A 54,599-nucleotide genomic window follows, 5' to 3' on the forward strand; every position below is an offset into this window, starting at 1 on the left:
CGTGGTGGCCAGGGTGCGGGCCGCGGCCCGGCCGAGGCTCTGTGGTGCCTGGTCGGTGTCCACCGGGTCGGTGACGGTCACAGCGAAAACCACCCAATCGATTCGTAGGTCAAGATCGGTAACGGAGGTTGGTGGCGTGCCAGGTGAAGCCGCCGCCCATCCAGGAACGGACGCCCACGAGGAACCGCTGCAGCTCCGGCGACGGGACCGCCATCAGCTCCCGGTGGCCGTCCTCGAACTCGTGGACGATCTTGTTGTGCAGCTCGACGGTCGCCTCGACCGCCTCCTCGACCGAGCACCCCCGGTCGGCGGCGATCTGCAGGACCATGTTGCAGACCGGCTTCTCGTCGGCCGCGTCCTTGGCCACCGAGTGCAGGTCGTTGACCAGCACCGACGCCGTCCCGGCCCGCATCATCGCCTCCCGCACACGCGGGTCGTAGTAGAACGGCGCGGCCAGCTCGTAGCCGCCGACGGCGTCGACGAGGGTCATCGACGTGTAGAAGCTGTCGTGCTGGCGGGCCGCCAGGTACTCCCACGCCGGGGGGTAGCGGCCCGTGTGGCGCCACGCCGCGTAGGCGTCCCAGCTGACGAACATCGAGAACGTCGCGTAGCAGACGCGCTGGACCAGCACGGGGGAGCCGTGCCGGCCCAGGTGACCGACCGCCGAGTGCAGCCCGACGAGAATCGGGTCCGCGCGCAGCGCTTCTTCGAGGGGCGCCGAGAACTCCCCGGCCGGCGCGACCGGGTCCATGGCCGCCATGACGAGCGCCAGGCGTGGCGGCAGTTCGGTCGGCGCCGCGCCCAGCGTGCTGTCGTCGGCGTAGTAGTCGTCGGCCGCCCACCAGACCGCGTTCAGCTGCGCCGCGACGAGCAGCCGGTCCGGGTCGTCGCAGTCGGGGTGGGCGAGCATCGCCAGCCTGCCGAAGCCGGCGTGGGCGATCTGGTCGAGGCCCGCGCCGGTGAACCCGCACTCCTCGGCCCAGGCGACCAGCCGCCGGTCGACCTCCCCGGCGAGGGCGTCGTCGACGCGGCCGGCGACCGGGCAGTACAACGGTGGCCCGCTGCCGTCTCCCCACGGCAAATAGGCGTAAGCCGGGTCCTGCCCGGGCGCCGGCGCGAACTGCGTCGCGATCCGGGCCGCCGCGGTGCCGAGGCCGAACGGGCCCGCGAGCAGGCTCGCGGTACCTCCGTTCGTCCATTGTGGACACTCGGTGCCGGTCGTCATGGTGCTCTCCCTCGTCGCCGGCCGCCTCAGACGCGGTCGGCGGCGATGAGCAGGTAGTGGAAGCTGCCCTCGCGGTAGGCGGTCAGGAACGGCTTCTCGACGCCGGTGGCGACCGACGACTGCTCCCGCAGCTCCCAGTAGGGGATCGTCGCGGCCGTCAGGTCGACGACGTTGATCGGCACGAACCCGTTGTCCGACAACGCCTTGAAGTAGTCGCCGCGGGCGTGGATGTTGCAGATGTAGTGCTGGTCGATCTGGCTCACCGCCCGCGACCGGCCGCCGGTCACGTCGTTGTAGCACCCGGTGATCGTCACGTACCGGCCGCCGGGCTTCAGCTGCCGCGCGTGCTCGGCGAACAGCTCGTGCAGGTCGACGTACATCGTGCTCTCGTTGTTCCAGATGCCCTGGAACACCCCGGATTCGAAGCCGGTGTCGAGCATGTTGCGCAGGTGGTAGCGGACCGAGCCGTCGATCCCGCGCTGCCGCACGTGCTCGTTGGCGAACGCGACCTGCTGCTCGGAGATCGAGATCCCGTCGACCTGGCAGCCGAAGCGCTGGTGGGCCATGACGCTCGTGCCGCCCCGGCCGCAGCCGGCGTCGAGCAGCCGGTCGGCGGGCCCGATCGGGCCGAGGTGGTCGAGGAGAACGTCGGCCTGCGCGGTCTCGAGCCGGTGCATCTCGGCGATGATCGCCTGGTCGCGCTGGGGCTCCGGGACTTCGAGCACGGCCGGGTCGTAGTCGCCGAGGCCGTAGTGGTGGTGGTAGAGACCGTCGACATCGCCCAGCCGGAGGTTCACCGGGTCCTTCTCCGCGTTCCAGTAGTCGGCGACCGACTGCTGGTACGCGGTGCGGGTCACGGGCTGGTCGAGAGCCGTCATCGAGAAACTCCTCGTTCGCGTTTTTCCTTGGTGTGCAAGGAACTCTCCGGACAGCCCGGTGTCGTCCCCTCCTCGTCGACGCTAGTGGCGGAAGATCCGCGGCGACAAGGAGCTTCACTCCCGCTGCCCGGGTGTGGTCCGTCTGGCCCAGTGACGGCCCTGCGGGCGGTGGTGGGCGGCGGCCGCGGAGGAACCCTTTAGAGACCCGGCGTGACTCGTCCGGTTGACGAGGTGCGACCGTGGGTCGCCGCCTGGGCCGGCAGACGGCACCGTCCGGCTCGACGGGCGTGGCGGCCCCGGGCTCGGAGCGGTTCAGCTCGGCGAGGTAGGTGTTCGAGAGGCCGAAGGTCTGTTGCATCATGACGGGCGCGGGGGCGCCGGGCAGCCGACGTGCCCGTAGCCGAGGGCGTGACCCATTTCGTGGTTGACGGGGTAGGTGCGGTAGCCGGTGAGGTCACCCCCGAAGGAGTGCGCGCCGCGGCCTCGGGTTCACGCTGAGTCGGAGGCTGCGCCTGGAGTTTCGGTGCAGTCTCAGGTCCACAGTGGCGCCCGGCTCTCGGCCAGACCGGCGAGCAGATCGCCGTGCTCGTCGACGCGGTCGAGGACCTCGTCCGCCGTGAACGTCAAGTGGTTCACGTGCCCGCACGCGCGGACCTCGTCCCACGTCACCGGGGTCGACACCGTCGGGTGGTCGCGGCCGCGCAGGGAGTACGGGGCGATCGTCGTCTTGGCCGGGTTGTTCTGGCTCCAGTCGATGAACACCCGGCCGGCGCGCTGTGCCTTGGCCATCACCGCGGTCACCGCATCGGGCGTCTCCCGCGCGAGCTGCTGCGCGAGACGCTTGGCGTACGCCGACGGCGCCGCCGGGTCGTCGGTGCGGATGCCGCAGTACAGCTGCATTCCCTTCGAGCCGGACGTCTTCGCGTACGGGGTCAGGCCGTCGGCGACGAGGACGTCGTGGAGGCGTTCGGCGACGCGGGCGCAGTCGACGACCGTCGTGCCCGGGCCGGGGTCGAGGTCGAACACCAGGCGGTCGGGCGGCTGCCGGCTCGCGTCCGACCCGACCGTCCACTGTGGAACGTGCAGCTCGAGCGCCGCCATGTTCGCCGACCAGACCAGTGCCGGGAGGTCGTCCAGGAGCGGGTAGTCGATCGTGTCACCGCTGCCGCGGGACCCCGTGCTCGGCAGGCGGACCGTGCGCAACCACGACGGCGCGCCGTTCGGGACGTTCTTCTCGAACCACTTCTCGCCGCCGACGCCGTGCGGGTAGCGGATGAACGTCACCGGCCGGCCGGCGAGGTGCGGCAGCAGGACCGGCGCGATCCGCGAATAGTAGTTGATCACTTCGCCCTTGGTGAACCCGTCCGCCGGGTACAGCACCTTGTCCAAATTGGACAGCGTGAGCCGCCGGTTCCCGGCCTGCACGGTGATCCGCTGCCCCACCGGCTCGGGCGGCGGGGGAGGAGCGGCGACGGGCTCGGCCGCCCGCGGGGCGAGGACGTCCGCCGGTTTCTTGTCGGCCCGCAGGCCGCGCCACGCGGTGTGGCGGACGCGGCCGCCGCGCGTGAACTGCCGGTAGACGATCTCCCCGACCAGCCGCGGCTCGACCCAGCGCGCGCGGACGGTGTCCTCGCGCGGCGGCGGCGTCGCGAACGGGTGGGTGCGGCGTTCGAGCGGCTGCAGCCGCGCCATCAGGTCGGCGCGGGCGGCCTGGCTGAAGCCGGTGCCGACGTCACCGATGTACACGAGGTCGCCGGTGCCGGGGTCGTGCGCGCCGAGCAGGAGGCCGCCGAGGGTGCCGGTGAAGCTGCGCTGCCCGGGGCGCCAGCCGCAGATGATCACCTCCTGCGTGCGGATCAGCGGGTGCTTGAGCCACGAGTCCGGCCGCTGCCCGGGCACGTACGCGGAGCTGCGCAGCTTCGCGACGACGCCCTCGTAGCCGGCGGACGCCGCGTGGTCCAGGAAGTCCGCCGGGGTGCGGCGGTCGGCGGCGAGCTCGTCGAAGGTGACCGCGCGGACCACCGAGACGCGGTAGGGATCGGGCATCGGCAGCGCGGCCAGCAGGCGGCGGCGTTCGTCGTAGGGCTCCTTCAGCAGGTCGCGGTCGCCGAGCCGCAGGAGGTCGAAGGCGAGGAACCGGACCGGGACGTCGTTGAACGGCCGGCCCTGGGGCCCGCTCTGGTGCCGGACCCAGCGGCCGCGGCGTTCCTGCATGAGCTCGAAGTCGATCCGGCCGTCTTCGCCGTAGACGACGACCTCGCCGTCGAGGTAGGCGGCCTGGCCGTCGAGCGCCGGGGCGAGCACGCCGGCGAGGTCGGCGAACTCGGGTGTGAAGTCGATGTTGTTGCGGCTGGTGAGCACGGTGGTGCCGTCCGGGGCGATCCGCATGGCGGCGCGGTAACCGTCCAGTTTGTACTCGTACGCCCATTCGGCGCCGCTGCGCAGCCGGCCGCCGTCGGCCTTGGCCAGCATCGGCTCGACCCACGCGGGGACTCCGTCGTGACCAGCCATGCCGAACCTCCGTGTGTGTTCCCCGAAGGTAACCCGTTCGGCCTAGCCGTGCTGGGTTTGTGCAGGTGAAAGCTACCGGAACGCTTGTTCCCATTCTTCGGCCCGCAGTTCGCCCGACGTCGTCCAGCACGCGGCCAGCAGGTCGTAGCCGCGGTGGACGAGCTCCACGTGCGCGGCCCAGTGCCGGCGCGTCCAGGCGAGGTCGTTGTGGGCCGAGTCGATCGCCGCGCGCGTCGTGCCTTCCAGCTCGAACTGCAGGTCGCGACGGTGGTCCACCGCCGCGGGACCGGTCGCGAGCAGCGTCCGCGCGGCGGTGCGGACGCGGGACTCGGTCCAGTGGAACGTCGTGCGATGGGCGTTCGGGGCGAGCAGGTACTGGGCGAGGACCGCGAGCGCGACGCCGATCAGCGTCTCCACGAGGCGGTCGCGGACGGCGGGGCCGATCGCGCCGGACGCCGCGACGCCGCCGGCCAGGAGCGCGACCGGCGTGATGAAGACGGCGGCCACGGCGTAGTTGCGCGGGACGAACAGCTCGGTGCAGAACTGCAGCACGGCGATCACGGCGACCAGCGCGATCCCGGTGGGCGCGAGCAGGGAGAGCGCGGCGAAGAGGGCCAGGCCGACGGCGGTCCCGGCGAAGCGCTGCAGGCCCCGGACGTTGGCGTGGAGGCGGTCGGTGCCCTGCTGCAGGACGACGAGCGCGCTGAGGACGGCCCAGTGCGGACGGGCCAGGCCGAGCGTCGCGCTGAGGGTGCCGGCGAGCAGGCAGGTGCCGCCGACGCGCAGCGCCGTCACCGTGGCGTGGGACCGGAGGCTCGCGGACCGTCGCAGCCGGTAACCGACGCTGGGGCGGGGGAGGGGGAGCGGCCCGGCGTCGTCGTCGGTTGCGGCGGTGAAGCGCCGGTGGGCGGCGATGAGGGTGGTGGCCAGGGCGGATTTCGGCTCGTGGCCCGCGTCGTGGACGGCGTTCCGGGCGGCCGAGAGAGCCGAGCCCGCGGCGTGCCGGAGGGCGGCGTTCGGGTTTTCGGTGTCCAGGAAGGCATCGACGGCCCGGACGGCTCGGTGGACGGCGGTGCGTTCCGGCTTTTCCCGGTCGGCGAGGGCGCCGGCCATGGACACGACGGCGGAGGACACGCCGCCGAGCGCGGTGCAGAGGAGCAGGGCCGGCGGATCGGCGCCGGCTTCGGTGGCGACGAAGGCGCCGCCGCAGACGATGGCGAAGAAGAGCGCGCCGGGCGGCCCGAGCCGGAGGGCGTCCACTGTGTAGACGGCGAGGACGGCGACAGCGGTGACGACGATGACGACGGCGGCTTTGCCGCCAACGGAGCCGACGGCGGCACCGAGCGCGGCGGCGAGCAGCAGGGCGGCAGCGGCGGTGAGGACCACGCGGGCGCGGACGCGGTAGGGGCGGCCTTCGCCGTAGAGGACGGCGAAGGCGCCGAAGGTGACGAAGAGCGCTTGGCCGGGGTGTCCGGTGAGGACGACGATGACGCCGGGCAGGAGGACGGCGCCGGCGGCCCGAAGCCCGGCGCTCCACCGGCGCCCGGCGGCGGGGAGGGCGAAGAGCAGGGCCCGCGGGCGGGCGATGCGGGGGAGTGGATCCTCGGGCAGCACGGCTTTCATTTCAGCACGCGGGGTGGGGTGGGTCGGAGTGAACCGTGTGCTGGGGTGAGGTGGGTCGCTCCGAGGGGGCCCCGGCGGCGGCGAGCTTGCGCAGGGTTTCGGTGCGGTCGGCGGTGGCGCAGCAGCAGACGGCACGCGGGACGGCCGGCGTTGCGGGATGGCCCGGCGCCATGGGTTCCTGGCGCGTGCGACGGCTCGCGAGGGCAAGTGCCGGGGCGTGCGAGTCCGCCAAGTCTTGTCCAGCAGAGCCGCGGCGAGTTCGATCAGGCCGGGAAGAAGTCCTCCACCGCTCGCCGCAGCGTCGCGCGCACCGTCTCCGCGTCGTCCAGCTCGCCGCCGTGCAACGCCCCATCGCGGAGGAGCACCAAGACCCGCGCCGCATGGTCGGGCTCCGGGTGGCCGGCCGCCGCGGCCTCGGTGCGCAGTACCTCGAAGAACCACTTGCGGTGGTCCTCGATCACCTGGCGGACCAGGTGGTCCGCGTCCGGGTACTCGGCCGCCGCGTTGAGGAACTGGCAGCCGCGGAAGTCCTCTCCGCACGTCGCCTCTCCCACCACCGCCAGCGCCGCCGCCAACGCCTCGCGTGGCGGCTTCCCCGCCCGCGCCGCGTCGACCGCTTCGCGGATTCGGCGGCTCGTCTCCGCCAGGTACGCCGCCACCAGGTCGTCTTTCGTGGGGTAGTGCCGGTAGAACGTCGCCCGCGTCACCGATGCCTCGGACACCAGCCGCTCGACCCCGACCGCGTGGATGCCCTCCGCGTAGAAGAGCCGCGACGCGGTCGCCAGCAGCCGGTCCTTCGGGTGCACGTCGGCAGTCGTCATCGGTCCACCATAGAGAAAGACCAGTCGTTCTGCCAGATCGGCTACGTCACATTGCCAAGTCATCCCCGAACGGCCAGAGTGTGGAGACAGAAAGACCAGTCGTTCTCTCTGAGGAGCCAGTCATGAGCAAGCCCACCATCGTCCTGGTCCACGGCGCTTTCGCCGACTCGTCGAGCTGGACGGGTGTCGTCGCGAAGCTGCAGGAGCAGGGCTTCCCGGTCGTCGCGGTGGCGAACCCGCTGCGCGGCGTCGAGTCCGACGCGGCGTACGTCGCCGACGTCGTCAAGGGCATCGAAGGTCCCGTGGTCCTCGCCGGCCACTCCTACGGCGGCGCCCTGATCACCCGCGCGGCCACCGAGACGCCGAACGTCCGCGCCCTGGTCTACATCGCCGCGTTCCAGCCCGACGCGGGGGAGAGCGTCTTCGAGCTGTCCGGCCGCTACCCGGGCGCGAAGCTCGGCCCGGAGACCACGAACGTCCTGGTCCACGAGGAAACGCCGGAGCTGTCGATCAAGCCGGAAGACTTCGCCGAGGTCTTCGCGGCCGACGTCCCCGCGGAGACGGCCGCGATCCTGGCCGTCACCCAGCGCCCGGTGGCCCAGCAGGCCCTGGCCGCGCCGTTCGAGGGCACCCCGGCGTGGACGAAGCTCCCGTCGTGGACGCTGATCGCCAACCAGGACAACGCCATCCCGGCCGCGGCCCAGGAGTTCATGGCCGAGCGCGCGTCCTCGACGGTCCGGCGGATCGACGCCTCCCACGCCGTCGCGGTGTCCCAGCCCGGCGTCGTCGCCGAGGTGATCGTGGCGGCCGCGGCCGAGTGACCCTCGGCTGATCGACTCACCGCCGCAGGGGGGTCTCTTCGTCCAAACGCGACAGTTTCTCGGGGTTGCGCACCGCGTACAGGCCCGTGACGAGCCCGTCGTCGATGCGCAACGCCAGAACCGTGTCCACCTCGCCGTCGCGGCGGAGGACCAGCGCCGGGTGGCCGTTGACCTGGGCCGCCGCCAGGGATCCGCGCGCGAAGTTGCCCAGGCCGGCGGTGAGCAAGCCGGCCACCGCCGAGGACCCGACGACCGGTTCGAGGACGGCCCGCACGACCCCGCCGCCGTCGCCGAAAAACACCACGTCCGGGGCGAGGATGTCCAGCAGCTCGCGCAGGTCGCCCGTCTCGACCGCGCGCCGGAACGCCTCCAGCGCGTCGCGGGACGTCGCGGGGGACACGTCGCCGCGGGGCCGGCGCGCGGCGACGTGGGACCGGGCGCGGTGGGCGATCTGGCGGCAGGTCGAAGGGGTCTTGCCGACGGCTTCGGCGATCTCGTCGTAGTCCAGGGCGAACACCTCGCGCAGCACGAACACCGCGCGCTCGGCCGGCGTCAGCGTCTCCAGCACCAGCAGCATCGCCATCGAGACGCTGTCGGCCAGCTCGACGTCCTCGGCGACGTCCGGCGCGGTCAGCAACGGCTCGGGCAGCCACGGGCCGACGTAGGACTCCCTGCGCCGGGCCTGGGTCCGCAGCCGCATCAGCGCCAGGCGCGTGGTGATCCGGACCAGGTACGCGCGCTCGTCGCGCACGACGGCGCGGTCCACGCCCGCCCACCGCAGCCACGTCTCCTGCAGGACGTCTTCGGCGTCGGCGGCCGAGCCGAGCATCTGGTAGGCGACGGTGAACAGCAGGTTCCGGTGGGCGAGGAACGCCTCGGTCGCGGGGTCGGCCATGGGTGGCTCCTCTTTCGGCGTCGAGCGGTCTTTCCCACCGGATGCCGGCCGCGCTCCCGTTGTGACCGTGACGGTGGTCACTGTCACGGGTCCGGGTGGCCCGGCATCTCCTGGTCGACCGTCCCACGACCGGGAGTGAGGAACCATGGAACCCCGTTTCGCCTTGACCGACAACGAAATCGGCGCGAAGTTCGCCAAGCGGTTCGGCACCGCGAGCCTGGCGATCGTCCAGTCGCCGCTAGCGAAGATCACGCAGGAGCTGGTGTCGCTGCGCGTCAGCCAGATCAACGGCTGCGGCTGGTGCGTCGACATCCACACGAAGGAGCTGGCCGCCGCCGGGGAGTCCGCGGTCCGGATCAACCTCGTCGCGGCCTGGCGCGAAGCCACGGTGTACACCGAGGCCGAGCGGGCCGCGCTGGCGCTGGCCGAGGAGGGCACCCGGCTCGCCGACGCCGCTCCGGGCGTCTCCGACGACACCTGGGAGAGCGTGCGCAAGCACTTCGACGACGATCGGACCGCGGCGCTGGTCGCGCTGGTGGCCCAGATGAACTCGGCCAACCGGCTCGCCGTGATCCTGCACCAGCGGGGCGGGGCTTACGAGCCCGGCATGTTCGGCTGACCGGTTCGTGGTTCGCTGGGGGCATGGCGAAGGCGCAGCGGTGGAACCGGTACTGGGACCGCAAGTCGGCGACCTACGACGCGGAGATGGGCGTCTGGGACCGCCGCCTCTTCGGCGACTCGCGGGAGTGGGCGTGCGGGCAGGCGACCGGCGAGGTGCTGGAGGTCGCCGTCGGCACCGGGCTCAACCTGCCCTGGTACCCGGCCGGGGTGCGGCTGACCGGCCTGGACCTGAGCAGCGGGATGCTGGAGATCGCCCGCACGCGCGCCCGCGAACTCGGCCGCGAGGTGACCCTGCGGGAGGGCAGCGCGCACGAGCTGCCGTTCGCGGACGCGTCGTTCGACACGGTGGTGTGCACGTTCGGCCTCTGCGCGATCCCGGACCCCGCGGCGGCCGTGACGCAGATGCACCGCGTCCTGCGCCCGGACGGGCGGTTGATCCTGGTGGACCACGTGGCGGGCTCGTCGGTCGTCGTCCGCGCGGCGCAGTGGCTGCTCGAGCTGGCGAGCGTCCCGCTGGCCGGCGAGCACTTCCGGCGCCGCCCGCTCAAGCTGGTGGAGGCGCTCGGGATGCCGATCGAGCGGCGCGAGCGGTTCAAGCTGGGGCTGGTCGAGCGGCTGGTGGCCCGGAAGGTCAGCTGAACAGCTCCGCCAACGGGCTGTCCTCGAGGTCAGCCAGCAGCGCGGCGACGTCGTCGTAGGTCGCGATCGCGCCCGCCTCCGTCAGCTCCGCCGCGCTGACGCCGCCCGACAGCACGCCGATCGTGCGCACGCCGGCCTTCGTCGCGGCCCGGACGTCCCAGACCGCGTCGCCGACGAAGATCGTGTCTTCCGGGGCCGTGCCCGCCTTCTCGAGGGCCACCCGCACCGGTTCCGGGTCCGGTTTCGTCGCCTCGACGTCCGAGCCGGCGACGATGTCCCGCACGACGTCGTCGATGCCGAGGGTCTTGCGCAGCACGTCCAGCTCGTCGGGACCCGCCGACGTCGCCAGGACGACCCGCACGCCCTTCGCGGCCAGCGCCCGCACCAGCTCCGGAGCCTGGGCGAACGGCCGCAGCAGCTCCGCCGTCTCCAGGTAGTAGCGGCTGTGCAGCTCGTTGGCTTCGTCGCCGACGCGCTCGGCGTCCTCGTCGCCCAGCAGGGTGCTCAGCAGCTTGCCGGAGCCCTTGCCGATCGCGCGGTGCACGCGCCAGGAGTCGACCTTCCGGTCCAGCTCGTGGAAAGCGCGCCGCCAGGCGTGGACGTGGAGGTAGTTGGAGTCGACGAGCGTGCCGTCGACGTCGAACAGGACCGCGGTGGCGATGGTGGTCTCCTCGGGTTTTCTGCGGGCTCCGGACGGGTATCGCCCGGGTACCCGACGCGAGAGGACCTACACATGACGACGCCGGTGACCGGGCTGGTGGCGGTCGGCTTCCGCGGGCTGGCGGCCGTGCGCCGCGCCCGCGCGTTCCACCCGGCCGGGCTGGTGCTGCGCGGCGAGCTGCGGCCGGTCGACGACGACCTGCCGTGGCCGTCCGGGCCGACGCCGGTCGTCGCGCGGCTGTCCAAGGGTGCCGGCACGCCGGGCCGGCTGCCGGACGCGCTCGGCTTGGCGGTGCGGATCCCCGGCGCGGGCCGCGACGGCGGGCCGTGGGACCTCACCTTGACGACGGCGGGCAGCGGGCACGTCGGCCGGATGCTGCCCCGTCCGGCGGCGACGTGGACCGGCGGGGCGTACAGCAGCCTGGTGCCCTACCGCCGCGCGGATCGGCTGATCTGGCTGGCGGCGTGGGCATCGCCGGAGTCGCCGCGGCTGGACGCGTCGCTCGAGTCGGTTCTGGCGGCGGGCGGCCTGGGGTTCGTGCTGCGGACCGGCCGGGAGGACGGGCGCTGGTGCGACAGCGCGGAGCTGACCCTGCCGGACGTCGGGGGTGACGCGCCGGCGTTCGATCCGGTGCGGTACCGCCCGGACGGTATGGAACTGGCTCCCGGGTGGCTGGCGCAGGTGCGGGAAAAGGCTTACGCGGGGAGCCGGGCCGGGCGGCCGTGAAGGGCCGCCCGGCCCGGGCGGCTCAGCGCGAGTCGGCGATCGGACCGCGCGTGGCGCCGAGCGGGATCAGGCCGAGCGCGATCATGCCGACGCCGAGGCCGAAGTGCAGCCAGTTGTCGGCCGTGTTGACCGGCACGAAGTTGGCCGCGCTGTCCTGGTCGATCAGCAGGCCGTAGAGCCACAGCACCAGGTAGACCACACCGCCGCCGACGAGGAACGCCTTGGCGCCGCCCGGAGTCCGGGCCAGCGCGAGCCCCGCGACGCCGAACGCCAGGTGCACGATGTTGTGCAGGATCGAGACGGTGAAGATCCCGAGCAGCAACGCCCCGGAGTGGTGCCCGGCACCGGTGAGCATGTCGTAGTTCGTCGTCACGCCGGGGATGAACCCCAGCACGCCGACCAGCAGGAAAACCACTCCCACGATCGCCGCGAGCAACTGGCGCGGGGTCCGCCGGACGGCGGTCTCCGTCGATGCCATGGTGGTTCCTCCGATTCGGATGGGACGGGCCCTCGGCCGGGGGCCGCGCCGGGGCGGCATGCCCGGCGCCGGGCCCGGCAAACCCGGGCCGCCGCACCGGTCGCCGGTGTGTCCGGGTTTCGCCCGATCGGCGGAAGCGGGGAGCGCCGCGGCGCGCGCCGGTCCGCGATCAACCGGAAACCCGTCGTTTGAGTGCTGCGTAACCGGCTATCCGGTCCTGAGGTCCTTTACCAGGAGGTGGTCCCGGTGCTCGCCCGGCACAATTCCGTCCGGCTGGTTTCCCCGGCCGGTTCGGCCGCCACCGCGTCCGTCGTCGGCGTGCTCGACCGGACGACCTATCCGCGGCTGCGCGACAGCTTGCTCGAGCTCGCCGCCGACGCGCGGGACGCCGTGCTCGTCGACGTCGAGCGCCTCGCCCTGCGGGATCCGGCGCTGCTGCGGGTGTTCGCGCTGGTCGCGCTGCGGGTCGGCGACTGGCCCGCGGTCCCGTTCGCCCTCGTGACCGGGCGGCCCGAGCAGCGGGCGGTGCTGGCCCGCCAGAACGTGCCCGTGTACGCCGACACTGCCGCGGCCGAAGCCGCGTTGCGCCGTCCCGCGGCGAAACGGGCGCGGCGGGTGCTGGTCCGGTCTTCGCGCACCTCCGCGTCCGCCCGCGCGTTCGTCCGGCGGACCTGTGCCGAGTGGCACGTGCCCGAACTGGCCGAGGACGCCGCGCTGATCGTGACCGAACTCGTCGAAAACACGCTGCGGCACACGGATTCGGTGCCCCGGCTGCGGCTGGAGCTGCGTCGCGGGCGGCTGGCCGTCGAGGTGGCCGACGAAAGTTCCCGCCCCGCCTTCGTCCGCGAAGGGCTGGATCTCACCGAGACGGGCCTCGGCATGCGGATGGTCGCCAAGGTCTCGAAGATCTGGGGGAGCAGCCGGCGCCGGTCCGGCGGCAAGACCGTGTGGGCCGTGCTGGCCCGCCGCTGAGGCCCGCGTCACGTACGGGAACACCGCCGCTTCCCCTGCGTTGTAACGGGTACAGGCTCCCGCCCCCGCTCGCAGGTACCCCCAGCCTTCGCCGAGCGGGGGCGGGTCTTCGTCTACTGTGGACGCTTCACCCGCGGCCGGTAGTCGCGCTCGGTCTCGACGTCGCCCTCCGGCGTGTGGACCACGTGCCCGACGCGCCGCTTCTTCGCGATCAGCCGGCCGGACAGCACGGCGTCGGTCCGGCGCGGCGAAGTGTTGGACGCCCGGCTCCCGCCTTCGACGCGGTTCTTCCACAGTCCGTCTTCGAAGTAGGTGTGCACGTCACCCTCGGCCACGACGTCCGCCTCCGTCCGCAAAGCACCAGGCTTCGCGGGTGCCCGGGGATGGACCGGACAAACGTTCAGGCCAAGCCGAGTACCCGGACGGCGTTCTCCTTGAGGATCAGCGGGCGCACCTCGTCCTTGAGGTCGAGCGCGGCGAAGTCGGCGAGCCAGCGGTCCGGGGTGATGACCGGGAAGTCCGAGCCGAACAGCACCTTGCGCTTCAGCAACGAGTTCGCCGCGCGGACCAGCTGCGGCGGGAAGTACTTCGGCGACCAGCCGGACAGGTCGATGTACACGTTCGCCTTGTGCGTCGCGACCGAGATCGCCTCGTCCTGCCACGGCACCGACGGGTGGGCCAGGATGATCGTCAGGCCGGCGAAGTCGGCGGCGACGTCGTCGAGCAGCATCGGGTTCGAATAGCGCAGCTTGATGCCGTGCCCGCCCGGCAGGCCCGCGCCGATGCCGGTCTGCCCGGTGTGGAACAGCGCCGGGACGCCCAGCTCCTGGATCGCCTCGTACAGCGGGTAGTACCGGACGTCGTTGGGCTCGAAGGCCTGCAGGCTCGGGTGGAACTTGAAGCCGCGGACGCCGTGCTCGGTGACCAGGCGCCGCGCGCGGTGCACGGCGGCCTTGCCGGCGTGCGGGTCGACCGAGCCGAACGGGATGAGCACGTCGGCGTGCTCGGCCGCTGCGTCGGCGATCTCCTCGCTCGAGAGCGCGGGGTGCCCGGTCGCGGCCGGCGCCTCGACCGTGAAGACGACGGCCGCCATGTTCCGTGCCCGGTAGTGCTCGGCGATCGACGCCACCGTCGGGGTGCGGTCCTGGCCGGCGTGGAAGTACTTCTCCGACGCGTCCAGCAGTTCCTGGTCGAGGGCGAAGCAGCCGTGCCCGTCCTGCTCGACGTGGGTGTGGACGTCGATGGCGGTCAGTGCGGAAAGGTCCACGGGAATCTCCGGTGCTCAGGGCAGGTCGGGCTGCGCGGCCTTGGCCGCCAGCAGGTGGTGCAGGACGGCGTCGCGCGCGGCGACGAGGGACCGGTCGTCGGTGCCGGCCAGTTCGGCGTCGACCCCGGCGACGAGCGTCTCGGCCAGCTCCGGGGTCAGGTGGACGCGACCGAGGTCGCGCCACCACGCTTCGGTCGGCGGGCCGAGGTGCGCGAGGACGTGCGCGAGGCCGCCCGCGCCGCCGGAGAGGTGCTGGTTGACGAAGGGGCCGAGCACGGCCCAGCGCAGGCCGGGCCCGTTGGCGATCGCGGTGTCGATGTCGGCGACCGTCGCGATGCCGCGCTCCACCAGCGAGTACGCCTCCTGCCACAGCGCGGCCTGCAGCCGGTTCGCGACGTGGCCGGGCACTTCGCGCGCCAACCGGATCGGCCGCTTCCCGACCGAGGTGTAGAACGCCACGGCCCGGTCGACGACCTCGGGCGCGGTGTCGCGGCCGGGCACGACCTCGACGAGCGGGATCAGGTGCGGCGGGTTGAACGGGTGCCCGACGACGACCCGCTCGGGGTGGTGCGGGCAGCCGCGCGCGATGACGCTCGGCAGCAGCCCGGACGAGCTGCTCGCCAGGACCACGTCCGGCCGCGCGGCCTCGTCGAGGACGGCGAACAGCGCGTGCTTGACGTCCTCGCGCTCGGGCCCGTTCTCCTGGATGAAGTCCGCGGCGGCCGCCGCTTCGCCGGGGTCGGCGACGAACCGCAGCCGATCCGTCGGCGCGTCTTCGAGCGCATCCCGCAGCCGCTCCTCGGCGCCGGGCGCGGGATCGGTGGCGACGACGTCGAGGCCGTGGGCGAGGAAGAGCCTCGCCCAGCTCTCGCCGATCACGCCGGTGCCGACGACCGCGACGGTGCTCACGAGGGGATCCCGAAGTGGTCCAGCGCGGTGGGATCGGCCAGGACGTCCCGGCCGACGACGTCGTCCGGCCGGGCACCGAGCAGGAGTTTCTTCACGGGCAGCTCCAGTTTCTTCCCGGTGCGGTTGCGGGGGATCACCGGGACGGCGGTGATCGTGTCCGGCACGTGCCGCGGCGACAGCGCGCTCTTCAACGCCGTCGCGATCTTCGTGCGCAGCGGCGCGTCCAGGACGGCATCCCGGAGGACGACGTAGAGGCGGAGATCGCCGTTGCCGCCCGCCGGGTCTTCCAGGTGCACGACGAGCGAGTCGTCGACCTCCGGCAGCTCCTCGACGACCGCGTAGAACTCGGCGGTGCCGAGCCGGACGCCGCCGCGGTTGAGGGTGGCGTCCGAGCGGCCGGCGATGACGCAGCCGCCGCCGGGGTCGAACCGGATCCAGTCGCCGTGGCGCCAGACACCCGGGTAGGTGTCGAAGTACGTGTCGCGGTAGCGGGAACCGGTGTCGTCGCCCCAGAACCCGACCGGCATCGAGGGCATCGGCGCGGTGATCACGAGTTCGCCCAGCTCGCCGGCGACTTCGGTGCCGTGCTCGTCGAACGCCTTGGCGTCGACCCCCAGGCAGGGCCCGGAGATCTCCCCGGCCAGCACGGGCTGCAGCGGGCCGCCCTGCACGATCCCGCTGCAGACGTCCGTGCCGCCGCTGCCGACGTTGAGCAGCACTTCGGGGCCGAAGACGTCCCGCACCCACTGGTAGCCCTCGGCGGGCAGCGGGCTGCCGGCCGCGCCGATTTGCCGCACCGCGGAGAGGTCGAACGACGCGGCCGGGTCGAGCCCCGCCTTCCGGCAGGCCATCAGGAAGCCCGGGCTCGCGCCCATCAGCGTCGCGCGGGTCTCGGCGGCGAGCCGCCACTGCCACGCCAGGTCGGGGTGCAGCGGGTTGCCGTCGACCAGCACGATCGACGCGCCGGTGAGCAGCCCCGAGACCAGCGCGTTCCACATCATCCAGGCGGTGGTGGAGAACCACAGGATCCGGTCGCCGGGGCGCAGGTCCCAGCTGAGGCCGTGGTTCTTGAGGTGCTCCAGGAGGATCCCGCCGTGGCCGTGCACGATCGCCTTCGGCTTGCCGGTGGTGCCGGAGGAGAACAGCACGCACAGCGGGTGCGCGAAGCCGACCGGCTCGAACCCGGGCGCGCTCTCGGTGAGGAGGGCGCTCCAGTCCAGGGTGTCCGGGAGGTCGTGGTCGCCGTAGGGGACGTGGACGACGTGCTCGACGGTCGGCAGGCCGGCGCGGATCTCGGCCACCTCGGCGCGGCGGTCGACGTCCTTGGCGCCGTAGCGGTAGCCGGACACGGTCAGCAGGACGCGGGGTTCGATCTGGCCGAACCGGTCGACGACCGACCGGGCGCCGAACTCGGGCGCGCAGGACGCCCAGACCGCGCCGAGGCTCGCGGTCGCGAGGTAGGCGACCACGGTTTCGGGGATGTTCGGCAGGTACGCGACGACGCGGTCGCCGCGTCCGACGCCGAGCCGGCGCAAACCCGCGCGGACCTTCGCGACCTGGTCGCGCAGCTCGGCCCACGTCAGTTCGGTGCGCTCGCGCGTCTGCGAGTAGGCGACGACGGCGACGTCGTCGGCGGGGCCGCCGAGGGCGTGCTCGGCGTAGTTGAGGGTCGCGCCGGGGAACCACTCGGTGCCCGGCATCCGCCGGTCCGGCACGACCGCACTTTCCGGGGAGTGGAAGTGCACACCGAAGAAGTCCTTGATCGACGTCCAGAAGCCGTCGAGGTCGGTCACCGACCAGCGGTGCAGCGCGGCGTAGTCGTCGAACGGGCGGCCGCGCTCGGCCAGCCAGGTCAGGTACCGGCCGATCTCGGTGGTTTCGCGGACGTCGGGCGCGACCGGGCGCAGGATCATCGGCCGACCTTCCCGGCGCGTTTGTCCAGGAACGCCTGCATCCGCTCCTTGGCCTCGGCGCTGCCGCTCGCGACGGCGGCCATCAGCGCCTCGAGGAAGTAGCCCTCGGCCGGGTTGGCCTCGGCGATGCGGGGAAGCGCCTGCAGGACGGCGAAGTTCGTGACCGGGGAGTTCGCGGCGATCTTGCGGGCCAGGTCGAGCGCGTGCGCCGAGCCGTCTTCGACGAGGTAGTGCGACAGCCCGGCGGCGTGGCCCTCGCCGGCGTCGAGGACGCGGCCGGTGAGCATCATGTCGGTCATCCGGTGCGCGCCGATCAGCCGCGGCACCCGCACCGACGCGCCGCCGCCGACGAACAGGCCGCGCTGGCCTTCGGGCAGCGCGTAGAACGCCGAGGGCTCGGCGACGCGGATGTGCGCGGCCGCCGCCAGTTCCAGGCCGCCGCCGACGACCGCGCCGCGCAGCACGGCGACGACCGGGACGCGCCCGCGTTCGAGCCGCTCGAAGGCGCGGTGCCACATCATCGAGTGCTCCAGGCCTTCGAACGTGTCGCGCTCGGTCAGCTCGGACAGGTCGAGCCCGGCGGAGAAGTGCTCGCCCACGGCGTCCAGCACGACGGCCTTGACCCCGCGGGGCGGGGCGCCGAAGAACGCTTCGAGGCCGAGCACGGTGGTGTCGTCGAGAGCGTTGCGCTTCTCCGGGCGCGCGAGCCGCAGCACGGCGATGTCGTCGTGCAGCTCCAGGCGCAGGGACGGGGGCAGGAGAGCGGTGGTCATGCGGGTCCGTTCGGGAAGGCTTCGGCGGCCCGCGCGCGGAGTTCGACGCGGCGGATCTTGCCGGTGGCGTTGCGGGGCAGGGCGTCGGTGAACCGGATGTGCTTCGGGATCTTGTAGCGGGCGAGGTGCTGTTCGAGGTGGGCGCGGAAGCCGGCTTCGTCGAGCTCGGCACCGGCCCGGCGGACGACGAAGGCGGCGCCGACCTCGCCCCAGCGCTCGTCGGCCACGCCGACGACGGCGCAGTCGTCGACCGCGTCGAGCCGGACCGCGACGGCCTCGATCTCGGCCGGGTACACGTTCTCGCCGCCGGAGATGATCATGTCCTTGACGCGGTCGACGACGTGGGCCCAGCCGTCGTCGTCGACCTTGACGACGTCGCCGGTCCGGAACCAGTCGTCGTCGACGAAGCTCGCCTTCGACTCCTCGGGCCGGTTCCAGTAGCCGCCGAAGACGTGCGGGCCGCGCACCAGCAGCTCCGCGGGCGTGGAGGAGAGCGGCTCGGGCGTGAGCTCGGGGCCGAGGGCGGCCACGTCGGTGAAGAAGTGCGGGACGCCGGCGGCGACCGGGTGGTCGAGCGTCCCTTCGTGGGTGGCCATCGAGACACCGGGAGCGGCCTCGGTCATGCCGTAGCCCTGGAGGAGTTTCACGCCGCGGTCGAGCCACGCGCGGGCGACGCGCTCGGCGACCGGCGAGCCGCCGTAGAGCACGCACGTGAGCGAGCTCAGGTCCGTGCGGTCCCAGTCTTCGTGGCGGCACAGCATTTCCAGCATCGTCGGGACGGCGGAGAAGCTCGTGATGCCGGCCTCGCCGATCCGGGCGAGGATCGTGCCGGGGTCGACCTTCGCGACCGGTTCCACGCTCCCGCCCTTGAACAGCGTCGGCAGCGTGATCTGGCCCAGCCCGACGCAGTGGAACAGCGGCGCGATGCACAGCGCCTTGTCGGTGCCCAGGACGTCGAGGTGGGCGAGCTGGTTGACGGTGTTCCAGGTGAGGTTCCCGTGGGTGAGGACCGCCGCCTTCGGCCGGCCCGTGGTGCCGGAGGTGTAGAGCAGCAGGCAGGGGTCCTCGAGCCGCACGCCGGTGGCCGGCGGATCGTCGCCGGCAGCGAGTTCGGCCTCGTAGTCCAGCCCGCCCGCCGGGCACGACGCCGGGTCCGTCGCGACGACGTGCCGCAGCGTCACCGGCAGCGGGCCGGCCACGAGGTCGTCGGTGTCCGGGCTGTGCACCAGCACCGAAGCGCCGCTGTCGTCGAGCATGTAGCGGATCTCGGCGGGGGAGAGGCGGTAGTTCAGCGGCACGAAGAGCGCGCCCAAGCGGGCGGTGGCGAAGAGCGTTTCGAAGACGGTGACATCGTTGACGCCGAGGTAGGCGACGCGGTCGCCCGGCCGGACGCCGAGCCGGGCCAGCGCGCCGGCCAGCCGTTCGACGCGCTCGGCGAGCTCCGCGTAGGTGCGCGTGCGGCCGGGCTGGACGAGCGCGGTGCGCCCGGGGGAGATCCGGGCGCGGCGCGCGGGCCAGCTGCCGAGGCCGAAGTCGGCCGGGCCGTGCGGCGATCGGGGCACGCGGGCACCTCCGGTGCTATATCAGGAACCCTGAGACGCCTTCGAGTCTGACTGTCACCTGCGCGGGCTGTCAAGGGCGGGCCGTCCGGCGGCGGGTTTTTGGTGCCTACGCCGGGAAGACGTGCTTTCGGCCGACAGTGGTTCACCGTCGGTTCGGCCGTTGGCGGGGTTGCGCCGTTTGGATCAAGTACTAGGCTGCGAGGGTGCGGTTCAGGAGCAGCCGCCCTCCCCCAGACTTGCCGGCGTTCGAGCGGGCAGTGGACACCGCTCGGCACGCCATCCGCGACTGAAGGCGTACTGAAGATGTTGGTCGTGCAGCACCCCGCGACGGCGATCCCCGTGCCGTCCCCCCGCGTGGAACGAAGTTCCTCCGCCATCAAGGTCATCCGGCCGTACTTCGGTGCGGTGATGGTCCGGATCAGCGGCGCGCTCGACGAGGACAGCGCCGCCGAGCTCGGCTCGGTCCTCGCCACCTGGGCGCACCGGCGGTTCCCGACGCTGGTGCTCGACCTCTCCGAGGTCGACTTCCTGGACTCGGCCGGGCTTTCCGTGCTCGCGGACATCCACGTCCGGACGGTCCGCGAGAACACCACCCTCCGGATCGTCACCGGCGACAACCGCGTCGTGCGCCGGGCGCTGGCCGGCAGCGGCCTCGACCACGCGCTGAACCTGAGCCCGCTGCCCTCGGGCTGGGAGCGGGCGACGGAGATCCCGAACTAGGCGGGACTTCCGGTACCCGCAGAACGGCGTTCTGCGGGTACCGCGTGCGTTCAGTGCCGCCGCGGCGCGACGGCCGAGCCTGGCTCGCCGACGCTTCAGGCACCGGCTCCCACGGCTCGTGCGGCGGCCGACGCGGTCCGCTCGGGCGCGAGTGCGGGGGAGCCGGTGCAGCACCGGCCGGCCGTCACCGCGCTGCTGCGTCGTGCCTTCCGGCGTGCTTCGGACCGGTGATCCCCTCGATCGTCTCGCGCAGGGCGTCGTCCGTCGGGGTCGGCTCGATGCCGAACGCCGCCGTCGCCGCCGATGAGTCCAGCACGAACGGCGCGCGCAGCTGGTACCCGACCTCCGGCATCTCGCGCGCCGTCGCGTTGAACAGCCCCGCCAGGCGCAACGCGATCCGGGGCATCGTCGTCACGCGGGCCGGCGGGGCTCCCGCCAGCTCCGCCGCGCGAGCCGCCAAGCTGCGCACCGACATCGGCGGTGGCGTCGGCGCGTGCCACGGCCGGCCCCACGCCCCTTCGTCCGCCGCGACCGCGACCAGCGTGCGCGCGACGTCGCCGACGTACGTCCAGCTGTGCGGCGCGTCGAGGTCGGCCGGGGCCGCCGCGCGCTTGCCCGCCAGGACCTTCGGCAGCACCAGCGCCGTGAACGCCGACAGCGCGCCCGCGCCGAGGTAGTCCGAGCCGCGGACCTCCGCGGTGCGGATCCGGCCGGCGGCGTGCGCCGCCAGCGCGTCGGCCCAGAGCTTCGCCCGCACCTCGCCCTTGACCGAGTTCGGGCGCGCCGGCAGCTGCTCGGTCATCGGCCCGTCGACCGCGCCGTACGCGTACAGGTTCCCGGTCGTGACGAGCACCGCGCCGCTCGTCTCGGCCGCGTGCACCAGCGCCGCACCCAGCGGCGGCCAGTCGGTGGGCCAGCGGTGGTACGCCGGCCCGGCGCAGCTGTACAGCGCGGCCGCGCCGGCCGTGTGCCGCGCGAGCGTGGCGGCGCCGGTCGCGTCCGCGGCCACGAGCCGGACGCCGTCGACGGCCGGGCCGGTGCCGCGCCGGCTCAGCAGGCGGACTTCGTCGCCGCGGGCGGCGAGCAGGCGCGCGGTGGCCGAACCGACCGGACCGGCGCCGACGATGACGTGCAGAGCCATGGAAAACCCCCAAGGAGAACACTGTTCTCGGACGAGAACACCGTACGAGCTCCGGGGTCGTCGAGTCAAGAACAGTGTTCTCGGCTGTGCGACACTGGGGCCGTGTCCGCCTCGTCGTTGCGTGCCCGGGTCCGCTCGGAGATGCACCAGGAGATCAAGGAAGTCGCCCGCCGGCGCCTGGCCGAGGAGGGCGCGAACCTGTCGCTGCGGGCCGTGGCCCGCGACCTGGGCATCGTCGCTTCGGCGCTGTACCGGTACTTCCCGAGCCGCGACGCGCTGCTGACGGCGTTGATCATCGACGCCTACGACGGCCTGGGCGACGCCGCGGTCGAGGCCGAAGCCGCCCTCCCGCGGGAGGACCTGCGCGGCCGGTGGCTCGCGGCGTGCCACGCGGTGCGGTCGTGGGCGCTCGCGCACCCGGCCGAATACGGCCTGCTCTACGGCAACCCCGTCCCCGGTTACGCGGCGCCGCAGGAGACGGTCGGCCCGGCGTCGAAGGTGATCCTGCTGCTGGCGGCCATCGTCGCCGAAGCGCCGGACGGCCCGGCCGGGCCGCCGGTGCCGGCCCCGGTCCGCACCGACCTGCGCCGCCTGGTCGACGAGCAGGCGGGCGACCTCTCGGAGGAGCGCCTGGACCGAGTCCTGCTCGCCTGGACGCACCTGTTCGGCCAGGTCAACTTCGAGGTCTTCCACCGCCTCGACGACATGATCCAGGCGCGCGCGGAGTACTTCGAGCACCACCTGACCCTGCTGGCCGGCCTCGCCGGCCTGCCCTGACGCGGGCTCAGGCGCGGAAGTACGCGCGGAACGTCGTGCCGTGGCCGCCGGTGTGCAGGCGGACCAGGTCGGCCAGGTAGTTGACCAGCAGCAGCCCGCGGCCCCGGGTCTGCTCCGGCGTCGCCGGGTGGCGGCCGGCCAGCGGGTCGGCCAGGGTGCCGCTGTCCTGGACCTCGCAGACGAACTCGCCGGCTTCGTTCCACAGCCGGACCGTGCCCGTGCCGCCGCCGTGTTCGACGCAGTTGGACAGCAGCTCCGTCACCACCACCTCGACGTCGGCCACCTGGTCGGCGTTCAGGCCGCCGGCCTTGGCCTGGACGTGGGCGGCGGCCCGGGCCGCCGAGAGGTCGGTCGTGCCGGCCAGCTCCACCACCCGCTCCGGCGGGGGACCCGGCGGCAGCGGCCGGTTGTAGCGGGCGAGGACGTCGTCGGGCGCGTACGCGGCGCTCGCGCGGTGGCCGGCGCCGTCGATCAGGACGGGGTGCGTCGCCTCGGCGTCGGCCAGCGCGGCCGGGTCGAGGCTCGCGACGTCGTACGGACACAGGATCGTCACGTCCCGGCCGGCGAACGCGTGGTTGATCAGCGCTTCGTGCTGCACGCACGCCGGGTACTCGACGGCCGACCGCCCGGCCCAGATCGGCTCGCCGATGATCCGCACCGGCCCGGCCGGGTGCTTGTCGGCGAAGGCGCGCAGGACCCGCGGGATGATCCGCCCGGGGTTGCGCCCGGCTTCGGTCATGTCCAGCAGCCGGACGCGGTCGGCGTCCGCGCCGAGCTCGCGGCGCAGCAGGTCGAGGTTCGGTCCCGGCACGGCGACGGCCACCGGTTCACCGGCGGCGAGCCCGGCCCAGACGAACGGAACGGTCCCGGCCACGTACTCGGCGTCGTCGCGGTAGAACAGCGCGGGGTGCACGAAGGGGTCGGCGGGCGCGCTCAACTTGCCTCCTCCATCTGCCGAGGACGCCCTCTAGTATGCGCGACCGGCCTCACCGGTCCGGGGGAACCCCGCCTCGGCCCGGTCGCCGGCGTCAGCGGTTCTTCCCGGGCAGGAACTCCTGCAGCTTCGTCTTGACCCCCTGCGCCACAAGGTGGAACGCGTCGGGGTCCCCCTTCAGCACCGCCTGCGCGGCCGACTTCACCTGCTCGAACGTCGCGTGCGGCGGGATCGGCGGCACCTCGGGGTCGCAGCGGACGTCCAGCACCGCCGGCTTCCCCGCGGACAGCGCGGTGTCCCACGCCGGCGCGAGCTGGTCCGGCTTGTCGACGGTGACCGCGGTCAGGCCCAGCGAGAGCGCGAAGCCGGCGTAGTCGACGTCCGGCAGGCTCTGGGACTCCTCGAACTTCGGCGCGCCGCCCATCGCGCGCAGCTCCCAGGTGACCTGGTTCAGGTCGTTGTTGTGGAACACGCAGATCACGCAGCGCGGGTCGCTCCACAGGTGCTGGTAACGGGCGATGGTGATCAGCTCGGCGAGGCCGTTCATCTGCATGGCGCCGTCGCCGACGAGCGCGATCACCGGCCGGTCCGGGTGGGCGAACTTCGCGCCGATCGCGTACGGCACGGCCGGCCCCATGGTGGCCAGCGTCCCCGACAGCGACCCGCGGATCTCGCCGCGGATCCGGAGGTTGCGGGCGTACCAGTTGGTGGACGAACCGGAGTCGGCGGTGACGATGGCGTTGTCCGGAATCCGCTTCGACAGCTCGGAAACGACGGCCATCGGGTTGACCGGGTCGGCGTCGACCGCGGCTTCCTTCTCGACGGTCTCCCACCAGGAAGCGACGTTCTTCTCGATCGTCTCGCGCCACGACCGGTCCGGCTTGGCCGCCAGCTTGGGCAGCAGCGCGCGCAGCGTGGCCGCGCTGTCGCCGACGAGGTTGACCTCGGTCGGGTAGCGCATCCCGATCAACCGGCCGTCCAGGTCGATCTGCACCGCCCGGGCCTGGCCGAAGTCCGGCAGGAACTGGCTGTACGGGAAGTTCGAGCCGACGATCAGCAGCGTGTCGCAGTCGCGCATGAGCTCGTAGCTCGGCCGGGTGCCGAGCAGCCCGATCGCGCCGGTCACGTACGGCAGCTCGTCGGACAGGACGTCCTTGCCCAGCAACGCTTTCGCGACCCCGGCGCCGGTGATCTCGGCGAGCTGCCGGACTTCTTCGGCGGCGCCGCGCGCGCCCTGCCCGACCAGGACGGCGACCTTCTCGCCGGCGTTGAGCACCTCGGCCGCCGCGTCGAGGTCCCGCTCGGGCGGGACCGGCGCGGACCACGACGTGCTCGGCGGGCTGGACGGCACCTGCTTGAACGCGTGCTTCGGCGCTTCGTACGGTTCTTCCTGCAGGTCGGCGGGGATGATCAGCGCGGTCGGGCAGCGGCCGGCTTCGGCCGTGCGGATCGCGCGGTCGAGCGCGTTCGGCAGCTGCTCGGCGACGTTGACCTCGACGAGGTATTCGCTCGCGACGTCCTTGTAGAGCGCCTGCAGGTCGACTTCCTGCTGGTAGCTGCCGCCCATCGCGCTGCGTGCGGTCTGCCCGACGATCGCGACGACCGGGACGTGGTCGAGCTTGGCGTCGTAGAGCCCGTTGAGCAGGTGGATCGCGCCCGGGCCGGACGTGGCCATGCAGACCCCGACGCGGCCGCTGAACTTCGCGTAGCCGACCGCCGAGAACGCGGCCATCTCCTCGTGCCGCGCCTGCACGAACCGCGGCTGGTTGTCCGCTTTGCCGAACGAGGCGACGAGGCCGTTGATCCCGTCGCCGGGGTAGGCGAAGACCTGCTCGACACCCCACTCGCGCAAGCGTTGGAGCAGGTAATCGCCGACTGTCTGTGCCATGAGTAACTCCCTGTGCGTCCTGGGCTTCCGGTGGCCGGTTACCCGTATGGCGCCCGTGGAATCGCGATACCCGCTCCCGACCGGTCAGGGCTGCCGCGGCCGGTCGTGGTCGTTGAGCCGGGCCGTCTCGATGCTGCGCAGGAACGCCACCGGGTCCGAGCCGAACTCCTCGAGCGCGCGGTGGCGGATCCCCGCCGCGATCAGCGTCGAGCCGACCGCCCACACCGCGACCACCACGACCACCGCGGGCGCCGGGAGCACGCGGCCCAGGAAGGCCAAGCACACCGTCGCGGCCAGCACCGCGACCTGGGCTGCGCCGCTGTACCAGCGCTCCGCCGGGCCGGACGAGAACACCCGGGTGCCCGCCAGGTACAGCGCCAGGCCGATGGTCGTGTACCAGCTCGCCGCCTGGGGCGGGGATTCGTGCAGCGACAGGTTCACCCCCGCCGCGATGAGCAGCAGCGCGAACGCCGGGAACAGGTGGCCGCCCGCGTAGAGCGAATACGCGAGCGCCGGGTTACCGCCCGAGAGGTCGAGCATGCGCTCGTAGATCAACGCGGCCGACGTGAAGTACAGCCACCACAGCGCGCCCGCCATCACCAGCCCGGCGACCAGGGACGCCCAGTACGCGAGGTCGTCGGCCGGCCGCTCGAGCGCCGCCGTGCCGACCGTGATCACCAGCTCGCCGAGCAGCAGGATCATGAACAGCCCGAACCGCTCCGCCAGGTGCGCCGAGTCGACCGCCAGGTTCGGGTCGCGCGGCGGCGCCCACATGCTCCGCCACCGCGCCTCTCGCGTGGGCCGTTCCCGCCGCTCGCCGCGACGCCGTTTCGGCCGGTCGCCGAGCAGCAGGAACCCCGCCTCCTGCAGCAGCGCGACCACCCACAGCACCCACGTGTACGGGATGACCGCCGACACGCCGAACAGGACCGCCGAGAGCGTGTAGCCCCAGCTGATCCGCCGCTGGTCCAGACCGTCGCGGGCCGGCCAGCGGTGCGCGGCCGCGAGGATCAGGCGGACGGCGGCCATGGCCGCCGCGAAGATCGCCGGGTGCCCGTCGAAGACGTGGTGCGCCTGCGTGGCGGCGATCCCGCAGGGGATCGTGCCGGCGAGGACGAACAGCCGGTCGGCGACGCGGCTGTCGTCGCCGCGGCGGTTGTACAGCACGGCGAAGCCGATCCACGTCCACCACAGCGTCGCGAACAGGCCGCCCGCGGCGGCCACCCGCGCCCAGTGCGGGTCCGCGACGACGCCGTGCGCCACCTGGCCCACCGCGAACACGAAGACCAGGTCGAAGTACAGCTCGACCCAGCCGACCCGCTTGCCGCCGCCGGTTTCGTCCACATCGGTCACGACGGCGATTCTGCCGGGCCGGTGGCGAGGACCCACGGCCGGGCGCCGGGGGAATTATTAACACACCATTCGAACAATGGGCGGAATTCGTCCCGGCAACTGCTGTGGGTAATTCTGCCGCCAATGCGACCGAGGCGCGCGTTTACCGCTCGGTAGGCCCTGGAGCTGCGCGAATCTGCTTGTACGGTGTGCAAGCAGCGATCGCCGGAACACGATGCGTGAACCGGCGAAGGGAATCGTGGCCAATTCGATCAGCGCGTTCCGAAACGCCGCTGCTCAGGGTTGACAAGGATGCCGGACGTGGGGTTCTCTGCTGGTCGGCTCGATCAACGCCACGTCCGTGATCGGCCCTGGGGCCCTCGTCCTGTCCGAGTTCGACGTCAGCCGTGCGCGCGGCTGGGAATCGAGCGATTCCGCCATGCACGAAAGCAGATCCACGCCCCGCCTGCCGGTGGACGCCGCGTGGTGGCCGGCGCACTGGAGCGTCCGCACCAAGATCAGCGTCGTCCTGCTGCTGCCGGTCCTGGTCGCGGTGGCGCTCGCGGAAGTCCGGATCCAGGGCGAGCTCGACCGCGCGACCGCGCTCAGCGCGGCCCGCGACCGGCTGCCGGTGCTGCACGACACGATCGACCTGACCGGTTCGCTGGGTGAGGAGATGGTCGCCGCGGTGGCGGTCCCGGCGGGCGCGCCGAACACGCTGACCGCGGCCGTCGACGCGAAGGTCGCCGCCGTCCAGCGCGACATCGGCTTCGCGCCGCTGCCCGCCGACACCGGCCGCGCGCTGAACACCGCGCTGGGCAAGCTCGCCGGGATCCGCGCGGCCGGCGCCGGCGGCGGCGACGTCCGTACCAAGGCGGCGGGCTACAACGACATCATCGCCACCCTCGGCGACCTCGTGCCTTCGTTCGTCCCTGCCGACGCCGGCACCGAAACCGCGACCGGCGCGGAAACCACCCGGCTGCTGGTGCACCTGCGCGCCGAGCTGGCCACCGAAGAGACCTTCGCGCGGGCGGCGCAGAACAGCCCCGACGACGCCTCGCTGCGCCCGGCCGTCGTGCAGACCGCCGCCGAGCAGGAGGTGCTCGGCGAGCAGGTCGGACACCAGCTCACCGGCGACCGGCTGAACCGGTTCAAGGCGGCGACGAGCTCCGCCGACGCCCGCCTCGAGACGCTGCAGGACTCCGGCAACGGCGGCACCGCGGCGCTCGCGTCGTTCGCCCCCTCGATCGCCGCCGAGACGACCGGCGTGACGGCCGTGCTGAACGACGTCTCGGCGAAGCTGGCGGGCGACGTCTCGGCCGCGGCCGACCGGGCCCGGTCCGACTCGCTGCGCGACACGGCCCTGGTCCTCGGCGCGCTGCTCGGCGCGCTCGCGATCGCGCTGCTGGTGGTGCGGTCGCTGGTGACGCCGGTGCGGCGGCTGCGCGCGGCCGCCCTGCGCGCGGCGAACGAACAGCTCCCGGAGACCGTCCGGCAGGTCCGGGAGGGCCACGACGTCGACTGGCGCGCGGTGCCCGACTCCGGCGTCAAGACCGAGGAGGAGATCGGGCAGCTGGCCCGGGCGTTCGACGACATGCACCGGCAGGCGGTCCGGCTCGCCGTCGAGCAGGCCGAGCTGCGCAAGCAGGTCAGTGAGATGTTCATGACGCTGTCGCGGCGGAGCCAGTCGCTGGTCGAGCAGCAGCTGTCGATCATCGAAGACCTCGAGGCGGGGGAGCAGAGCCCGAAGCGGCTCGACGAGCTGTTCCGGATCGACCACATCGCGACCCGGCTGCGCCGCAACGGCGAGAACCTGCACGTCCTGGCGGGCGGGCGCCCGGTCCGGCACGGCCGCGAACCCGTGCCGACGCGCGACCTGCTGCGCGCGGCGACGTCGGAGGTCAAGGACTACCGGCGGGTGGCGCTGGGCAACGCGCCGCGCAGCTCGGTGCAGCCCGAGGCGGCCGCGGACGTCGTGCACATCCTCGCGGAGCTGCTGGAGAACGCGACGCGGTATTCGCCGCCGGAGCACAAGGTGGCGCTGACGGCCGACCGCGGTGCCGACGGCGGGCTGCTCATCGAGGTCGTCGACCAGGGGCTGGGCATGACCCCGGCGGAGCTCGCGGCGGTGAACGAGCGCCTCGCGGCGGCCGGGACGGTCGGCCCGGAGACGACCCGCCGGATGGGGCTGTTCGTGGTCGGCCGGCTCGCGGCGCTGCACGGGGTGACGGTCCGGCTGCGCGCGACGGGCACGGGCGCCCGCCACGCGGGTGTGACGGCGAGCGTCCACGTCCCGGGCGCGCTGGTGATCGCGGACCTGGCCCGCCCGATCGGCGCCGGGAGGCTGGTGTCGGCGGGAGCGAACCGCAACGGCCACACCCGGCCCCCGGTGGTCCCGGCGCAGGGGTCGACGCCGATCTTCGAGCAGGTCGTGACGAGCTGGTTCACCGAGCCGGTGGCCAAGCCGGTGGTCTGCCGGAACGGCTCGGCCGGGCCGGGGGAGTGGGCGGCGGTGGGAAAGAGGGAACCGGCGCCGTCGGAGTCCACAGTGGACTGGCCGCCCACCGAGGCAAAGGTAGAGGACGAAGCTCCGGTGGCACAACGGAGTTCCGCCGCCGAAACAACGCCGTCCACTGCGCAGGCCGAGGACTCGGCGATCTCCGCGACGGACTGGCTCACCTCGGTCGAAAAGCCCGTCGCGCGGCCCGAAAAGCCCGTCGTCGGCGAGTGGGACACCCCGGCCGACCGCGCCCGGCAAGCCGCCGAAAGCGCTCTCAAGCCCGCCCCCGCGCAACGGCTCACCGAGGCCGGCCTGCCCACCCGGCGGCCCGGCGCCCAGCTCGCCCCCGGCGCGGCCGCCCCGCGCGTGCGCGAGCCGGACGGCGGGTCGTTCCGCGACGCCGCCGCCGTCCGCACCAGCCTCTCCCGCCATTACCAGGGGATGCGCGCGGCCCGGCGGGAGACCGCGGCCCGCGCCGAAGAATCCGGAAAGGACGAAGTGGATCCGCGATGACGGAACTTCCCGGCGTGCCGCGCCGCACCGGCACCGAACCGTCGGCCCGGTCCCTCAGCGGGACGCTGGCCTTCCCCGGTTCCGCCGCGCCGCCCGAACGGACGGCGACGCTGAACTGGCTGGTCAACGGGTTCGTCCAGGACGTGTCGGGGGTCGCGCACGCCGTGCTGGTCTCCGCCGACGGCCTGCTCGTGGCCGCCGACGAGTCGCTGCCCCGCGAGCGTGCCGACCAGCTGGCGGCCATCGCCGCCGGCCTGTCCAGCTTGTCGCTGGGCACCGCCGAGCTGTTCACCGCCGGGCGGGTGGTGCAGTCGGTGATCGAGATGGAGCAGGGGTTCCTGCTGCTGATGAGCGTCGGCGACGGCTCGAACCTCGTCGTGCTCGCCTCGACCGGCTGCGACATCGGGCTGGTCGGCTACGAGATGACGATGCTGGTCGAGCGGGTGGGGCAGAAGGTCGACGTGCCCGCGCGCGAGATGCCGGTGGCCCAGGACCGCCGGTGATCGACGACCCGCCGCCCGGGCCGCACGGGGAGGAGCCGCGGCGCAGCGCGTCGCTGGCCCGCCCGTACGCCTGGACGGAAGGCCGGACGGCGCCGGCGGTCGAGATCGCTGTCGAAGCGCTGGTCGAGACCACGGCGGCGGGCCGGGCCGAAGCCGGCTACCCCGGGTCGAGCGCGCTGGCGGAGGTCACCGAGCTGTGCCTGCGGCCGCGGTCGCTGATGGAGATCGCCGCACTGCTGTCGCTGCCGCTCGGCGTGGTCCGCGTGCTCGTGTCGGACCTGATGCAGGACAACCTGGTGATCGTTCGCGACACGCTGTCGGACACCTCCACCTGGGACGAGCGCCACGATCTGATGGAACGCGTGCTGCACGGGCTGCGCGACCTGTAGGAAGGACTCTGCGATGGAGCATTTCGCGCTGGGGCACTGGCTGCTGGTGCTCGCGTACCTGACGTCGGTCGTGGGCTGCGCGCTCGGGCTGGCGTGCGCGGTGCAGGCCCGCCACGCGGCGAACCCCCGCCACCGCATGCGGTGGCTCGTGCTGGCGGCGGTCTCGATCGGCGGCGTCGGCATCTGGCTGATGCACTTCGTCGCGATGCTCGGCTTCAGCACGCCGGGGATGCCGGTCCGCTACGACATCTTCCGCACGGTGCTGTCGGCGATCCTGTCGGTCGGGGCGGTGTTCGCGGGCCTGCTGGTGGTGGGCGGCCGCGCGAAGTTCGGCTGGTGGCGCCTCGCGCTCGGCGGCGTGATCACGGGCCTGGCGGTGAACGTCATGCACTACACGGGGATGTCGGCCTTGCGGGTGAAAGGCGACTTCGGCTACGACGGCGCCCTGGTGGCGCTGTCGGTGGTGATCGCGGTGGTGGCCGCGACGGCGGCGCTGTGGTTCGCGGTGTTCCTCGACCGGCTGCCGCTGCGGTTGCTGGCGGGGTTCGTGATGGGCGCGGCGGTGACGGGCATGCACTACACGGGCATGGCGGCGGTCCGGATGCACATGGACATGAACGCTCCGGACCCCGCCGGGGTCGAGGTGTTCTCGTTCCTGTTCCCGGTGTTCGTGCTGGCGGCGATCGCGATGGCGGTGCCGCTGTGCGCGGTGCTGATGGCGCCGGCGGTGTCCCCGAAGGCCGAGGAGCCGCAGCCGGTCACGGTGTGAGCTGCTCGCGGATGGCGTCGGTGTCGAGCAGCGACCAGATCTCGGCGATCTTGCCGTCTTCGTAGCGGTAGAAGACGTGTTCGACGAAGGAGATGCGCTCGCCGGTCGGCGGAATGCCGCGAAAGACCTTGACGGGAGTGCAGTCGAACCGGATGCGGCACGCGACCTGGTCGCCCTGGACGACGAGGCGTTCGATCGCGTAGTGGAGATCGGGGATCTCGGTGGCGTCGCGCTTCAGGAGGTCCTGGAACTCGGCGACGCTCAGGGTGCGGCCGTTGTGGACGACCGGGTCGTGCGCGAACGCGCCGAGGTCGGCGAAGCGCCGCTCGTTCAGGCAGGTGAGGTAGGCGCGGTAGCGCTCTTCGAGGTCCGCCACGGTTCCCTCACGCCTTCCCCGGCCGGCTGTCCGAAGTGGACCGATCGGGCTCCACTCCGAACTTCTCGATCACGAACCGCCAGAACAGCGGCACCGCCTCGGAGCCGGGCCGGAAGATCCCGTCGTCGTGGCCGGTGACCGACCGGTGCTCGATGAACACGCCGCCCGCGCCGACGTAACCGGACGACGGGGACCGGACGACCACGACCGGGACCGGCGGGTGCTCCGGCAGGGGGCGGGCCGCGACCACCAGGTCGTGCATCGACATCAGCCCGCCAGCTGCCGCTCGCCGCCGCACGCGAGCACGCTGGCGGCGATGTCGGCCAGCGGCCGCAGCTCCGCGTGTTTCGCGGCCATGGCGTCGAACCGGGTGGTGATCTCCCGCCAGGGGACCTCGTGGAACCGACCGGGCCACGCCCGCGAGTTCGACCGCATGCCACCAGTGTGGCAAACGGCCCGCGGGGAACCTCCCCGCGGGCCGTCACCTCAACCCCCTACAGGATGCACAGCAGCGAACACGCGGTCGCCGACGACCACGCCGTGTGCGACGGCGGCGTCCCCGGCGGGACGTTCGCCGGCAGGTAGCTCACCTTCGCCTGGTTCGTGATCGGGAACAGGCTCAGCAGCGCGTACGTCGAGCAGTAGACCTGCTTCGACTGACCCGCCGCCAACGTGAAGTCCGCCGTCTGGCAGGACGGCTCCACGCTGTCCACCACGTGCGCGGACGTGATCCCGACCGGGCCGAGGTCGGTGACCGTGATCCGCCAGTACGCCGTCGCGTTCAGCAGGCCCAGGAGCCCGACCCCCGCCTGCTTCGCCCACGGTCCGGTGCCACCCGGGCCGCACTTCGAAGCCGACGACGACGTGCAGATCTCCTTCTCCACCTTGACCTTCGGCGTGCACGACGCGCCCGGCGCGACCGGGAGCGTCACCGTGTTCGACGTGAACGAGCCCGTCGAATCCGTGCCCGACGCCGTGTTCGCCACCGACGACACCGCGCAGTCCGCCGAGATCGTCGTGCGGAAGCACAGCTGCGGCGCGTCGCCCGCGTAGTCCACCACCAGCCGGCCGGCGAACCCGGCCGCGGAGTGCAGGACCAGCGTGGTCGTCACCGTGATCGACGGGTGCGCCGCCACGGAGACGCCGGTGAGGTCGACCGAGCCGTCCGGGGCGAAGCCCGGCGTCGGCACCGTCGCGCCGTCCTGGTCGACCACGGTGACCCGCGACGCCGCGAAGTCGACGTTCGCCGGGTCGACGCCCGTCAGCCGCGCCGCCGTGTACCCCTGGACGTGCGAACCGCCGTCGCAGTAGAAGTCACCCGGCTTCAGCGTCACCTGGCCACCCGAACGGACGCAGGGCGTGGCCCCGGTCGTGGGATCCATCGAGAACAGCACGCCCGCGTCGCCCAGGCCGATCAGGCAGCCGGACGGCGGGTCGTACGAATACCCGTAGTCCCGCGTGGCCCCGCCGTTCACCGACGGGTGCGTGATCGGCCCCGGCAGGCCCGCGCACGCCGTGCCCGTCGTCCAGTCGTGGCAGAGCGCCGCCCCCGCGTAGCCGCCGTTCCAGATCGGCAGGTAGCTGCGCTTGTGGCCGGTGGGATCGGTGACGACCTCCGGCGGGAAGGCGTACACGCCGCCCGGCAGCGCGGCCGGTCCCGGCGGGGCCGCGAGCGCGGAACCGTCGAGGGCGTAGCACGTCGTGACGTCCGTCCCGCCGGTCGTCGTCGCGCACGCGCCCACCGGGGCGCCGCTCGCGTCGAAGGCCGTGTAGTCGTTGTAGTTGTAGTTGCCGGCGGGGCCGGTCGGGCGCGAGGACGCCCAGTTCGCGCACGCCGTGGCCGTCGCCGGGTCGAAGCAGCCCAGCGACGGTTGCTGCCCGGTGCCCGGGCTCGACGTCGACGCGAGCACCTTGCCCGCCACGACCGTCACCGCGCCGTAGACGTACGGCTGGTTGGCCGCCGGCACGATCGGCGCGTACGGCTGGCCGCCGCAGGCACTCTGCGTGGCGATGGTCCAGCACACCACGGCGCCGGAGGTGACGATGCCGTACAGGTTGCCGGCGCTCTCCACGAAGCCGCCGATGCTGCGCACCGGTGGTGATCCGCCCAGCGCGGCCAGCGGCCAGTACCCGCAGTTGGCCGCGGCGGCCAGGTCGAGGCAGCCGACGCCGGTCGAGGACGCGGTGACGGCGGGGTAGTAGACCTTCGCGGGCGCGGCGGGGTCGCGCACGTACTGCTCGACCATGGTGCTGGCGATGTCCCCGGCCCCCAGGGTGCCGAGCGGGCCGGGTGCGGTGTTGAGCACCTTCGGCCACGGGCCGCCCGGGCAGCGCTGCCCGGTGGCGAGGTCGGTGCAGACCACCTTCGGCGAAGCGGCCCCCAGGTGGTGGTAGATGTTCCAGGCCTGCAGCGTGCCGCCCGGCGGGCGGTACAGGATCGGGCTGAAGCCGTCGCCGCCGGTCGCCGTCGTGACCGCCTGCACGGGCGGGGTGAGGGCACCGGACAGCGAGGTCGCGTCGGGCCCGGCGTCCGGGTCGGTCGCCCGCACGGCGGTGACGCCGGACGCGGGTTCGGTGCCGGTGAACGTGGTGCCGTCGGTGGACCACGACGGCGTCCAGCCGGGCGGGGCGTGCAGCGAGCCGGACTGGAACGCCTGGCCCGCGCCGACGGCGTCGGTGATGGTGGCGGCGCCGGACCCGGTCGCCTGGTCGTCGTAGCCGATGACCCAGTTCGCGGTGGCGCCGTGGTCGGCGGGGGATCCGGTGCCCTGCACGGACTTCGTGAGCCCCGAGACGGCGGCGGCTTCGGCGGCCACGGGCAGCGCGACGGCGGAGGCCGCGACGAGCACGAGGGGCAGCGCGGCACCCAGCATGCGTCTTCGCATGAATGGTCCTCGATTCTTTCGCGAGAGTGGGTTCCGGGAATCGTTTTCCCGGCCGAAGGAAAATCCTATGCCGTGCCGAGAGTGCGTTGAAGCGCACTCACCCGGGCGCCAGAAAGGCTATGCCAACAGCGCAGTTCGTTACCGACGCGAAACAATGAACGCCCGCTGTGGCAAGGGGTTTCCGGTGACCGCTCACCCGGATGCCGCCATGACGTCACTCGATCGGGTAACGGCCGGTCGCGAAAACCGGCGTGATTCTCCGGTGGTGATGATCTATTTTCCGGATGCGCTCAGCCGGATTCGGCGTCGAAGCGGAGTTTCGACGTGATGCGGTACCGGTCGCCCCGGTACACCGATCGCGTCAGCTCGACGGCTTGACCCGTCGTGTCGCGGGTGAGCCGCTCGATGTGGAGGATCGGCGCGTACACCGCGATCTCGAGCAGCTCGGCCTGCTCCGGGTTGGTCACCGCCGGCTCGATCGTCTGCACCGCGTCCGACACCACGATCCCGAACCGCTCGCGCAGCAGCCGGTAGAAGTTGCCCGATTCCAGGTCCGCCACGGCGAGCCCGGGGACCAGGGACGCCGGCAGCGCCAGCTGCTCGATCGCGATCGGCTCGTCGTCGACGTACCGGACCCGGGTGACGCGCAGCACCGGCGTGCCCGGTTCGAGTTCCAGGTCGGCGGCCAAGGACCGCGGGGCCGGGGAGACCGCGAACGCGACCACCCGGCTCGTCCAATGCCCCTCGGCGGGCGGGACGGCGAGGCCCGTCGCCAGTTCCTGGGTCACCTTCTGCGGGCTCGTGAACGTCCCGCGCCCGCGCTGGCGCACCAGCAGCCCGGTGCGGGTCAGCTCGTCGATCGCCGCCCGGACGGTCGGGCGGGACACGCCCAGCTCGGCGGCGAGGTCGCGTTCGGACGCCAGCCCGGTGCCGGGACCGGCGTTCTCGATCACCTTGAGCAGGTGCCGCCGGACGCGGTCGCGCTTCACGGTGGGCGGGCGGTCCGCCGGCTCGCCACCTTCGTTTCGGGGGCTCCGGGTGGCGGAGCCCCCGGCCTGGGGCGAAGCCCCGGATGCCTCACCTTCTGTTCGGGGGCTCCGGGTGGCGGAGCCCCCGGCCCGGGGCGAAGCCCCGGGTGATACAGCGGTCAAGGCACCGTCTTCCCGGATAGGGGGACCGCGCCGGCGAACCGGACGCGCTCCTTGGGCAGGGCGTCCAGGGCGCGCAGCCGTTCGAGGTGACCGGCCAGGCGCTCCTGGAATTCAGCATAACGGCGCTCCGGCGGCGACCACGCGCGCTCGGCCAGCGCGCACAGCCGCGGGAACGCCAGGTGGCGGACGTGGTCGGGCGTCGGCGCGTGCTCGGTCCACAGCTGGGCCTGCGTGCCGAGCACGCCGGGCCGGGTCCCGTCGCTGACCGGGAGCCCGCCGTCCAGGGGGTCGAAGCGGTAGACGTCCCGGAGTGTCGTGACGTCCGCGCGCGGCGGTTCGCCCGGTTCCTCGCTCTGCCGGTAGTCGAAGTACGTCGACGTGTGCGGCGCCATGATCACCTGGTGCCCGCGGGCCACGGCGAGGGCGCCGTGCGCGGCGTCGCGCCAGGCCGTGACGACCAGGTCCGGTGGCAGCCGGCCCGCGGCGTGGCCGGTTTCGTCCCAGCAGACGGCTTGCCGGCCGAGGTCCGCCAGGAACCGGTGCAGCTCGCCGAGGAACCACGGGTGCAGCTCGGCGGTGCCGCCCAGCTCGAGCTGGGCCGCTTTGGCGCGCGCGACCGGGCTGGACGCCCACTGCGTCGTCGGGCACTCGTCGCCGCCGATGTGCAGGTGCCGCGCCGGGAAGACGTCCGCGACCTGGGTGAGCACCTCCCGGAAGAAGGCGAACGCGCCGTCGTGGACGCCGAGGATGTCCGGGCTGATGCCCCACGCCGTCCACACCGGCAGCCGCACCTCCGGCCGGTTGCCCAGCTCGGGGTAGGCGGCCAAGGCCGCGCGCACGTGCCCGGGCAGGTCGATCTCCGGCACGATCCGCACGCCGCGGTCGGCCGCGAACGCGACGAGCTCCCGCAGCTCGCGCTGGGTGTAGAAGCCGCCGTGGGGAACGCCGTCGTAGACGTCGCTGCCGGCCGCGCCGACCATCGACTCCGTGCGCCAGGCGCCGACTTCGGTGAGCCGCGGCCATCCGTCGATCTCGATCCGCCAGCCTTGGTCGTCGGTGAGGTGCAGGTGCAGCACGTTGTACTTGTGCAGCGCCAGCAGGTCGACGAACTCGCGCAGGAACTCCGGCGGCATGAAGTGCCGGGCGACGTCGAGCAGCACCCCGCGCCACGGCAGCCGGGGCGCGTCGCGGACGTGCAGGCAGGGCAGCCGCGGTGGCCCGTGCAGCGGCACCAGCTGGCGGAGGGACTGCACGCCGTTGCGCAGCCCGGCTTCGGTCGACGCGGTCAGCAGCGCACCCGTCGGCGTGACGTCGAGTTCGTAACCCTCCAGTCCGTGGTTTCCCTCCCGCACGAGGTCGAGGCGGATCGCCGGTCCACTGTGGATCGTGGGCCGGGGCAGGTAGCCGGCGAGCAGGCGCGCCGGGCGTTCGGCGCCGCGGCCGGCCAGCACGCGCAGCCCGCCGGCGGGCGCGAACGAGCCGGCGCGGCGGGTCAGCCGCGCGGGGTGGGGGATGATCATCAGCCCTTCACCGCGCCCGCGGTCATGCCTTCGACCAGGTGGCGCTGCACGAGCGCGAAGAAGACGACGACGGGCAGCGCGAACAGCGTCGACGCGGCGATCAGGCCGCCGTAGTCGGTGCCCGTGCTCGTGCTGAACGACACCAGCCACACCGGCAGCGTGTAGCCCGAACTGTCCTTCATGATCACGTACGCGAACAGGAAGTCGTTCCACGCCGTGATGAACGCGAACACGCTGGTCGCGATCAGCCCGGGCAGCACCAGCGGCAGCAGGACCGAGCGCATGACCCGCCCGCGCGTCGCGCCGTCGACCATCGCCGCCTCCTCGAGCTCGACCGGGATGCCGTGCAGGAACCCGCGCAGCGTCCAGATCGTGAACGGCAGCACGAGCGCCACGTACGTCAGGACCAGCCCGAACAGCGTGTCGAGCAGGTGCGCGCTCTTGAGGCCGAGGAACAGCGGGATGACCAGCGCGGGCACCGGCACCATCTGCAGCACCAGCACACCGATGAGGAAGCTGCGGCGGCCGAAGAACCGGAAGCGCGTCAACGCCGTCGCGGCCAGGAACGCGACCACAATGGACAGTGCGACCACCGCGACGACGACCACGACGCTGTTGACCAGGTCCTGCACGAACCCGGGCTTGGCGAGCGCGTCGGCGAAGTTGTCCAGGGTGATGTCCACCGGCAGGAACTCCGGCGTCGGCTGGAGGATCTTGCCCGCGGGCTTGAACGCCGTGAGCACCATCCAGTAGACCGGGAAGATCCACACGAGGCAGAAGAGGACGGCTGTGGCGTTGCGGCCGATCCGCCGGATCACAGGTCCTCCCCGGAGCGGACGAGCCGCCGCACGTACACGGCCGTCATCGCGACGAGCAGCGCGACCGACACGACGGCGATCGCCGCGCCCTGCCCGAAGTTGTTGCCGCTGAACGCCCTCGTGAACGTCCAGATGCCGAGCGTCGTCGTGCCGTCGTTCGGGCCGCCCTGGGTCAGGATCCAGATCTGGTTGAACACGGTGAAGTCCCAGATCACCGACAGGATGGTGACCAGGCCGAGGATCGGCTGCAGGAACGGAAAGGTGATGGTGCGGTGCACCCGCCACGGCCGGGCGCCGTCGAGCGCGGCGGCTTCGTAGTACGAACGCGGGATCTGCGACAGGCCCGCGTACAGCGTGAGCGCGACGAACGGCACGGACTGCCAGACGACCAGCAGCCAGACGAGCGTGAACGCCGACGCCGGGGACGTCGTCCAGTCGCGCTGGGTGAGGTCGCCGAAGCCGACCTGGGTGAGCAGCCAGTTGACCACGCCGTAGCCGGGCTGGAAGAGCCACTGCCAGACCAGGGTGGACGCCACGTTCGGCAGCGCCCACGCCGCGATCAGGCAGAGCGTGACGGTCGTGCGCATGCCGCGGCCCAGGCGTTGCAGCAGCAGCGCGACGCCGAACCCGATGACGAGCGTGCCGACCACCAGGGCCGCGCAGAACCCGATGCTGCGCGCGAGGACCGGGAGGAGCTGGTCGTCGCCGAGGACGGCGGCGTAGTTGTCCCAGCCCGCGAAGCTCGTCGTGCCGGTGAACAGCGACCGCAGGCCGTACCGCTGCGTCGAGATGACGACCAGACGCACCAAGGGGTAGCCCAGGACGAGTCCGAGCAGGACGGTCGCGGGCAGCAGCAGGCCGTAGGGCAGCAGCGAACGGCGCCGGCGCGGCGTGGCCGGGCTCGGCGGGGCTTCGGGCGGCGCTTTCACCAGCAGCACGAGGACTCCTTCGCGGAAAAGGGGCGGGGTGGCCCGGTTGGGGACGGCAGTCGGCCGGGCCACCCCGCCGGTCAGCGGGCGTTCAGCGCCTCGGTCAGGTGAGCGTCGAAGTCCTTGGCGGCGTCGGCGATCGGCCGGCGCCCGGTGGCGATGTCCGCGAAGAAGGTGTTGATCGACTTGTCGCTCTCGATGGTCGCCCAGCCGGGCGCGGCCGGGGTCGCGACGCTCGTCTTGGCGGCGGTGGCGAAGGCGGCGTTGAGCGGCGGCAGGGTCGGCGTGATCTGGTCGATCAGCTGGGTGGAGACGGGGGTCCAGCCGTCGATGCCGACGATCGCGTCGCGCTGGACGGCGGGGTCGGTCGCGGCCTTGACGTAGGCGAGGGCGAGGTCGGGGTTGCGGCTCTTGGCGGCGACGGCGAGGTCGGACCCGCCGAGGAACACCGGCTGCGTCTTGCCGGGCGTGGCGCTGGGGAACGGGAAGGTGCCCAGGTGGTCCTTCAGCTCCGGCTTGTTCTTGACGACGGTGTTGACGCTCGTGTCGAGGATCGCGCCGGCGCCGCCGGAGGAGAAGATCGCGGCCTGGTCGGGGGCCTTGGTGTCGACGTTGCGGGAGGCGGGGGAGGAGTAGGCGTTCTGGAAGTCCTTCCAGGCGTGCAGGCCCTTCTGCGCCTCGGGGCTTTCGAGCGCGCCGGCCCACTTGCCGTCCTTCTGCGTGGCGATCCGGCCACCGGCGTCCCAGACGAACTGCAGCGCGCCGAACCAGTACTTGCCGGGGAAGTGGAAGGCGGAGTAGTCCGCGGCGGGGTGCTTGGCCTTGATCTTGTCGAGGTCCTGGGTGAGCTCCGGGAACGTCTTCGGGGGCGCGGTGATCCCGGCGTCGGCCCAGACCCGCTTGTCGTAGATGACCGCGCGGTTGCCGGCGAACAGCGGGGCGCCGTAGAGGTGTCCGTCCACAGTGGCCGGTCCGGCCAGGCCGTCCAGCCAGGTCTGGCCGGCGGCGAGCTCGTCGCGGTGCGGGTTGAGGTCGGCGAGGGCGCCGTTGGCGGCGAAGAGCGGGACGTCGGTGTTGCCGATCTCGATGACGTCGGGGGTGTTGTCCTGCGCGAGGGCGGTGCTGATCTTGGTGTTGATGTTGTCCCACTCCTGGATCTGCACGGTGACCTTCGCGCCGGTGGCCTTCTCGAACGCGGCGCCGATCGCCGCGGTGGCCTTGTCGGACAGGTCGCCGTTCATCAGCCAGACGGTCAGCTGCCCGCCGCCCTGGGCGGACGGGGCGGGGGTGTCGGTACCGCAGGCGGCGGTGGCGGTCACGGCGGCGACGGCCAGGGCGGCGGCGAAAGTGCGTCTGCGCATGGGAGTTCCCGGGGAGTGAGGCGGTGGGGGAGTGGCGGTCGTGAGTGGGAAACGGCGTTCCGACCCTGTTTCCCGCTCACGAGCGGGTGTGCGGGAAGGGGCCGCGGCCCGGGTTGGTCCCTGTGACCCGGGCCGCGGCCGGACTTCAGCAGTGGCCGAGGTCGGCCCACTGGGCGGTGAGCCCGGGTTCGGATCCCTGGGTCCACCAGTTCGCCTGCCAGAGGTGCGCGTTGTGCTTCACCCGCTGGCCGCCGAGGTACACCGTGCCCCAGTCCCACTCCGGCGCCGTCGAGCAGTCGGCCGGCTGCGACGGCGTGGTCGGCGTGGTCGGGGTCGTGGGCGTCGTCGTCGGCGTGGTCGTCGTGGTCGCCGGCGGGGTGGTCGGCGTCGTGCACCCGTTCACGGTGTCCACATGGGACGTCCCGGCCGTCCGGTAGGAACCCGCGCGGGCGACGGCGTCCGAAGGCGACACCACCTGGTTGCCCGCGTAGTACGTCCAGTCGACCTGTTCGGTGTAGACACTGTTGCCGCTCGTGTGCCCGGCCGTGTCGATGAACCACATGTTGTAGTTGATCGACATCGGCGTCCGCGGGGTCACCGGGTCGCCTTGGGCGTCGGTCGTGTGGTCGGCGGTGAGCACGCCGTCGATGTAGTACTTCACGTGCCCGCCCGACACCTGCGTGACGATGTCGTGCCAGCCGGCGAAGCTGCGGTTCTGCGCGGTGGACGTGCGCAGGCCGTCCCACGTCGGGTTGTTCCAGTAGGTGTACCAGCTGGTCTGGTAGTCGGCCGTCGGGCCGCCCCAGCCGCCGTTGGGCAGGTATTCCGAAAAGTCCAGCTCGCTGTAGAGCGGGTCGCGGTCGTACCGCAGCGGCGAGATCGTGAAGTACGTTTCGTTGACGTGGTCGCCGTCCGTGCCGCTGTCCGGCGCGTCGGTGAAGCGGACCCGGCTCGCGTACGTGCCCTCGAAGAACCGCAGCTGGTTCTGGTACATCTCGGAATGCGTGGTGCCGGCCGCGGTCCCGTCGGTGCTCGCGGCGAGCTGGGCGACGCGCTCGCCGTTCACCGTCGGGAAGGTGACGTTGCTGGTGAGCCACCGCGCGCCCGCGACGCCGGGGCTGCCGACGTCGTTGCGCGTGGTCCAGCCGGCGCTGCTGAACGCGGAGTCGGTCGGGGAGGCGTAATGGAAGTCGTCGAACAGCACCCCGCAGTCGGCCGCCGCGGCGGTCTGGCTCGCGGCGGCCCCGCCGGAGAGGATCAGGGCCGTCGCGGCCACGGCTGCCGCGCTCGTCAGTGCTGCTGTGGTGGTCCGGGTTCTGCGGGACATGGGTCTCCTCCTGAGGATGGCCGTCCGCCGGAGCTCGCTGATTGGTCTAGACGAATCAGGTGGCGAGGACTCTCCTCCTGACCATTGGTAAAGTCAAGATGGCGACAGAACTTACCTTTGGTAATTTCGGCGGCTGGTTTTCGACGGGTCCCGCGTGGTCTGTCGAGTTACCGTCGTCCTGTTCGTCATCCTCTTCGACCGACGCCGGACGAAGGAGCGCGCGTGCTCTACATGCTGCTGATCTACAACTGCGACCGGCCCGAGCCGGGCGACCCCGGGTTCGAGGACGCGCTGGCCGCCGTCAACGCGTTCGCCGACGAATGCCGCCGCCGCGGGGTCTTCGTCTCCGGCCACCCGCTGCAGGGTGAGCACACCGCGACGACGGTGACCGTGCAGGAGGGCCGGACCCTCATCACCGACGGGCCCTTCGCCGAAACCCACGAGCACCTCGGCGGCGTGTACGTCTTCGACTGCCGCGACCTCGACGAAGCCCTCGAGCTGGCCGCGCTGTGCCCGATGGCCGCGCAGGGCTCGATCGAGGTCCGCCCGGTCGCCGGCGTGCCCGGGCTGGACCACCGCGCCGCCCGTGGCTGACCGGGCGGCGGACGCCGTCGAACGCGTCTACCGCGCGGACCGCGCCCGGCTGCTCGCCGCGCTGGTCCGGGTGCTCGGCGACTTCGAGCTCGCCGAAGACGCGCTGCAGGACGCGGTCGCGCGGGCGCTGCGGACGTGGGACGCCACGGTCCCGGACGACCCCGCGGCCTGGCTGCTGACCGCGGCGCGCAACAGCGCCGTCGACCGGATCCGCCGGGCCCGCGTCGGCAGGGCCAAGCTGGCCGAGGTCGCGGCCGGGGAAAGCGGGGTGACCGCGGTGCACCTTCCTGACGACCGGCTCGCCGAGGTCGGCGACGACCGGCTGAGCCTGCTCTTCACCTGCTGCCACCCGGCCCTGGCCGAAGACGCCCGGGTCGCGCTGACGCTGCAGGCGGTCGCGGGCCTGACCGCCGCCCAGATCGCGCGGCTGTTCCTCGTCGCCGAGCCCGCGCTGGCGCAGCGGCTCGTGCGGGCGAAACGCAAGATCCGCGACGCCGGCATCTCGCTGAGCGTCCCGCCGGACCACCTGCTGCCGGACCGCCTCGCCGGCGTCCTCGCGGTGATCTACCTCGTCTTCACCCGGGGCTACACGTCGCCGTCCGGCCGGGACGAGCCGGCCGAGCTGCGGCGCGAGGCGATCCGGCTGGCGAAACTGCTGGCCGCGCTGATGCCCGACGAGCCGGAGGCGCTCGGCCTGGTCGCGCTGCTCCTGCTGCAGGACTCGCGCTCGGCCGCCCGCTACACGCCCGACGGCGACGTCGTCCTGCTCGAAGACCAGGACCGCGCGCGGTGGGACCACGCCGAGATCGCCGAGGCGCTCGGCGTGCTCGGGCGGGCGCTGCGCCACGGGACGGTCGGGCAGTACCAGCTGCAGGCGGCCATCGCGGCCCAGCACGCGCAGGCCCGCGTCGCGGCCGACACCGACTGGACGCGCATCGCCGCGCTCTACGCCCAGCTGCGGACGCTCGCGCCGTCACCCGTGGTCGCGCTCAACCACGCCGTGGCCGTCGCGATGGCGTCCGGTCCCGAGCCCGGCCTGGCACTGGTCGAGGCGATCGACGGGCTCGACCGCTACCACCTCTGGCACGCCGCCCGCGCGGACCTGCTGCGCCGCCTCGGCCGTCCCGCGGACGCCGTCGCCGCGTACCGGCGGGCCCGCGAACTGGCCGAAGCCCCGGCCGACCACCGTTTCCTCGACCGCCGCCTGCGTGAACTGGAGTCCTGATGCGACTGTCCGTCTTGGACACCGGCCACCGGCGCCGGGCCCGGGTCTTCATGGCCGTCACGGGCAAGCTCTCCGGCGTCCCGAGCCCGGACATCGTCAAGCTGCTGCTCTACCGGCCCGGGTTCCTGACCCGGCCGCTGCTGGAGCTGACCGCGCCCGCGATGCGCGGCGAGTCGTACTGGACGGCGGCCGAGCGCGAACACCTCGCGATGAGCACGGCGCGGGTGCACGAGTGCCCGTTCTGCGTGGTCACGCACGCGGAACTGGTGCGGATCGCGGGCGACGGCGAACTGGAACCCCGGCCGGAACTGCTTGCCGTGCAGCGGTTTGTCGAGGACGTCTCGCGCGACGCCGACCTCGACCCGGCGGTGGTGCGCGACCTGCCCGCGCACGCCGTCTCGGAAGCGCTGGACGTCAACCTGGTGTGGAACATCGTCAACCGGCTCGCGAACGCGTTCGGCTTCGAGTTGCTCGAGGGGCAGCTGAAGACGGGGACGCGGGCGCTGCACCGCGCCGGCTACCGGTTCCCCGGCTTCCTGCTCGCCGACGGCCCGGCCGACCTCCGAGAGAGCGTCTTCGAACAGCCCGCCCACACGAGTCCCGAGCTGCGGCGGGCGGCCGGCACGGGTTCGGGATTGCCCTCGCCGTGGGTCGAGTACGTGGCGCTGGTCCGCGACGCGTCCCACCGGGTGCGTGACGACGACGTCCGGCGCCTGCTCGCCGCCGGGTGCGGCGAGGACGAGGTCTTCGAGGTCACGGTGGCCGCCGCGGTCGGTGCGGCGCTGCGCAGCTTCGACGACGGCCGCGCCGCGCTCACGGCTTAACGGGCGGACTCGAACAGTTCGACGAGGTTGCCTGCGGGGTCGGCCAGCAGGATCTGCCGCCCGCCGGGACCGGCGACGATGTCGCCGCGGAAGGCGAGGCCTTCTTCGCTCAGCCGCGCGATTTCGGCGTCGAGGTCGGGGACGACGAGGTGGATCCGGTTGCGCCCGGCGGCCGCGGCGTCGGCGGGGGTGGCGCGGGCGCCGGAGCTGGCGGGCCCGGAGAGCAGCAGCCGCAGCGGCCCGCGGACGACGTCGGCGAACGCGGGCCCCGCGCTCATGCGGACGGTGAAGCCGAGGTGGGTGGTATAGAAGTCGAGGGCCGCCGGGACGTCGTCGACGACGTACCGGACGCTGGCGTACTCCTCGGTCACGGCTGGGCCTCCTTGCCTTGCGCCACAACGAGATCCGGCAGCAGGTGCCGGACGCGGACGTCGATCTCCGCCGCCGTCCGCCGGAACGCGGCGTACCCCGCGGGCTCGGCGACGCTCCAGTGGCGGCGGCTCGGGAACTCGGGGAAGACCTCGCGGGCCTTGTCGCACAAGGTGACGACGTGGTCGAACCGCCGTCCGGCGACAGCGTCGAGGGAGCGGGGCCGCTGGCCGCCGAGGTCGAGGTCGAAGTCGTCGCGCAGCACCCGGAGCGTATCGGGGTGCAGCGCGCCTTTCGGACGCGTACCGGCGCTGGCGACGGTGATGTTGCCGCCGGTGCGCCGGCGAAGCAGGGCTTCGGCGATGGGGGAGCGGGCGCTGTTGCCGGTGCAGATGAAGAGCACGGCGATCCGCTCGTAGGTCGCCGGGGCGGGTTCCCGGCGCAACGCGGCGTGCAGCGCCGCACCGGTCTCGGCGAGCGCGGCCCCGCAGGCGTCGAGGTCGAGGTGGTAGTAGCTGTCCCGCCCGTCGAAGCTGCTGCGCGTGGCGGTCACGAGCCCGCCGTCACGCAGCAGCCGCAGGTGGTAGGAGACCAGGTTCTGCGGCTGCCCGACCCGCTCGGTCAGTTCGCGCACCCGGAGATCGCTCCCGGCCAGCGCTTTCAGCAGCGCCCAGCGCAGGGGGTGGGCGGCCAGCCGGACGAACGCGGGCAGCGTCATCCCCGTAAAATACATCAAACAGGTTTGATGGACCAGGCTCAGACTCCGGCCGGCCTGGTCTCGGGAGTCGCCTGCAGCCGCGCCGCGCGGGTCTTCGGGCCGAACACCGCCAGTACCACCGCGCCCACCAGCCACGTCCCCGCGATGAACAGGAACACGCTCTGGTACCCGCTCCCGTTGTACAAGCCGGCCACGATCAGCGGGCCCACCGCGTTGGACAGCCGGCCGAGCCCGTACGACACGCCTGTCCCCAGTGACCGGCCCCGTGTGTCGAACAGCTCCGGCGAGTACGCGTACCCCAGCGCCGTGTAGCCCCGCTCGAACAGGTTCACCAGGAAGCCGAACACCACGATGAGGACCGGGTTGAACGTCAGCCCGTAGAAGAGGCCGCACAGCGCGATCACCGCGCCGAACGCGACCAGGCACCACTTGCGCTCGAAGCGGTCCGTCACCAGGGCCGCCAGGTACGAGCCCAGCGGCGCGCCCACCGTCGTCAGCGCCACGTAGAACACCGACTTCTCGACGCTGAAGCCCTCCTTCGCCAGCAGCGTCGGTGCCCAGCTCGAGTAGCCGAAGAAGCCGATCGTCTGTGTCACCCACAGGACCGTCAGCAGCAACGTCGGCATCAGGTACTTCTTCTTCAGCAGCAACCGCAGCGGCGCCTTGGCCACCGGTGCCTCGTCGATCGGCGGCGCCGGCTCGGGCAGCGGGCCCTTCTCCGCCGCGACGCGCTCTTCGATCTCCCGCAGCACCGCGTCCGCCTTGGCGTGCTCGCCGCGGCTTTCGTACCAGCGCGGCGACTCCTTCAGCTGCCGCGTGAACAGCACCAGCAGCACGCCGAGCGCGCCCCACAGGTACACCAGCCGCCACGACCAGGAGTTGATCGGCACGACCGCGCTCGCGATCAGGTTGGTCACCGGCGTGCCGCAGATGCCGATCACGATCGCGTAGGCCTGGTACTTGCCGCGGCTGGCCGCCGGGTACAGCTCGCTGACGTAGATGACCGCGACGACGGTCATCGCCGAGAGCCCGGCCGAGGTCAGGATGCGGAACACCCCGAGCGACACGATGTCCCACGAGAACACCGCCGCGAACGAGAACACGCCGAACCACACGGTGGTCCACACCAGCGCGTTCTTCCGGCCCCAGCGGTCGGCGAGCTTGCTCGCGATGACCGAGCCGAAGAACATCCCGACGAACGACAGCGAGGTCACGTAGGCGACCTGGTCGACCGTCACGCCCCAGAGCTTGATCAGCTTGGGCGCGGTGGTGGCGAAGCTGTTGATGTCCGCGAACTCGAAGAAGTAGGCGAACGAGACGGCCAGCAGGGTGACCTTGTGGAAGCGCGAAATCGGCAGTCGGTTCAGCCGGTTGAGCGCGTTGGCGTGCTGCATTGCATGCCCTTCGGGGGTTTCAGGCGGTTTCGCCGGGCCAGTAGAGGCGCATCGGGTTGTCGACGAGCAGCTTCCGCCGCAGCTCGTGCGTTTCCGCGATGTGCGGGACGTAGTCGACGAGCAGGCCGTCGTCGGGCATGTGGTTCTTCAGGTTCGGGTGCGGCCAGTCGGTGCCCCACAGCACGCGGTCCGGGAACTCCGTGACCACGCGGCGGGCGAAGGGCACGACGTCGGTGTACGCGTGCCGTTCGCCGTCGACGGCCGGTGGGCCGGTGACGGTGAGGCGCTCGGGGCAGCTCACCTTCACGTGGACGTCGTTGCGGTCGGCGAACGCCAGGAAGCGTGCGAATTCGGGGCCGTGCACAGGTTTCGTGACGTCCGGGCGTCCCATGTGGTCGATCACCAGCGGCACGGGCAGCTCGCCGAAGAAGTCCTCGAGCTCGGGCAGGTCGGCGGCTTCGAAGTAGAGCACCACGTGCCAGCCGAGCGGCGCGATCTTCTTCGCGATGGTGCTCAGGTCCTCTTTGGGCGAGGCGTCGACGAGCCGTTTGACGAAGTTGAACCGCACTCCGCGCACGCCGGCCGCGTCGAGGTGGCGCAGTTCTCCGTCGCCGACGTCGGGCCGGACGGTCGCGATCCCGCGCGCCCGGCCGTCCGCCGCCCGCACCGCGTCGACCATGGCCGAGTTGTCCGCGCCGTGGCAGGTGGCCTGCACGATGACGTTCCGCGTGACGCCGAGGTGGTCCCGCAGAGCGAACAGCTGGTCCTTGCTTGCGTCGCACGGCGTGTACTTGCGTTCGGGCGCGAACGGGAACTCGTTCTGCGGGCCGAACACGTGGCAGTGGGCGTCCACAGTGCCCTCGGGCAGCCGGAAGTCCGGTGTGGACGGACCGGCGTACCAGTCCAGCCAGCCCGGCGTCTGGGGCGCCGTCACCGGCCCTGTCCTTTGAGGAGGGTGTCCAGGCGCGGGTAGACGGCGCGGGCGTTGTGCTCGCGGATCGCGGCCCAGTCCTCTTCGGACAGTTTCGCGGACTCGGCGTACCGCCGGGTGTCGTCGAAGTGGTGGCCGGTGCGCGGGTCGACGCTGCGGACGGCGCCGATCATCTCGGACGCGAACAGGATGTTGCGCGCCGGGATGACGTCGAAGAGCAGGTCCGACCCCGGCTGGTGGTAGACGCAGGTGTCGAAGAAGACGTTGTTCAGCAGGTGGTCTTCCAGCTCGGGCTTGCCGAGCGCCATCGCGAGGCCGCGGAACCGGCCCCAGTGGTAGGGCACCGCGCCGCCGCCGTGCGGGATGACCAGCCGCAGCGTCGGGAAGTCGGTGAACAGGTCGCCCTGCACGAGCTGCATGAACGCGGTCGTGTCGGCGTTGAGGTAGTGCGCGCCGGTGGTGTGGAACGCCGGGTTCACGCTGGTGCTGACGTGCACCATGGCCGGGATGTCGTACTCGACCATCTTTTCGTAGACCGGGTACCACGACCGGTCGGTGAGCGGCGGCGCCGTCCAGTGGCCGCCGCTGGGGTCGGGGTTGAGGTTCAGCGCGACGGCGCCGTACTCCTCGACGCAGCGGGTCAGCTCGGGCAGGCAGGTGGCGGGGTCGACGCCCGGCGACTGCGGGAGCATCGCGGCGGGGGCGAACCGCTCGGGGTAGAGCGTGCTGACGCGGTGGCAGAGCTCGTTGCAGATCGCCGCCCACTCGGCGGAGGTCTCGAAACCGCCGACGTGGTGGGCCATGAACGACGCGCGCGGCGAGAAGATCGTGAGGTCGATGCCGCGTTCGTCCATCAGGCGCAGCTGGTTCGGCTCGATCGTCTCGCGCAGTTCGTCGTCGCTGATCCGCAGGTCCGCCGGCGTGGGCGCGGCGGCGTCGCCGGTCAGGGCCGCGATCTGCTGGTCGCGCCACGCCGCGAGCGCGGGCGGGGCGGTGGTGTAGTGGCCGTGGCAGTCGATGATCAACGTGGTTCCTCGTCGCTTCCGGGCTTCGATACTCGCACACTAATCGTCGATGAAATTGTTGACAATATCTACGACGAGATTGACCGAGTCGAGATGCGCGCCGGTCTGCGGCCGGCTCCGGCGCGCACGCCTCATCCAGTGCACCGAGCGCCAGCCCGGCGACTGGACGAGCGTCAGCTCCGGCCACGCCGGGCCAGGTGTGCGAGCTGGTCGCGAGCCGCGCCGGCGACGTCGTTGCGCACGTCCAGTTCGGCCAGCATCTCGGCGGCCGCCGCCATCTCGGCGGTGCGGCGGACGGCGTGCCGGTACGAGCCGTCGACGAGCCGGTCGACGGTGGCCGCGTTCGCCGCGGTGAGCTCGTCGACGATGATCTTGCGCAGCCAGTCTTCGCAGCCCGCGGCGCGGGCGGCTTGGAGCGCTTCGACCACGGCGGCCGACATGCCCTTGAAGAACACGCTGCGCAGCAGCTTGCGCTCGGCGGCGAGGCCGGCGTCGCCGGTCATGATCCCGACCGCGGCGCCGAACGTGTTCAGTGCATCGGCGACGGCCTCGGCGGCGACACCGGTGGCGAGCATCGGGACGCGCAGGCCGCGCCCCGGCACCGGCGCCATGATCGCGACGTCGGCGAACGGCACGCCGTGTCCGGCCGCGATACCGGCGAGCTCGCGCTTGGTGCCGGGGGAGGCGGTGTTCAGGTCGGCCCAGGCGGCGCCGGCCTTCAGGCCGCCCAGCCCGGCCTCGAGCGCGTCGACGGCCGCGTGCGCGCTGTTCACGCTGAGCACCAGGTCGGCGCCCTCGGCGGCTTCGGCTTCCGAGCCCGTGGCAACGACTCCCTCGACGGCGGAAACGACCGGGTCGTAGCCCCGTACGACGGCTCCGGCGGCGGCCAGATCGCGGGCGAGCGCGCTGCCCGCCTCGCCGAGGCCTAGTACCGCGATGGTTCCGGGCATAGCAGAATCCTCTCCACAAGCTACGATCGAGTACACGATGTGCTAGACAAAATTGTCAACAAAAGTCGTCGACAGACGGGGTCGGGGTATGACCGAGAGTGCTGCGGACCGGCAGCCGGGGGAGCGTTCCGTGGTGGCGGCCATCCGCGACGCGATCGTCCGCGGCGAGTTCGTGCCCAACCAGCGGCTGGTGGAGGCGGACCTGTCCGGCCAGTTCGCCGCGAGCCGCGCGACGGTGCGCGCGGCCCTGATCGAGCTGACGAACGAGGGACTCGTCGAGCGGGTGCAGAACCGCGGCGCGCGCGTGCGGGCGGTGTCGCTGGAGGAGGCCGTCGAGATCTCCGAGGTCCGCATGATGCTGGAGTCGCTGTGCGCGGCGAAGGCGGCGGAGCGTGTTTCGGACGCCGAGGTCGGTGAGCTGAAAGAGCTCGGCGAGCTGATGCGCCAGGCGGTGGCGGGCGGCGACGTGGTGGGGTACTCGGGGCTCAACCAGCGGCTGCACCGCAGGGTGCGCGAGATCAGCGGCCAGCACACGGCGGCGCAGGTGCTGGAGCGGCTGCGGGGGCAGAGTGTCCGCCACCAGTTCAGGTTGGCGATGCGCCCGGGACGGCCGCAGGTGTCGCTCCCGGAGCACCTGGCGATCATCGACGCGATCTGCGCGCACGACGCGGAGCGGGCGGCGGAGGCGGCACGGGTGCACCTGGCGAGCGTGATCGAGGCGCTCAAGGCGGCCGATGCCGCGGAGGTGTCGCACCTGCGGCCGTGACGGGTCGTGCGGATGGATTCTTCCTTCGAGCCGGTACTGGCGCCAAGATTGTTGACAATTTCGTCTACCGAACCGTACCGTAAGCCGTATGAAGCCCGTCATCGTCACCGATCCGCCGCGGGCCGACCTGCGGCAAGTCGCGCAGCTGGCCGACTACGGCGTCGCCACCGTCCACGAGGCTCTCGGGCGCTCCGGGCTGCTCGGTCCGGACCTCCGCCCGATCCAGGACGGCGCCCGGATCGGCGGCACCGCCGTCACCGCGCTCTGCTGGCCCGGGGACAACCTCATGATCCACGCCGCCGTCGAGCAGTGCCGCGAAGGCGATGTCCTCGTCGTCACCACCACTTCCCCTTGCCGTGACGGGCTCTTCGGCGAACTCTTCGCCACTGCGCTGCGCTACCGGGGCGTGCGGGGCCTCGTCATCAACGCCGGCGTCCGCGACGTCAGCGACCTGCGCGCGCTCGGCTTCCCCGTCTGGTCGGCCTCCGTCAGCGCGCAAGGCACCGTCAAGGCGACCGCCGGCGCCGTCAACGTTCCCGTCGTCATCGGCGGGCAGGTCATCCGCCCGGGCGACGCCGTCCTCGCCGACGACGACGGCGTCCTGCGCGTGCGCCGCGAGGATGTCCAAACCGGACTCGACGCCTCGCGGGCCCGGCTGGAAAAGGAGGCCGCCGCGCGGGAAGCGTTCGCTCAGGGGCAGCTCGGCCTGGACCGCTACGGGCTGCGCGAGAAGCTCGAAGCCCTCGGCGTCCGGTACCTGACGGCCGAGGAGTACGAGAAGGAGCAGTCATGACCGGCGTGCGCTGCATGCTCCTGCGGGGCGGCACCTCCAAGGGCGCCTACTTCCTCGCCGAGGACCTCCCCGCGGACCCGTCGGCCCGCGACGACCTCCTGATGCGGATAATGGGCACCCCCGACCCGCGCCAGATCGACGGTCTCGGCGGGGCCCAGCCGGTCACCAGCAAGGTCGCCATCGTGTCCGAAGCGGACGGACCGGACCACGACATCGACTACCTGTTCCTGCAGCTCGGCGTCGAAGAGCCCACCGTCTCCGATCGGCAGACCTGCGGCAACCTGCTGGCCGGCGTCGGGCAGTTCGCCGTCGAACGCGGGCTCGTGCCCGCCGGCCCCGAGCGCACCACCGTGCGCGTGCGGCTGGTCAACACCGGCACCATCGCCGTCTCGACGTTCGCCACCCCCGGCGGCGAAGTCGACTACAGCGGCGACACGGCCATTTCTGGCGTCCCCGGCACCGCGGCGCCGGTCGAACTGGACTTCACCGAGACGGAAGGGTCCGTCTGCGGCAGCCTGCTGCCCACCGGCAACGTCCGCGACGACATCGGCGGCATCGCGGTGTCCTGTGTGGACAACGGGATGCCGGTCGTCGTCGCGCGTGCCGAAGACCTCGGCGGGGAACCGGGGCTCGCCGACCGGATCGACGCCTTGCGCATCGAAGCCGGGAAGCTCATGGGCCTCGGCGACGTCCGCGGCTCGTCCGTCCCCAAGACGACGCTGGTTTCCGCGCCCCGCGACGGCGGCGCCATCGCCACCCGCACGTTCATCCCGGTCAAGCAGCACCCGTCGATCGGCGTGCTCGGCGGGGTCAGCGTCGTGACGGCGTTGCTGCTCGAAGGCGCAGTCGGGGCCGAGCTGCTCCGGAAACCCGCGGCGGGCGAGCCCATCGAGATCGAGCACCCGAGCGGCAAGCTCGCCGTGGCGATCGAGTTCGACGGCTCCCGCGTCCGCCGGTCGACCGTGATCCGCACCGCGCGGAAGCTGTTCGACGGCACCGTTTTCCCGCGCCCCTGAGGAGACCCGCTCATGTCCGACCCCTCGCCGCGTCACGAAATCGCGCACCTCGGTCACGTCGAGCTGCTGACCCCGGAGCCGGAGAAGAGCCTCGACTTCTTCGTCCGCGTGCTCGGGCTCACCGAGAACGGCACCGACGGCGACTCCGTCTACCTGCGCACCTGGGACGACTACGAGCACCACAGCCTGAAGCTGACCGCGGCGAAGACGTCCGGGGTCGGGCGGACGGCGTTGCGCACGTCCAGCGAAGAGGCCCTCAAGCGGCGTGTCGTCGCCCTCGAGGAGCGCGGGCTCGGAGTCGGCTGGGTCGACGGCGACACCGGGATCGGCGCGACCTACCTGTTCCGCGACCCGGACGGCCACGAGCTCGAGATCTACTGGGAAACCGAGCGCTACCGGCCGCCCGAGCACCTGCGGCCCGCGCTGAAGAACCAGGCGCAGGCGTACCCGGGGCGCGGGGTCGGCGTCCGGCGCCTCGACCACGTCAACTACCTGGCGCGGGAGGCCGAGGTCAACGGCCGGTTCGTCTGCGACGCGCTGGGTGGCCGGGTCACCGAAGAGATCCGGCTCGACAGCGGCGTGATTTCGGGGCAGTGGACGCACTTCGCGCAGAAGTCGTACGACCTCGTCTACACGAACGACTGGACGAAGTCGAACGGCCGGCTGCACCACATCGCGTTCGCGACCGACACGCGCGAGGACATCCTGCGCGCGGCGGACATCGCGCTCGACAACGACGTCCACATCGAGACCGGGCCGCACAAGCACGCGATCCAGCAGACGTTCTTCCTCTACCTCTACGAACCCGGCGGCAACCGGATCGAGCTGTGCAACCCGACCGGGCGGCTGATCTTCGCGCCGGACTGGGAGCCGGTCACCTGGACCGAGGCCGAGCGCGCGAAGGGGCAGGCGTGGGGGTTGAAGACGATCGAGTCGTTCCACACGCACGGGACGCCGCCGGTGGCGTGATCAGCGCGTGAGCTCGCGGTAGGCGTCGGCGACGCGGCAGAGGTACTCGGTGTCGCTGCCGAGGTCCTGTCCACCTTGGACGGTCGAGTCGGTCGCGCGCGGTGGCTTGCCCTCTTCGCGGGCGTGCAGGGCGGCGGCGATTTCGGCGGCCTCCTGGTGTTCGCCGGTGGCGGAGCCGGTGCGGTAGGGGCGGATGGCGAGCAGGCCGTCGCGGATCTCGATGACCCGGCGGTAGAGGTGCAGCCGCGTCGGGAACAGCGTGGTGCGCGGCGGTTCGAGCGCGATCTCCGGCTCGGCGCGGTAGAGGGCGAGCCAGAGCGGGCCGAGCCGGCGGTACTGGCGGTGGCGGCGCAGCCAGCCGACGGCCGCGGGGATGCCGACGCCGACCAGCACGAGCACGTGGGCCCCGGTGGGGAGGGCCTTGCTCAGCAGGAAACCCCGGCCGTACTCGAAGGTGAAGGGAGCGCGGGCGGTGCTGGCGATGACGGTCCGGATCACCATGTAGGCGGCCGCGGCGACGACTCCGGCGACGACCAGGCCGAAGCCGGCGCGCACGATCCGGTCGGCGGTGCGGCGCGCGTCCTGCAGGCACAGCCCGGCGATGACCGCGAGCTCGGGCAGGAGCGCGACCGCGTAGGCGATGCAGTACTCCATGACGAACGGCGACTGCGGCATCATGTTGGGCGCCAGGACGAAGAACGTGGTCATCACGGCGCCGCCGGTCGCGGCCCAGGCGGTGTGGCGGCGGGCGCTTTCGCGGAGTCCGTGCACGGTGAGCAGGAGCTGGGCGCCGGCCCAGACCGCGCCGACCATGGCGAGGTGGGCGACGAGCAGTTCGACGTTGGTCGCGCCGACCGCGCGGGTGAATCCGCGGACGGCGGGGGTGAGCGCGGTTTGCGAGACGGCGAGGCCGAAGACGCAGAACCGCACGAGCCGGCGGCCGGGAGCGGGGCTCGGCCGAAGCCAGAGCAGGAGGGCCCAGGCAAGGACGGCCGGGCCGTAGCGGCGGACGATTTCACCCACGGTCGCCGCCGTCTTCCAGGGCTGAGCGCAGCCTGTCCGCCGCCGAGTCGCCGTGGTGGGCGAAACCCGTTTGCTGGCCCAGCATCGACGCGAACAGCTCCGCCTCCCGCTCCTCCGCACTCGAATACCCCGCGCGCCCCAAGACCCTCCGGACCATCGCCGGGTCCAGGCTCGGGAGCAGCACGTGGGCCTGCTCGGCCGGGGTGAGCGTCGCCGGGTAGTGGTCGCACAGCAGGTGGCCGATCTCGTGCAGCACGATGTGGTCCTGGTGCGGTGCGCTCGTGTGCTTCTCGTACGCGATCAGGTCCGTCGTCGGCGTCGCGATCCACAGGCCGCACACCTCCGACAGCCCGGGCAGCGCCAGCAGCCGGATCGGGCGGCCGCGTCGCTCGCCCAGTGCCGCGCACAGCTCCCGGACGTCGAACGTGGCCGGCAGGTTCAGGTCCCGCAGCACCGCGGTGAACCGGTGCCGCAGCCGGCGCCGCCCGCGCGAGCTCATCGTTCGGCGTCGCTCGCCGGTTCGGGGAGGCCCTCGAGCTCGCGGACCCGGTCGACCATGTCGCTGATCGCTTCGAGGCTCTTCGCCGACAACCCGCGCGCGCGAAGGGCGATCTGCCGGACCGGTGCGTCGCGCAGCGCGCTGAGCAGCGTCAGCTCCGCGTCGATGCGCTCCGCTTCCGCGTCGTCGAAGAAGTACGCCGGGGGCACGCCGAAGAACGCCGCGAGCGCTTCGAGGTGCCGCTTGGTCGGGTTGTCGCGCAGGCCCTTGCGCAGCTGCCACAGGTAGGTCGCGGAAATCGTGGGGCCGCCCTGCGCGCGGATCGATTCGGCGACCTCGTCGAAGGTGTACTCGTCACCGTCGGCGGGGCGCACG

Annotated in this window: 55 protein-coding genes and 1 pseudogene (1 of these 56 running past the window's edge); 18 read left to right on the forward strand and 38 right to left on the reverse strand. The window is 72.4% G+C overall.

Annotated elements, in window-relative coordinates; translation table 11 throughout:
- Positions 1 to 109: 109 nt before the first annotated feature.
- The 6 genes and pseudogenes from ACZ7OH_RS42625 to ACZ7OH_RS42650 form a co-directional block, all read right to left on the reverse strand.
- Positions 110 to 1,225, reverse strand: a complete 1,116-nt coding sequence (locus ACZ7OH_RS42625) for a family 2 encapsulin nanocompartment cargo protein terpene cyclase (protein WP_470286117.1) — start codon at positions 1,223 to 1,225, stop codon at positions 110 to 112.
- A 26-nt stretch (positions 1,226 to 1,251) separates the two neighbouring features.
- Positions 1,252 to 2,103, reverse strand: coding sequence for a geranyl diphosphate 2-C-methyltransferase (locus ACZ7OH_RS42630; protein ID WP_400891802.1), 852 nt, complete (start codon positions 2,101 to 2,103; stop codon positions 1,252 to 1,254).
- Positions 2,104 to 2,460: 357 nt separating this feature from the next.
- A pseudogene (locus ACZ7OH_RS42635) lies at positions 2,461 to 2,535 on the reverse strand (hypothetical protein); the annotation flags it as partial.
- A gap of 99 nt (positions 2,536 to 2,634) precedes the next feature.
- Complete coding sequence (ligD, locus tag ACZ7OH_RS42640) at positions 2,635 to 4,614, reverse strand: DNA ligase D (protein ID WP_470286118.1); 1,980 nt, start codon at positions 4,612 to 4,614, stop codon at positions 2,635 to 2,637.
- Between the two features lie 72 nt (positions 4,615 to 4,686).
- Positions 4,687 to 6,237, reverse strand: coding sequence for an FUSC family protein (locus ACZ7OH_RS42645; RefSeq protein WP_470286119.1), 1,551 nt, complete (start codon positions 6,235 to 6,237; stop codon positions 4,687 to 4,689).
- 263 nt (positions 6,238 to 6,500) lie between these two features.
- On the reverse strand, positions 6,501 to 7,058 hold the full coding sequence (locus ACZ7OH_RS42650) for a TetR/AcrR family transcriptional regulator (protein ID WP_470286120.1): 558 nt from the start codon (positions 7,056 to 7,058) through the stop codon (positions 6,501 to 6,503).
- Positions 7,059 to 7,180: 122 nt separating this feature from the next.
- Here ACZ7OH_RS42650 and ACZ7OH_RS42655 point away from each other — a divergent pair, with 122 nt between their 5' ends.
- On the forward strand, positions 7,181 to 7,879 hold the full coding sequence (locus ACZ7OH_RS42655; protein WP_470286121.1) for an alpha/beta fold hydrolase: 699 nt from the start codon (positions 7,181 to 7,183) through the stop codon (positions 7,877 to 7,879).
- A gap of 16 nt (positions 7,880 to 7,895) precedes the next feature.
- Here the strand turns inward: ACZ7OH_RS42655 and ACZ7OH_RS42660 are convergent, their stop codons facing one another.
- Positions 7,896 to 8,774, reverse strand: coding sequence for an RNA polymerase sigma-70 factor (locus ACZ7OH_RS42660; RefSeq protein WP_470286122.1), 879 nt, complete (start codon positions 8,772 to 8,774; stop codon positions 7,896 to 7,898).
- Positions 8,775 to 8,919: 145 nt separating this feature from the next.
- Between ACZ7OH_RS42660 and ACZ7OH_RS42665 the strand changes: the two genes are divergently transcribed.
- Positions 8,920 to 9,393, forward strand: coding sequence for a carboxymuconolactone decarboxylase family protein (locus tag ACZ7OH_RS42665; protein ID WP_470286123.1), 474 nt, complete (start codon positions 8,920 to 8,922; stop codon positions 9,391 to 9,393).
- 23 nt (positions 9,394 to 9,416) lie between these two features.
- Positions 9,417 to 10,034: a class I SAM-dependent methyltransferase gene (locus ACZ7OH_RS42670; protein ID WP_470286124.1), complete on the forward strand. Its 618-nt coding sequence runs from the start codon at positions 9,417 to 9,419 to the stop codon at positions 10,032 to 10,034.
- On the opposite strand, the gene ACZ7OH_RS42675 is transcribed toward ACZ7OH_RS42670, so the two are convergent.
- Positions 10,027 to 10,695 (reverse strand): HAD family hydrolase, encoded by a 669-nt coding sequence (locus tag ACZ7OH_RS42675; protein WP_470286239.1) that lies wholly within the window; start codon positions 10,693 to 10,695, stop codon positions 10,027 to 10,029. The two genes, ACZ7OH_RS42670 and ACZ7OH_RS42675, sit on opposite strands and share 8 nt — an antisense overlap.
- A gap of 72 nt (positions 10,696 to 10,767) precedes the next feature.
- Here ACZ7OH_RS42675 and ACZ7OH_RS42680 point away from each other — a divergent pair, with 72 nt between their 5' ends.
- The gene (locus tag ACZ7OH_RS42680) at positions 10,768 to 11,421 is read left to right on the forward strand and encodes a hypothetical protein (RefSeq protein WP_470286125.1); all 654 of its coding nucleotides are present in this window, start codon (positions 10,768 to 10,770) and stop codon (positions 11,419 to 11,421) included.
- 22 nt (positions 11,422 to 11,443) lie between these two features.
- Here ACZ7OH_RS42680 and ACZ7OH_RS42685 read toward each other — a convergent pair whose 3' ends face one another.
- Positions 11,444 to 11,899, reverse strand: coding sequence for a DUF4383 domain-containing protein (locus ACZ7OH_RS42685; RefSeq protein WP_470286126.1), 456 nt, complete (start codon positions 11,897 to 11,899; stop codon positions 11,444 to 11,446).
- A gap of 246 nt (positions 11,900 to 12,145) precedes the next feature.
- Between ACZ7OH_RS42685 and ACZ7OH_RS42690 the strand changes: the two genes are divergently transcribed.
- Positions 12,146 to 12,871 carry an ATP-binding protein gene (locus ACZ7OH_RS42690; RefSeq protein ID WP_470286127.1) on the forward strand — a complete coding sequence of 242 codons (726 nt, stop codon included), beginning with the start codon at positions 12,146 to 12,148 and terminating at the stop codon, positions 12,869 to 12,871.
- 113 nt (positions 12,872 to 12,984) lie between these two features.
- On the opposite strand, the gene ACZ7OH_RS42695 is transcribed toward ACZ7OH_RS42690, so the two are convergent.
- The 6 genes from ACZ7OH_RS42695 to ACZ7OH_RS42720 form a co-directional block, all read right to left on the reverse strand.
- Positions 12,985 to 13,206, reverse strand: coding sequence for a DUF2188 domain-containing protein (locus ACZ7OH_RS42695; protein ID WP_400891859.1), 222 nt, complete (start codon positions 13,204 to 13,206; stop codon positions 12,985 to 12,987).
- Positions 13,207 to 13,271: 65 nt separating this feature from the next.
- Positions 13,272 to 14,138 (reverse strand): 4-hydroxyphenyl-beta-ketoacyl-CoA hydrolase, encoded by an 867-nt coding sequence (couO, locus tag ACZ7OH_RS42700; protein ID WP_470286128.1) that lies wholly within the window; start codon positions 14,136 to 14,138, stop codon positions 13,272 to 13,274.
- Positions 14,139 to 14,153: 15 nt separating this feature from the next.
- Positions 14,154 to 15,047 carry a 3-hydroxyacyl-CoA dehydrogenase NAD-binding domain-containing protein gene (locus tag ACZ7OH_RS42705; RefSeq protein WP_470286129.1) on the reverse strand — a complete coding sequence of 298 codons (894 nt, stop codon included), beginning with the start codon at positions 15,045 to 15,047 and terminating at the stop codon, positions 14,154 to 14,156.
- Positions 15,044 to 16,960: an acetoacetate--CoA ligase gene (locus ACZ7OH_RS42710; protein ID WP_470286130.1), complete on the reverse strand. Its 1,917-nt coding sequence runs from the start codon at positions 16,958 to 16,960 to the stop codon at positions 15,044 to 15,046. The genes ACZ7OH_RS42705 and ACZ7OH_RS42710 overlap by 4 nt, the downstream gene beginning before the upstream one ends.
- Positions 16,957 to 17,733, reverse strand: a complete 777-nt coding sequence (locus tag ACZ7OH_RS42715) for a crotonase/enoyl-CoA hydratase family protein (RefSeq protein WP_470286131.1) — start codon at positions 17,731 to 17,733, stop codon at positions 16,957 to 16,959. The genes ACZ7OH_RS42710 and ACZ7OH_RS42715 overlap by 4 nt, the downstream gene beginning before the upstream one ends.
- Positions 17,730 to 19,295: an acyl-CoA synthetase gene (locus tag ACZ7OH_RS42720; protein WP_470286132.1), complete on the reverse strand. Its 1,566-nt coding sequence runs from the start codon at positions 19,293 to 19,295 to the stop codon at positions 17,730 to 17,732. Before ACZ7OH_RS42720 ends, ACZ7OH_RS42715 begins: the two co-directional genes overlap by 4 nt.
- A gap of 354 nt (positions 19,296 to 19,649) precedes the next feature.
- Here ACZ7OH_RS42720 and ACZ7OH_RS42725 point away from each other — a divergent pair, with 354 nt between their 5' ends.
- Positions 19,650 to 20,015, forward strand: coding sequence for an STAS domain-containing protein (locus ACZ7OH_RS42725; protein WP_400891873.1), 366 nt, complete (start codon positions 19,650 to 19,652; stop codon positions 20,013 to 20,015).
- 184 nt (positions 20,016 to 20,199) lie between these two features.
- Here the strand turns inward: ACZ7OH_RS42725 and ACZ7OH_RS42730 are convergent, their stop codons facing one another.
- The gene (locus ACZ7OH_RS42730) at positions 20,200 to 21,156 is read right to left on the reverse strand and encodes an NAD-dependent epimerase/dehydratase family protein (RefSeq protein ID WP_470286133.1); all 957 of its coding nucleotides are present in this window, start codon (positions 21,154 to 21,156) and stop codon (positions 20,200 to 20,202) included.
- Between the two features lie 102 nt (positions 21,157 to 21,258).
- On the opposite strand from ACZ7OH_RS42730, the gene ACZ7OH_RS42735 reads away from it, so the two are divergent.
- Entirely contained in the window at positions 21,259 to 21,933 is a 675-nt protein-coding gene (locus ACZ7OH_RS42735) for a TetR/AcrR family transcriptional regulator (protein ID WP_470286134.1), read from the forward strand.
- Positions 21,934 to 21,940: 7 nt separating this feature from the next.
- Here the strand turns inward: ACZ7OH_RS42735 and ACZ7OH_RS42740 are convergent, their stop codons facing one another.
- The 3 genes from ACZ7OH_RS42740 to ACZ7OH_RS42750 all read right to left on the reverse strand — a co-directional run bounded on the left by ACZ7OH_RS42740 (position 21,941) and on the right by ACZ7OH_RS42750 (position 26,108).
- Positions 21,941 to 22,870, reverse strand: a complete 930-nt coding sequence (locus tag ACZ7OH_RS42740) for an anti-sigma factor RsbA family regulatory protein (protein WP_470286135.1) — start codon at positions 22,868 to 22,870, stop codon at positions 21,941 to 21,943.
- 91 nt (positions 22,871 to 22,961) lie between these two features.
- Entirely contained in the window at positions 22,962 to 24,755 is a 1,794-nt protein-coding gene (locus tag ACZ7OH_RS42745; RefSeq protein ID WP_470286136.1) for a thiamine pyrophosphate-requiring protein, read from the reverse strand.
- Between the two features lie 84 nt (positions 24,756 to 24,839).
- The gene (locus ACZ7OH_RS42750) at positions 24,840 to 26,108 is read right to left on the reverse strand and encodes a low temperature requirement protein A (protein ID WP_470286137.1); all 1,269 of its coding nucleotides are present in this window, start codon (positions 26,106 to 26,108) and stop codon (positions 24,840 to 24,842) included.
- Positions 26,109 to 26,526: 418 nt separating this feature from the next.
- Here ACZ7OH_RS42750 and ACZ7OH_RS42755 point away from each other — a divergent pair, with 418 nt between their 5' ends.
- From ACZ7OH_RS42755 to ACZ7OH_RS42770, 4 genes are read left to right on the forward strand one after another with little or no spacing between them, the layout of a single operon-like run.
- Positions 26,527 to 29,100, forward strand: a complete 2,574-nt coding sequence (locus ACZ7OH_RS42755; RefSeq protein WP_470286138.1) for a sensor histidine kinase — start codon at positions 26,527 to 26,529, stop codon at positions 29,098 to 29,100.
- The gene (locus ACZ7OH_RS42760) at positions 29,097 to 29,603 is read left to right on the forward strand and encodes a roadblock/LC7 domain-containing protein (protein ID WP_470286139.1); all 507 of its coding nucleotides are present in this window, start codon (positions 29,097 to 29,099) and stop codon (positions 29,601 to 29,603) included. Before ACZ7OH_RS42755 ends, ACZ7OH_RS42760 begins: the two co-directional genes overlap by 4 nt.
- A complete protein-coding gene (locus ACZ7OH_RS42765; RefSeq protein ID WP_470286140.1) occupies positions 29,600 to 29,992 on the forward strand; it encodes a DUF742 domain-containing protein in 393 nt (130 codons plus the stop codon). The genes ACZ7OH_RS42760 and ACZ7OH_RS42765 overlap by 4 nt, the downstream gene beginning before the upstream one ends.
- 13 nt (positions 29,993 to 30,005) lie before the next feature.
- Positions 30,006 to 30,761, forward strand: a complete 756-nt coding sequence (locus ACZ7OH_RS42770) for an MHYT domain-containing protein (protein ID WP_470286141.1) — start codon at positions 30,006 to 30,008, stop codon at positions 30,759 to 30,761.
- On the opposite strand, the gene ACZ7OH_RS42775 is transcribed toward ACZ7OH_RS42770, so the two are convergent.
- From ACZ7OH_RS42775 to ACZ7OH_RS42820, 10 genes are all read right to left on the reverse strand, one after another.
- Positions 30,751 to 31,137: an ester cyclase gene (locus tag ACZ7OH_RS42775; protein ID WP_470286142.1), complete on the reverse strand. Its 387-nt coding sequence runs from the start codon at positions 31,135 to 31,137 to the stop codon at positions 30,751 to 30,753. The genes ACZ7OH_RS42770 and ACZ7OH_RS42775 overlap by 11 nt on opposite strands.
- 7 nt (positions 31,138 to 31,144) lie before the next feature.
- Entirely contained in the window at positions 31,145 to 31,405 is a 261-nt protein-coding gene (locus tag ACZ7OH_RS42780; RefSeq protein WP_470286143.1) for a hypothetical protein, read from the reverse strand.
- Positions 31,405 to 31,572: a hypothetical protein gene (locus ACZ7OH_RS42785; RefSeq protein ID WP_470286144.1), complete on the reverse strand. Its 168-nt coding sequence runs from the start codon at positions 31,570 to 31,572 to the stop codon at positions 31,405 to 31,407. The genes ACZ7OH_RS42780 and ACZ7OH_RS42785 overlap by 1 nt, the downstream gene beginning before the upstream one ends.
- Positions 31,573 to 31,631: 59 nt before the next feature.
- Complete coding sequence (locus ACZ7OH_RS42790; protein ID WP_470286145.1) at positions 31,632 to 34,022, reverse strand: DUF7617 domain-containing protein; 2,391 nt, start codon at positions 34,020 to 34,022, stop codon at positions 31,632 to 31,634.
- A 290-nt stretch (positions 34,023 to 34,312) separates the two neighbouring features.
- The gene (locus ACZ7OH_RS42795; protein ID WP_400891905.1) at positions 34,313 to 35,011 is read right to left on the reverse strand and encodes a GntR family transcriptional regulator; all 699 of its coding nucleotides are present in this window, start codon (positions 35,009 to 35,011) and stop codon (positions 34,313 to 34,315) included.
- Positions 35,012 to 35,169: 158 nt separating this feature from the next.
- Positions 35,170 to 36,693, reverse strand: coding sequence for a beta-N-acetylhexosaminidase (locus ACZ7OH_RS42800; RefSeq protein WP_470286146.1), 1,524 nt, complete (start codon positions 36,691 to 36,693; stop codon positions 35,170 to 35,172).
- Positions 36,693 to 37,511: a carbohydrate ABC transporter permease gene (locus tag ACZ7OH_RS42805; RefSeq protein ID WP_470286147.1), complete on the reverse strand. Its 819-nt coding sequence runs from the start codon at positions 37,509 to 37,511 to the stop codon at positions 36,693 to 36,695. Before ACZ7OH_RS42805 ends, ACZ7OH_RS42800 begins: the two co-directional genes overlap by 1 nt.
- On the reverse strand, positions 37,508 to 38,449 hold the full coding sequence (locus ACZ7OH_RS42810; RefSeq protein ID WP_470286148.1) for a carbohydrate ABC transporter permease: 942 nt from the start codon (positions 38,447 to 38,449) through the stop codon (positions 37,508 to 37,510). The genes ACZ7OH_RS42805 and ACZ7OH_RS42810 overlap by 4 nt, the downstream gene beginning before the upstream one ends.
- A 71-nt stretch (positions 38,450 to 38,520) precedes the next feature.
- Positions 38,521 to 39,801: an extracellular solute-binding protein gene (locus tag ACZ7OH_RS42815; RefSeq protein ID WP_470286149.1), complete on the reverse strand. Its 1,281-nt coding sequence runs from the start codon at positions 39,799 to 39,801 to the stop codon at positions 38,521 to 38,523.
- A gap of 145 nt (positions 39,802 to 39,946) precedes the next feature.
- Positions 39,947 to 41,128 (reverse strand): carbohydrate-binding protein, encoded by a 1,182-nt coding sequence (locus ACZ7OH_RS42820; protein WP_470286150.1) that lies wholly within the window; start codon positions 41,126 to 41,128, stop codon positions 39,947 to 39,949.
- 231 nt (positions 41,129 to 41,359) lie between these two features.
- On the opposite strand from ACZ7OH_RS42820, the gene ACZ7OH_RS42825 reads away from it, so the two are divergent.
- Genes ACZ7OH_RS42825 through ACZ7OH_RS42835 form a run of 3 tightly spaced genes read left to right on the forward strand, consistent with a single transcriptional unit; the run spans position 41,360 to position 43,771 of the window.
- Positions 41,360 to 41,722: a YciI family protein gene (locus ACZ7OH_RS42825; RefSeq protein WP_470286240.1), complete on the forward strand. Its 363-nt coding sequence runs from the start codon at positions 41,360 to 41,362 to the stop codon at positions 41,720 to 41,722.
- The gene (locus tag ACZ7OH_RS42830) at positions 41,715 to 42,947 is read left to right on the forward strand and encodes an RNA polymerase sigma factor (RefSeq protein WP_470286151.1); all 1,233 of its coding nucleotides are present in this window, start codon (positions 41,715 to 41,717) and stop codon (positions 42,945 to 42,947) included. The genes ACZ7OH_RS42825 and ACZ7OH_RS42830 overlap by 8 nt, the downstream gene beginning before the upstream one ends.
- Complete coding sequence (locus ACZ7OH_RS42835) at positions 42,947 to 43,771, forward strand: carboxymuconolactone decarboxylase family protein (protein ID WP_470286152.1); 825 nt, start codon at positions 42,947 to 42,949, stop codon at positions 43,769 to 43,771. The genes ACZ7OH_RS42830 and ACZ7OH_RS42835 overlap by 1 nt, the downstream gene beginning before the upstream one ends.
- On the opposite strand, the gene ACZ7OH_RS42840 is transcribed toward ACZ7OH_RS42835, so the two are convergent.
- From ACZ7OH_RS42840 to ACZ7OH_RS42865, 6 genes are all read right to left on the reverse strand, one after another.
- Positions 43,768 to 44,142, reverse strand: coding sequence for a VOC family protein (locus ACZ7OH_RS42840; RefSeq protein WP_470286153.1), 375 nt, complete (start codon positions 44,140 to 44,142; stop codon positions 43,768 to 43,770). The genes ACZ7OH_RS42835 and ACZ7OH_RS42840 overlap by 4 nt on opposite strands.
- The gene (locus ACZ7OH_RS42845; protein WP_470286154.1) at positions 44,139 to 44,858 is read right to left on the reverse strand and encodes an arsenate reductase/protein-tyrosine-phosphatase family protein; all 720 of its coding nucleotides are present in this window, start codon (positions 44,856 to 44,858) and stop codon (positions 44,139 to 44,141) included. The genes ACZ7OH_RS42840 and ACZ7OH_RS42845 overlap by 4 nt, the downstream gene beginning before the upstream one ends.
- Positions 44,859 to 44,896: 38 nt before the next feature.
- Positions 44,897 to 46,252: an MFS transporter gene (locus ACZ7OH_RS42850; RefSeq protein WP_470286155.1), complete on the reverse strand. Its 1,356-nt coding sequence runs from the start codon at positions 46,250 to 46,252 to the stop codon at positions 44,897 to 44,899.
- A 19-nt stretch (positions 46,253 to 46,271) separates the two neighbouring features.
- A complete protein-coding gene (locus ACZ7OH_RS42855) occupies positions 46,272 to 47,186 on the reverse strand; it encodes an amidohydrolase family protein (protein ID WP_470286156.1) in 915 nt (304 codons plus the stop codon).
- Complete coding sequence (locus ACZ7OH_RS42860; RefSeq protein ID WP_470286157.1) at positions 47,183 to 48,208, reverse strand: amidohydrolase family protein; 1,026 nt, start codon at positions 48,206 to 48,208, stop codon at positions 47,183 to 47,185. Before ACZ7OH_RS42860 ends, ACZ7OH_RS42855 begins: the two co-directional genes overlap by 4 nt.
- Positions 48,209 to 48,381: 173 nt before the next feature.
- Positions 48,382 to 49,158, reverse strand: coding sequence for a DUF1932 domain-containing protein (locus ACZ7OH_RS42865; protein ID WP_470286158.1), 777 nt, complete (start codon positions 49,156 to 49,158; stop codon positions 48,382 to 48,384).
- Between the two features lie 88 nt (positions 49,159 to 49,246).
- On the opposite strand from ACZ7OH_RS42865, the gene ACZ7OH_RS42870 reads away from it, so the two are divergent.
- From ACZ7OH_RS42870 to ACZ7OH_RS42885, 4 genes are all read left to right on the forward strand, one after another.
- Positions 49,247 to 49,924: a GntR family transcriptional regulator gene (locus ACZ7OH_RS42870; protein WP_470286159.1), complete on the forward strand. Its 678-nt coding sequence runs from the start codon at positions 49,247 to 49,249 to the stop codon at positions 49,922 to 49,924.
- An 88-nt stretch (positions 49,925 to 50,012) separates the two neighbouring features.
- Entirely contained in the window at positions 50,013 to 50,717 is a 705-nt protein-coding gene (locus ACZ7OH_RS42875) for a 4-carboxy-4-hydroxy-2-oxoadipate aldolase/oxaloacetate decarboxylase (RefSeq protein WP_470286160.1), read from the forward strand.
- On the forward strand, positions 50,714 to 51,733 hold the full coding sequence (locus ACZ7OH_RS42880; RefSeq protein WP_470286161.1) for a 4-oxalomesaconate tautomerase: 1,020 nt from the start codon (positions 50,714 to 50,716) through the stop codon (positions 51,731 to 51,733). The genes ACZ7OH_RS42875 and ACZ7OH_RS42880 overlap by 4 nt, the downstream gene beginning before the upstream one ends.
- A gap of 12 nt (positions 51,734 to 51,745) precedes the next feature.
- Entirely contained in the window at positions 51,746 to 52,702 is a 957-nt protein-coding gene (locus ACZ7OH_RS42885) for a catechol 2,3-dioxygenase (RefSeq protein ID WP_470286162.1), read from the forward strand.
- On the opposite strand, the gene ACZ7OH_RS42890 is transcribed toward ACZ7OH_RS42885, so the two are convergent.
- The 3 genes in view from ACZ7OH_RS42890 to ACZ7OH_RS42900 are tightly spaced (each overlapping or abutting the next) and all read right to left on the reverse strand, a layout consistent with a single transcriptional unit that may run on beyond the window.
- Positions 52,703 to 53,725 (reverse strand): MAB_1171c family putative transporter, encoded by a 1,023-nt coding sequence (locus ACZ7OH_RS42890; RefSeq protein ID WP_470286163.1) that lies wholly within the window; start codon positions 53,723 to 53,725, stop codon positions 52,703 to 52,705.
- Positions 53,718 to 54,224, reverse strand: a complete 507-nt coding sequence (locus ACZ7OH_RS42895; protein ID WP_470286164.1) for a hypothetical protein — start codon at positions 54,222 to 54,224, stop codon at positions 53,718 to 53,720. The genes ACZ7OH_RS42890 and ACZ7OH_RS42895 overlap by 8 nt, the downstream gene beginning before the upstream one ends.
- On the reverse strand, positions 54,221 to 54,599 hold the 3' portion of the coding sequence (locus ACZ7OH_RS42900; RefSeq protein WP_400891959.1) for a helix-turn-helix domain-containing protein. Its footprint extends 59 nt past the window's final position; the window shows 379 of its 438 coding nt (coding positions 60–438); the start codon falls outside the window, past its right edge; it ends in the stop codon at positions 54,221 to 54,223. The genes ACZ7OH_RS42895 and ACZ7OH_RS42900 overlap by 4 nt, the downstream gene beginning before the upstream one ends.

Source organism: Amycolatopsis sp. NPDC114478 (genome assembly GCF_055633805.1).

Bases quoted from the DNA above. Each gene is read 5' to 3' on its own strand.
- ACZ7OH_RS42625 (WP_470286117.1), bottom strand. From the start codon at position 1,225: ATGACGACCGGCACCGAGTGTCCACAATGGACGAACGGAGGTACCGCG.
- ACZ7OH_RS42630 (WP_400891802.1), bottom strand. From the start codon at position 2,103: ATGACGGCTCTCGACCAGCCCGTGACCCGCACCGCGTACCAGCAGTCG.
- ligD (WP_470286118.1), bottom strand. From the start codon at position 4,614: ATGGCTGGTCACGACGGAGTCCCCGCGTGGGTCGAGCCGATGCTGGCC.
- ACZ7OH_RS42645 (WP_470286119.1), bottom strand. From the start codon at position 6,237: ATGAAAGCCGTGCTGCCCGAGGATCCACTCCCCCGCATCGCCCGCCCG.
- ACZ7OH_RS42650 (WP_470286120.1), bottom strand. From the start codon at position 7,058: ATGACGACTGCCGACGTGCACCCGAAGGACCGGCTGCTGGCGACCGCG.
- ACZ7OH_RS42655 (WP_470286121.1), top strand. From the start codon at position 7,181: ATGAGCAAGCCCACCATCGTCCTGGTCCACGGCGCTTTCGCCGACTCG.
- ACZ7OH_RS42660 (WP_470286122.1), bottom strand. From the start codon at position 8,774: ATGGCCGACCCCGCGACCGAGGCGTTCCTCGCCCACCGGAACCTGCTG.
- ACZ7OH_RS42665 (WP_470286123.1), top strand. From the start codon at position 8,920: ATGGAACCCCGTTTCGCCTTGACCGACAACGAAATCGGCGCGAAGTTC.
- ACZ7OH_RS42670 (WP_470286124.1), top strand. From the start codon at position 9,417: ATGGCGAAGGCGCAGCGGTGGAACCGGTACTGGGACCGCAAGTCGGCG.
- ACZ7OH_RS42680 (WP_470286125.1), top strand. From the start codon at position 10,768: ATGACGACGCCGGTGACCGGGCTGGTGGCGGTCGGCTTCCGCGGGCTG.
- ACZ7OH_RS42685 (WP_470286126.1), bottom strand. From the start codon at position 11,899: ATGGCATCGACGGAGACCGCCGTCCGGCGGACCCCGCGCCAGTTGCTC.
- ACZ7OH_RS42710 (WP_470286130.1), bottom strand. From the start codon at position 16,960: ATGATCCTGCGCCCGGTCGCGCCCGACGTCCGCGAAACCACCGAGATC.
- ACZ7OH_RS42715 (WP_470286131.1), bottom strand. From the start codon at position 17,733: ATGACCACCGCTCTCCTGCCCCCGTCCCTGCGCCTGGAGCTGCACGAC.
- ACZ7OH_RS42730 (WP_470286133.1), bottom strand. From the start codon at position 21,156: ATGGCTCTGCACGTCATCGTCGGCGCCGGTCCGGTCGGTTCGGCCACC.
- ACZ7OH_RS42745 (WP_470286136.1), bottom strand. From the start codon at position 24,755: ATGGCACAGACAGTCGGCGATTACCTGCTCCAACGCTTGCGCGAGTGG.
- ACZ7OH_RS42755 (WP_470286138.1), top strand. From the start codon at position 26,527: ATGCACGAAAGCAGATCCACGCCCCGCCTGCCGGTGGACGCCGCGTGG.
- ACZ7OH_RS42760 (WP_470286139.1), top strand. From the start codon at position 29,097: ATGACGGAACTTCCCGGCGTGCCGCGCCGCACCGGCACCGAACCGTCG.
- ACZ7OH_RS42770 (WP_470286141.1), top strand. From the start codon at position 30,006: ATGGAGCATTTCGCGCTGGGGCACTGGCTGCTGGTGCTCGCGTACCTG.
- ACZ7OH_RS42780 (WP_470286143.1), bottom strand. From the start codon at position 31,405: ATGTCGATGCACGACCTGGTGGTCGCGGCCCGCCCCCTGCCGGAGCAC.
- ACZ7OH_RS42785 (WP_470286144.1), bottom strand. From the start codon at position 31,572: ATGCGGTCGAACTCGCGGGCGTGGCCCGGTCGGTTCCACGAGGTCCCC.
- ACZ7OH_RS42790 (WP_470286145.1), bottom strand. From the start codon at position 34,022: ATGCGAAGACGCATGCTGGGTGCCGCGCTGCCCCTCGTGCTCGTCGCG.
- ACZ7OH_RS42800 (WP_470286146.1), bottom strand. From the start codon at position 36,693: ATGATCATCCCCCACCCCGCGCGGCTGACCCGCCGCGCCGGCTCGTTC.
- ACZ7OH_RS42815 (WP_470286149.1), bottom strand. From the start codon at position 39,801: ATGCGCAGACGCACTTTCGCCGCCGCCCTGGCCGTCGCCGCCGTGACC.
- ACZ7OH_RS42820 (WP_470286150.1), bottom strand. From the start codon at position 41,128: ATGTCCCGCAGAACCCGGACCACCACAGCAGCACTGACGAGCGCGGCA.
- ACZ7OH_RS42825 (WP_470286240.1), top strand. From the start codon at position 41,360: ATGCTGCTGATCTACAACTGCGACCGGCCCGAGCCGGGCGACCCCGGG.
- ACZ7OH_RS42835 (WP_470286152.1), top strand. From the start codon at position 42,947: ATGCGACTGTCCGTCTTGGACACCGGCCACCGGCGCCGGGCCCGGGTC.
- ACZ7OH_RS42845 (WP_470286154.1), bottom strand. From the start codon at position 44,858: ATGACGCTGCCCGCGTTCGTCCGGCTGGCCGCCCACCCCCTGCGCTGG.
- ACZ7OH_RS42850 (WP_470286155.1), bottom strand. From the start codon at position 46,252: ATGCAGCACGCCAACGCGCTCAACCGGCTGAACCGACTGCCGATTTCG.
- ACZ7OH_RS42865 (WP_470286158.1), bottom strand. From the start codon at position 49,158: ATGCCCGGAACCATCGCGGTACTAGGCCTCGGCGAGGCGGGCAGCGCG.
- ACZ7OH_RS42870 (WP_470286159.1), top strand. From the start codon at position 49,247: ATGACCGAGAGTGCTGCGGACCGGCAGCCGGGGGAGCGTTCCGTGGTG.
- ACZ7OH_RS42875 (WP_470286160.1), top strand. From the start codon at position 50,013: ATGAAGCCCGTCATCGTCACCGATCCGCCGCGGGCCGACCTGCGGCAA.
- ACZ7OH_RS42880 (WP_470286161.1), top strand. From the start codon at position 50,714: ATGACCGGCGTGCGCTGCATGCTCCTGCGGGGCGGCACCTCCAAGGGC.
- ACZ7OH_RS42885 (WP_470286162.1), top strand. From the start codon at position 51,746: ATGTCCGACCCCTCGCCGCGTCACGAAATCGCGCACCTCGGTCACGTC.
- ACZ7OH_RS42895 (WP_470286164.1), bottom strand. From the start codon at position 54,224: ATGAGCTCGCGCGGGCGGCGCCGGCTGCGGCACCGGTTCACCGCGGTG.